The sequence below is a fragment of the Acidaminococcus sp. genome, from assembly GCF_050873445.1.
In the GTDB taxonomy this organism is placed as follows: domain Bacteria; phylum Bacillota; class Negativicutes; order Acidaminococcales; family Acidaminococcaceae; genus Acidaminococcus.
On record NZ_JBNMIU010000002.1, the window covers coordinates 1 to 57,671 of the forward strand.

At 56.0% G+C, this 57,671-nt stretch carries 53 protein-coding genes (1 of these 53 running past the window's edge); 44 read left to right on the forward strand and 9 right to left on the reverse strand.

Annotation, left to right across the window (positions count from 1 at the left end):
- Positions 1 to 136: 136 nt before the first annotated feature.
- The 3 genes from ACR0QW_RS00490 to ACR0QW_RS00500 all read right to left on the reverse strand — a co-directional run bounded on the left by ACR0QW_RS00490 (position 137) and on the right by ACR0QW_RS00500 (position 4,191).
- The gene (locus ACR0QW_RS00490; protein ID WP_432641768.1) at positions 137 to 2,410 is read right to left on the reverse strand and encodes an AAA family ATPase; all 2,274 of its coding nucleotides are present in this window, start codon (positions 2,408 to 2,410) and stop codon (positions 137 to 139) included.
- On the reverse strand, positions 2,410 to 3,552 hold the full coding sequence (locus ACR0QW_RS00495) for an exonuclease SbcCD subunit D (protein WP_432641769.1): 1,143 nt from the start codon (positions 3,550 to 3,552) through the stop codon (positions 2,410 to 2,412). The genes ACR0QW_RS00490 and ACR0QW_RS00495 overlap by 1 nt, the downstream gene beginning before the upstream one ends.
- An 84-nt stretch (positions 3,553 to 3,636) precedes the next feature.
- The gene (locus ACR0QW_RS00500; protein WP_432641770.1) at positions 3,637 to 4,191 is read right to left on the reverse strand and encodes a TetR/AcrR family transcriptional regulator; all 555 of its coding nucleotides are present in this window, start codon (positions 4,189 to 4,191) and stop codon (positions 3,637 to 3,639) included.
- A gap of 126 nt (positions 4,192 to 4,317) precedes the next feature.
- On the opposite strand from ACR0QW_RS00500, the gene ACR0QW_RS00505 reads away from it, so the two are divergent.
- From ACR0QW_RS00505 to ACR0QW_RS00570, 14 genes are all read left to right on the forward strand, one after another.
- Positions 4,318 to 6,252, forward strand: a complete 1,935-nt coding sequence (locus ACR0QW_RS00505) for a CocE/NonD family hydrolase (RefSeq protein WP_432641771.1) — start codon at positions 4,318 to 4,320, stop codon at positions 6,250 to 6,252.
- Positions 6,253 to 6,463: 211 nt separating this feature from the next.
- Positions 6,464 to 7,585: a M48 family metallopeptidase gene (locus ACR0QW_RS00510; protein ID WP_432641772.1), complete on the forward strand. Its 1,122-nt coding sequence runs from the start codon at positions 6,464 to 6,466 to the stop codon at positions 7,583 to 7,585.
- 53 nt (positions 7,586 to 7,638) lie between these two features.
- Positions 7,639 to 8,664 carry an FkbM family methyltransferase gene (locus ACR0QW_RS00515; protein ID WP_432641773.1) on the forward strand — a complete coding sequence of 342 codons (1,026 nt, stop codon included), beginning with the start codon at positions 7,639 to 7,641 and terminating at the stop codon, positions 8,662 to 8,664.
- Positions 8,665 to 8,839: 175 nt separating this feature from the next.
- Positions 8,840 to 9,838 (forward strand): ABC transporter substrate binding protein, encoded by a 999-nt coding sequence (locus ACR0QW_RS00520; RefSeq protein WP_432641839.1) that lies wholly within the window; start codon positions 8,840 to 8,842, stop codon positions 9,836 to 9,838.
- 3 nt (positions 9,839 to 9,841) lie between these two features.
- Positions 9,842 to 10,726 (forward strand): ABC transporter permease, encoded by an 885-nt coding sequence (locus ACR0QW_RS00525; protein WP_432641774.1) that lies wholly within the window; start codon positions 9,842 to 9,844, stop codon positions 10,724 to 10,726.
- The gene (locus ACR0QW_RS00530) at positions 10,726 to 11,520 is read left to right on the forward strand and encodes an ABC transporter ATP-binding protein (RefSeq protein WP_432641775.1); all 795 of its coding nucleotides are present in this window, start codon (positions 10,726 to 10,728) and stop codon (positions 11,518 to 11,520) included. The genes ACR0QW_RS00525 and ACR0QW_RS00530 overlap by 1 nt, the downstream gene beginning before the upstream one ends.
- A 29-nt stretch (positions 11,521 to 11,549) precedes the next feature.
- Positions 11,550 to 12,821: a diaminopimelate decarboxylase family protein gene (locus ACR0QW_RS00535; RefSeq protein ID WP_432641776.1), complete on the forward strand. Its 1,272-nt coding sequence runs from the start codon at positions 11,550 to 11,552 to the stop codon at positions 12,819 to 12,821.
- Entirely contained in the window at positions 12,814 to 14,388 is a 1,575-nt protein-coding gene (locus ACR0QW_RS00540) for a chloride channel protein (protein ID WP_432641777.1), read from the forward strand. Before ACR0QW_RS00535 ends, ACR0QW_RS00540 begins: the two co-directional genes overlap by 8 nt.
- 118 nt (positions 14,389 to 14,506) lie before the next feature.
- On the forward strand, positions 14,507 to 15,826 hold the full coding sequence (locus tag ACR0QW_RS00545; protein WP_432641778.1) for a replication-associated recombination protein A: 1,320 nt from the start codon (positions 14,507 to 14,509) through the stop codon (positions 15,824 to 15,826).
- An 84-nt stretch (positions 15,827 to 15,910) separates the two neighbouring features.
- Entirely contained in the window at positions 15,911 to 16,285 is a 375-nt protein-coding gene (gene acpS, locus ACR0QW_RS00550; RefSeq protein ID WP_432641779.1) for a holo-ACP synthase, read from the forward strand.
- 1 nt (position 16,286) lies between these two features.
- Positions 16,287 to 17,789 carry an NAD(P)H-hydrate dehydratase gene (locus ACR0QW_RS00555; RefSeq protein ID WP_432641780.1) on the forward strand — a complete coding sequence of 501 codons (1,503 nt, stop codon included), beginning with the start codon at positions 16,287 to 16,289 and terminating at the stop codon, positions 17,787 to 17,789.
- 98 nt (positions 17,790 to 17,887) lie between these two features.
- Positions 17,888 to 18,988: an N-acetylmuramoyl-L-alanine amidase family protein gene (locus ACR0QW_RS00560; RefSeq protein WP_432641781.1), complete on the forward strand. Its 1,101-nt coding sequence runs from the start codon at positions 17,888 to 17,890 to the stop codon at positions 18,986 to 18,988.
- A 5-nt stretch (positions 18,989 to 18,993) separates the two neighbouring features.
- On the forward strand, positions 18,994 to 19,542 hold the full coding sequence (locus tag ACR0QW_RS00565; RefSeq protein WP_432641782.1) for a GerMN domain-containing protein: 549 nt from the start codon (positions 18,994 to 18,996) through the stop codon (positions 19,540 to 19,542).
- Positions 19,543 to 19,839: 297 nt separating this feature from the next.
- Positions 19,840 to 21,198 carry a hypothetical protein gene (locus ACR0QW_RS00570; protein ID WP_432641783.1) on the forward strand — a complete coding sequence of 453 codons (1,359 nt, stop codon included), beginning with the start codon at positions 19,840 to 19,842 and terminating at the stop codon, positions 21,196 to 21,198.
- 92 nt (positions 21,199 to 21,290) lie between these two features.
- Here ACR0QW_RS00570 and putP read toward each other — a convergent pair whose 3' ends face one another.
- Complete coding sequence (putP, locus tag ACR0QW_RS00575) at positions 21,291 to 22,778, reverse strand: sodium/proline symporter PutP (RefSeq protein ID WP_432641784.1); 1,488 nt, start codon at positions 22,776 to 22,778, stop codon at positions 21,291 to 21,293.
- A gap of 276 nt (positions 22,779 to 23,054) precedes the next feature.
- Between putP and ACR0QW_RS00580 the strand changes: the two genes are divergently transcribed.
- The 9 genes from ACR0QW_RS00580 to ACR0QW_RS00620 all read left to right on the forward strand — a co-directional run bounded on the left by ACR0QW_RS00580 (position 23,055) and on the right by ACR0QW_RS00620 (position 34,534).
- The gene (locus ACR0QW_RS00580; protein WP_432641785.1) at positions 23,055 to 23,534 is read left to right on the forward strand and encodes a DUF1934 domain-containing protein; all 480 of its coding nucleotides are present in this window, start codon (positions 23,055 to 23,057) and stop codon (positions 23,532 to 23,534) included.
- Positions 23,476 to 25,134 carry an arginine--tRNA ligase gene (gene argS / locus ACR0QW_RS00585; protein ID WP_432641786.1) on the forward strand — a complete coding sequence of 553 codons (1,659 nt, stop codon included), beginning with the start codon at positions 23,476 to 23,478 and terminating at the stop codon, positions 25,132 to 25,134. The genes ACR0QW_RS00580 and argS overlap by 59 nt, the downstream gene beginning before the upstream one ends.
- A 37-nt stretch (positions 25,135 to 25,171) precedes the next feature.
- A complete protein-coding gene (locus ACR0QW_RS00590; RefSeq protein ID WP_432641787.1) occupies positions 25,172 to 26,791 on the forward strand; it encodes a CTP synthase in 1,620 nt (539 codons plus the stop codon).
- 68 nt (positions 26,792 to 26,859) lie between these two features.
- Positions 26,860 to 27,822, forward strand: a complete 963-nt coding sequence (glpX, locus tag ACR0QW_RS00595; protein ID WP_432641788.1) for a class II fructose-bisphosphatase — start codon at positions 26,860 to 26,862, stop codon at positions 27,820 to 27,822.
- 87 nt (positions 27,823 to 27,909) lie between these two features.
- Positions 27,910 to 31,188, forward strand: a complete 3,279-nt coding sequence (gene mfd / locus ACR0QW_RS00600; RefSeq protein WP_432641789.1) for a transcription-repair coupling factor — start codon at positions 27,910 to 27,912, stop codon at positions 31,186 to 31,188.
- Positions 31,189 to 31,314: 126 nt separating this feature from the next.
- On the forward strand, positions 31,315 to 32,856 hold the full coding sequence (locus ACR0QW_RS00605) for a putative polysaccharide biosynthesis protein (RefSeq protein WP_432641790.1): 1,542 nt from the start codon (positions 31,315 to 31,317) through the stop codon (positions 32,854 to 32,856).
- 55 nt (positions 32,857 to 32,911) lie between these two features.
- Positions 32,912 to 33,727, forward strand: coding sequence for a nucleoside triphosphate pyrophosphohydrolase (mazG, locus tag ACR0QW_RS00610; protein ID WP_432641791.1), 816 nt, complete (start codon positions 32,912 to 32,914; stop codon positions 33,725 to 33,727).
- 141 nt (positions 33,728 to 33,868) lie between these two features.
- Entirely contained in the window at positions 33,869 to 34,144 is a 276-nt protein-coding gene (locus ACR0QW_RS00615) for an HU family DNA-binding protein (protein WP_071143227.1), read from the forward strand.
- A 93-nt stretch (positions 34,145 to 34,237) separates the two neighbouring features.
- A complete protein-coding gene (locus tag ACR0QW_RS00620) occupies positions 34,238 to 34,534 on the forward strand; it encodes an FtsB family cell division protein (RefSeq protein WP_432641792.1) in 297 nt (98 codons plus the stop codon).
- 60 nt (positions 34,535 to 34,594) lie between these two features.
- Here ACR0QW_RS00620 and sdaAA read toward each other — a convergent pair whose 3' ends face one another.
- The 3 genes from sdaAA to ACR0QW_RS00635 all read right to left on the reverse strand — a co-directional run bounded on the left by sdaAA (position 34,595) and on the right by ACR0QW_RS00635 (position 37,522).
- Positions 34,595 to 35,482 carry an L-serine ammonia-lyase, iron-sulfur-dependent, subunit alpha gene (sdaAA, locus tag ACR0QW_RS00625; protein ID WP_432641793.1) on the reverse strand — a complete coding sequence of 296 codons (888 nt, stop codon included), beginning with the start codon at positions 35,480 to 35,482 and terminating at the stop codon, positions 34,595 to 34,597.
- Between the two features lie 10 nt (positions 35,483 to 35,492).
- Positions 35,493 to 36,161 (reverse strand): L-serine ammonia-lyase, iron-sulfur-dependent subunit beta, encoded by a 669-nt coding sequence (sdaAB, locus tag ACR0QW_RS00630; RefSeq protein ID WP_432641794.1) that lies wholly within the window; start codon positions 36,159 to 36,161, stop codon positions 35,493 to 35,495.
- A gap of 170 nt (positions 36,162 to 36,331) precedes the next feature.
- Positions 36,332 to 37,522: a dicarboxylate/amino acid:cation symporter gene (locus ACR0QW_RS00635; protein WP_432641795.1), complete on the reverse strand. Its 1,191-nt coding sequence runs from the start codon at positions 37,520 to 37,522 to the stop codon at positions 36,332 to 36,334.
- A 166-nt stretch (positions 37,523 to 37,688) separates the two neighbouring features.
- Here ACR0QW_RS00635 and ACR0QW_RS00640 point away from each other — a divergent pair, with 166 nt between their 5' ends.
- The 11 genes from ACR0QW_RS00640 (at position 37,689) to ACR0QW_RS00690 (ending at position 46,458) form a co-directional block, all read left to right on the forward strand.
- Entirely contained in the window at positions 37,689 to 38,642 is a 954-nt protein-coding gene (locus ACR0QW_RS00640) for a LysR family transcriptional regulator (protein ID WP_432641796.1), read from the forward strand.
- Positions 38,643 to 38,706: 64 nt separating this feature from the next.
- Positions 38,707 to 38,913, forward strand: coding sequence for a 50S ribosomal protein L31 (rpmE, locus tag ACR0QW_RS00645; RefSeq protein WP_071143223.1), 207 nt, complete (start codon positions 38,707 to 38,709; stop codon positions 38,911 to 38,913).
- A gap of 81 nt (positions 38,914 to 38,994) precedes the next feature.
- A complete protein-coding gene (locus ACR0QW_RS00650; protein ID WP_432641797.1) occupies positions 38,995 to 39,873 on the forward strand; it encodes a DUF1385 domain-containing protein in 879 nt (292 codons plus the stop codon).
- Between the two features lie 12 nt (positions 39,874 to 39,885).
- Positions 39,886 to 40,962 (forward strand): peptide chain release factor 1, encoded by a 1,077-nt coding sequence (prfA, locus tag ACR0QW_RS00655; RefSeq protein ID WP_432641798.1) that lies wholly within the window; start codon positions 39,886 to 39,888, stop codon positions 40,960 to 40,962.
- Entirely contained in the window at positions 40,963 to 41,871 is a 909-nt protein-coding gene (prmC, locus tag ACR0QW_RS00660) for a peptide chain release factor N(5)-glutamine methyltransferase (protein WP_432641799.1), read from the forward strand.
- Complete coding sequence (locus tag ACR0QW_RS00665) at positions 41,837 to 42,943, forward strand: L-threonylcarbamoyladenylate synthase (RefSeq protein WP_432641800.1); 1,107 nt, start codon at positions 41,837 to 41,839, stop codon at positions 42,941 to 42,943. The genes prmC and ACR0QW_RS00665 overlap by 35 nt, the downstream gene beginning before the upstream one ends.
- Positions 42,944 to 43,046: 103 nt before the next feature.
- Complete coding sequence (rpiB, locus tag ACR0QW_RS00670; RefSeq protein ID WP_432641801.1) at positions 43,047 to 43,484, forward strand: ribose 5-phosphate isomerase B; 438 nt, start codon at positions 43,047 to 43,049, stop codon at positions 43,482 to 43,484.
- 16 nt (positions 43,485 to 43,500) lie between these two features.
- On the forward strand, positions 43,501 to 44,055 hold the full coding sequence (locus ACR0QW_RS00675) for a TIGR01440 family protein (RefSeq protein ID WP_432641802.1): 555 nt from the start codon (positions 43,501 to 43,503) through the stop codon (positions 44,053 to 44,055).
- A 49-nt stretch (positions 44,056 to 44,104) separates the two neighbouring features.
- Positions 44,105 to 45,352, forward strand: a complete 1,248-nt coding sequence (gene glyA / locus ACR0QW_RS00680) for a serine hydroxymethyltransferase (RefSeq protein WP_432641803.1) — start codon at positions 44,105 to 44,107, stop codon at positions 45,350 to 45,352.
- 23 nt (positions 45,353 to 45,375) lie between these two features.
- Entirely contained in the window at positions 45,376 to 46,002 is a 627-nt protein-coding gene (gene upp, locus ACR0QW_RS00685; protein WP_432641804.1) for a uracil phosphoribosyltransferase, read from the forward strand.
- Positions 46,003 to 46,005: 3 nt separating this feature from the next.
- Entirely contained in the window at positions 46,006 to 46,458 is a 453-nt protein-coding gene (locus tag ACR0QW_RS00690) for a deoxycytidylate deaminase (RefSeq protein WP_071143215.1), read from the forward strand.
- A gap of 123 nt (positions 46,459 to 46,581) precedes the next feature.
- Here ACR0QW_RS00690 and fliB read toward each other — a convergent pair whose 3' ends face one another.
- Entirely contained in the window at positions 46,582 to 47,466 is an 885-nt protein-coding gene (gene fliB, locus ACR0QW_RS00695; protein ID WP_432641805.1) for a flagellin lysine-N-methylase, read from the reverse strand.
- A gap of 173 nt (positions 47,467 to 47,639) precedes the next feature.
- Here fliB and ACR0QW_RS00700 point away from each other — a divergent pair, with 173 nt between their 5' ends.
- From ACR0QW_RS00700 to ACR0QW_RS00745, 10 genes are all read left to right on the forward strand, one after another.
- Entirely contained in the window at positions 47,640 to 48,620 is a 981-nt protein-coding gene (locus ACR0QW_RS00700) for a 4Fe-4S cluster-binding domain-containing protein (protein WP_432641806.1), read from the forward strand.
- Positions 48,621 to 48,788: 168 nt separating this feature from the next.
- Positions 48,789 to 49,355, forward strand: a complete 567-nt coding sequence (locus tag ACR0QW_RS00705) for a chorismate mutase (protein ID WP_432641807.1) — start codon at positions 48,789 to 48,791, stop codon at positions 49,353 to 49,355.
- Positions 49,356 to 49,364: 9 nt separating this feature from the next.
- Complete coding sequence (locus tag ACR0QW_RS00710; protein ID WP_432641808.1) at positions 49,365 to 50,822, forward strand: SLC13 family permease; 1,458 nt, start codon at positions 49,365 to 49,367, stop codon at positions 50,820 to 50,822.
- A 7-nt stretch (positions 50,823 to 50,829) separates the two neighbouring features.
- The gene (locus ACR0QW_RS00715) at positions 50,830 to 51,711 is read left to right on the forward strand and encodes a serine hydrolase (RefSeq protein WP_432641809.1); all 882 of its coding nucleotides are present in this window, start codon (positions 50,830 to 50,832) and stop codon (positions 51,709 to 51,711) included.
- Positions 51,712 to 51,992: 281 nt separating this feature from the next.
- The gene (locus ACR0QW_RS00720) at positions 51,993 to 52,244 is read left to right on the forward strand and encodes a hypothetical protein (protein ID WP_432641810.1); all 252 of its coding nucleotides are present in this window, start codon (positions 51,993 to 51,995) and stop codon (positions 52,242 to 52,244) included.
- Between the two features lie 62 nt (positions 52,245 to 52,306).
- Positions 52,307 to 55,132, forward strand: a complete 2,826-nt coding sequence (locus ACR0QW_RS00725; RefSeq protein ID WP_432641840.1) for a zinc-ribbon domain-containing protein — start codon at positions 52,307 to 52,309, stop codon at positions 55,130 to 55,132.
- Between the two features lie 19 nt (positions 55,133 to 55,151).
- Positions 55,152 to 55,523, forward strand: a complete 372-nt coding sequence (locus ACR0QW_RS00730; RefSeq protein ID WP_432641811.1) for a hypothetical protein — start codon at positions 55,152 to 55,154, stop codon at positions 55,521 to 55,523.
- Between the two features lie 61 nt (positions 55,524 to 55,584).
- Complete coding sequence (locus tag ACR0QW_RS00735) at positions 55,585 to 56,025, forward strand: universal stress protein (RefSeq protein ID WP_432641812.1); 441 nt, start codon at positions 55,585 to 55,587, stop codon at positions 56,023 to 56,025.
- Positions 56,026 to 56,247: 222 nt separating this feature from the next.
- Positions 56,248 to 56,685, forward strand: coding sequence for a universal stress protein (locus ACR0QW_RS00740; RefSeq protein ID WP_432641813.1), 438 nt, complete (start codon positions 56,248 to 56,250; stop codon positions 56,683 to 56,685).
- Between the two features lie 36 nt (positions 56,686 to 56,721).
- Positions 56,722 to 57,156: a universal stress protein gene (locus ACR0QW_RS00745; protein WP_432641814.1), complete on the forward strand. Its 435-nt coding sequence runs from the start codon at positions 56,722 to 56,724 to the stop codon at positions 57,154 to 57,156.
- A gap of 47 nt (positions 57,157 to 57,203) precedes the next feature.
- On the opposite strand, the gene ACR0QW_RS00750 is transcribed toward ACR0QW_RS00745, so the two are convergent.
- Positions 57,204 to 57,671: the end of a Na+/H+ antiporter NhaC family protein gene (locus tag ACR0QW_RS00750; RefSeq protein WP_432641815.1), read on the reverse strand. The gene runs 1,071 nt beyond the window's last position; the window shows 468 of its 1,539 coding nt (coding positions 1,072-1,539); the start codon falls outside the window, past its right edge — the gene reads right to left on this strand; the stop codon is at positions 57,204 to 57,206.

Consider the following 57,671-nt stretch of genomic DNA (forward strand, 5'->3'; position numbering starts at 1 on the left):
AAATAAGCCCCTCGAGTGAGGGGCTGCCAGGAAATGTAGTGCGGTTGGTAGCCTTTAAATCTAGGGCCTTAAGGCCGAGGCAGGTAACGCGGCTTATAGCCGCAGAGCAAACTACCCGTTATACGGGTAGTTTTGATTATACCCGAAACCTTGTGGTGCTTCCCTGGTTTGTGGGAATGATCTCCAGTTGAGCGGAAATCCGTTCTTTTAATTCTGCCACGTGGGAGATGATGCCCACCAGGCGGCCGCCCTGCTGCAGTTCCAGCAGGGCACTGACGGCACTGTCCAGGGTCTCCGGATCCAGGGAACCGAATCCTTCGTCTACCAGGATGGTATCCAGATGCAGCCCGCCGGCATAGGATTCCAGCACGTCGGACAGGCCCAGGGCCAGGGAAAGAGAGGTAAAGAAAATCTCTCCGCCGGACAGGGTAGTCACTGCCCGGGCCTGGCCGGTGAAGGCATCCATGATTTCCAGCCCCAGCCCCTGCTCCTTTCGGGCATCCACGATGCCGTGGCTGCGGTACAGGCTGTAGCGTCCCTGACTGATCTTGCTCAGCCGCAGGTTGGCAGTCTGGAGTACATCGTCCAGCACTGCCTGGAGCACAAAGGATGAGAAGGTCAGCTTCTGCCCGTTGTTTCCCCTGGCAGTGTCTGCCAGGAGACCGATGGGACCGTAGGCTTTCTGGAGGCTTTCCAGTTCCCGGCCCAGTTTGCCCAGTTGTTTCATGACATCTTTCTCCCGGCGCAGGGTCTCCTGCAGGGCGCCGGCCCGGGTGGCCAGTTCCCGGGCGGTGCTGCGGGTCTCCCGGGCTGCCTCTTCCAGAGGCACCAGATCGGGCAGCTGCCGTCCGGCAATCTGGGTTTCCAGCAGCTGCAGCTCCCCGGCCAGGCTGCTTGCCTGCTCCTGGTACTGCTGCACCTGCTTCTGCCACAGAGGTTTTTGGGCAAGAGCCTTGTGAGCGGCCAGAAAGGTATGCTGATCAGAGAAGGGGGAAGTGCCCAGAGCGGCCTTATAGGCATCCCGGTCCGCTTCGAAAGCCTGCTGGGCAGCAGCCCGGCTCTCTTCGGCGGTCCGGCAGGAACCGGCGGTCCGGTCGGCAGCCTGCTGGGCGGCTTCCAGGGCTTTTTGCTTCCGGTTCAGTTCTGCAATCTGGTTTTCCATATTCTGGGTCTTCCGGGCCAGCTCTTCCTGTTCTTTTTTCGTCTGGGTGGCAGGATGGGGATGATCCGGGGAGCCGCATACCGGACAGGGTTTTCCCGGCTTCAGGGCCTGGGCCAGGCGGACGGTTTCACCGGAAACGGCAGTCATCCGGGCCAGCTGTTCCCGCACCCGGGCTGCCTGTTCCTGCAGGGCCTGGGTATGATCCTGGGTGGCGACGGCCAGCAATTGCTGCAGATGCTGACGGGAGACGGTTTCCTCTGAACGGGCTTTTGTCAGGATGCTTTCTGCCATATCCAGCTGTTTTTTTGCTTTCAGGGTGCGGTCGTAGATGGGATGGAGTTTCTGGGCTTCTTCCAGCCATTCGAGCTTCTTTTTCAGATCCTGGATGGCCGGCACTTGTGCGGTGAGAGCAGCCCGGCGTTTCTTACAGGTTTCCCGGCTCTGGAGCAGCTGGGACAGCTGCCGGGCCTGCTGCAGGGCTTCCTGGGCCGTATTGGCAGCCTGCTGGGCCTGCTGGACTTGGGCATCCAGGGCCTTGCTTTCGGCTGCTTCTGCCTGCAGCCGTTGTTCCAGATCCTCCGGCTTTTCTACTCTGGCATTTTCCAGCAGCAGGTCGTACCGGCTGCGGCAGTTATCGTACTGCTTCTTCAGGGTTTTGGCACGGGCATCCAGGGCATCTTCCAGGGCGCTGTACTGGCCGGTCTTGAACAGGGTCTCCAGGATTCCCTTCCGTTCTTTGGAATCTGCCACCAGGAACCGGCGAAATTCGCCCTGGGGCAGGACCATCAGCTGGCGGAACTGCCGGGCCTGGAACCCCAGCAGGCTTTCCACCGCCCGAGTCACTGTGTTATTGGTGGTGCCCAGTATTTTCCGCTGTCCATCCGGCAGCAGTTCTACCAGGGAGGCCCCGGCGGGCACGGTGCGGGTGCCTTCGCCCCGCTGCTTGTTCAGCACCTGTTCCGGAGTCCGGGTCACTTCAAAAGTACGGTCCTGGTTGGTGAACTGGAATTTCACTTCCGTCTTCTGGCTGGGGGTGGCGTAGTCGCTGCGCAGGGAACGGTTGTCCCGCAGGTCTCCGCTGGGCGTACCATACAGGGCAAAGGTGATGGCGTCCAGGATGGTGGTCTTGCCGCTGCCTGTGGGGCCGGTAATCAGGAAGAACCGTTTGTCCCCCAGCTGGGTGAAATCGATGGTCTCCACGCCGGCGTAGGGACCGAAAGCCGTCATGGTCAGGATCTGGGGCCGCATCAGACATTCCTCCCTTCCGTATCTTCTTCGTTTACCACCTGGCGGAACAGTTTTTTCTCTTCATCGGTCATGTCCCGTCCCTGCACTTCCCGGAAAAAGGACTGGAACAGATCATCGGTGGAAAGACCTTTCCGCCGGGCTGTATCCTGCTCTTCCATTTCCCGGGGCTGCAGCCGTTCGTAGCCCAGCTGCAGGATCTGGGGATAGACCTGTTCCAGCCGGTGTTTGGCATCCAGTACCGGAGTCGGGTCCGTCAGGACAATCTGCAGGTAATCGGAGAGATGATCCGTGCGGGGGGCTTCCAGCAGATCCCGGAACGTACCTTTCAGCACCGCCAGTTCGTGGGGCGCTGTAAGGGGGATGGTTTCCACGGATACCTTTCCTTCCCCGTCCAGGTCCACGATGTGCACGGCTTTTTTCTGGCTGGCCTCTGCAAAGGAGTACTTCAGCAGGGAACCGCTGTAGCGCACGGTGGGACTGTTGTTCTGGCAGGCGTGGAGATGGCCCAGGGCTGTATAGTTGAAATCCTTGAAGCAGTCGATGCTCACGGTGGTGGCGCCGCCGGCCGCCAGGGGCCGTTCACTGTCCGGAGTTGTCCGGGCTCCGGTCAGGAACACGTGGGCCAGGGCCACCTTGCGGGCGCCTGCCGGAATCTGCTGCAGCATCTGTTCCACCTGCCACTGGAGGGCCGCTTCGTGTGTGGATTTCTTTTCCCCACTGAGTTCTGTGGCCGTCAGAGGTTCGCAGTAGGGCAGGGGGGCGAAGTAGACGGGGCCATATCCGTCCTCCAGCACGACGGGCGGCGTGTGGGCTGCCACCGGGCCTATGATATATAACTGCCGGGCAGCGAACAGGGTGCGGCCGAAATTCAGACGGTCCGGATTGTCGTGGTTGCCGGCAATGAGAATCACCGGAAGCTTCAGATCCACTACCAGCCGGCGCAGGGTTTCGTCCAGCAGGTTCACGGCTTCCGTGGGGGGTACAGCCCGGTCGTAGATATCCCCGGCCACCAATAGGGCATCCACCTTGTACTCCCGGGCCAGGGTGATGATCTGGTCCAGGGCGGCCCGCTGGTCCTCCAGAAGATGGAGACCATGGAAAATCCGTCCCAGGTGCCAGTCAGAAGTATGTAAGAATCGCACAGCAAAGCCTCGCTTTCGTAAGAATAGTCCGATGGGTACATCATACCATGGACCGGGAGTGGGGACAATGGAACCGTTTGGTTATCATTTTTTTGTGGCCTGGCTCATGAGCCGGATACTCTGCCAAAAATAATGGGAAACTTCAGCGGCAGTTTCTTTTTTGCCCCGTCGCAGCCAGGTGAAAATGGCGATTGGCAACGCATAGCTGAGAAAATCGATCAGGTATTCTTTTTCGATTTGATCTAAATCTGCCGGGAAGTCGAAAACGGTGAGGACATCCTGAAAATAATGGCGGTGATTGCGGGCCAGCAGGGCCAGCTGGTCGTTTTGTGCAAGAATTTCCAGCAATGCGGCATTTTTCATCATCAGCTGCATGAAAGCAAGCGGTATGATCTTTTTGGCCGGAGCCTTTGTAATTTCTGCTGACCAGGTTTTAAACAATTTTTCCACCTGCCAGGTGACGACATCGAGAGGCGTATCGAAGAGCCGGTAAAACGTGCTGCGGCTGACGCCGGAAATACGTTGGATCTCGGCAATGGAAATTTCTGCCAGCGGTTTCTTTTCTGCCAGGTGTAAAACGCTCTCGGCAATCAGTTGGGCAGATCTTTGCGCCCGGATATCACAAGAAATATGATACATTTTTTCTCCTTTATGTAGCAAAACTTCTGATACACTTGTCTTACATCATATTTTTGCTACAATCGTAGCAGAAACAACGAAAAAAGCAAGTCTTGGCGATTGCTTCTGGAAAGGGATGGGAAGACAATGTATTTGAAGAAAATGGCATTGACTGCTTCTGTGCTCTGTTCTCTGAGCATGTTTATGGTGGTGGGGAGTACCCAGGCATTCGATCCGGATGAAACAGTCCTTCCAACAAAGACGTATTCAGGTAAGGATTTCCCGGTTTATTACCGCAAGGCTCTGCCTGTTACGGCGACAAGGGTGCGTTATACAGGTTTTCATCCGGGGACCTCTGTATTGAAGGCGGGTACGGTGCGCTTTGACGGGGCCATGCCTTTGCCGGCAGATATACTGATGGAGAGGGATGTGCCCATCAAGCTGCGGGATGGTACGATCATTTACGCCGATGTCTTCCGTCCGGCTGATGGTGCAAAGCATCCGGCTCTCCTTTGCATCAGCCCTTACGGCAAGGAAGTCGGCGGACAGCATATCGACGATGTGCCGGGCCGTGTGGGTGTGCCGAAGGCGGCCACTTCCGGATTGGAACGTTTCGAAGGCGCCGATCCTGCGTACTGGGTATCAAAAGGGTATGCCGTCGTCAATCCGGATACGCGCGGTGCCTATGCTTCAGAGGGGAATATCAACTATTGGGGCCGTCAGTATGCCGAAGATGGGTATGATATCGTGGAGTGGATCGCCAAGCAGAAATGGTCTAATGAAAAAGTCGGAATGAGTGGCAATTCCTGGCTGGCCGTATCCCAGTGGTTCATTGCGGCGGAACAGCCCCCTCATCTGGCTGCCATCGCTCCCTGGGAAGGCTTTTCCGACCATTACCGTGAGGCCGGTACGCGCGGGGGCATTCCGGAGACGGCCTTTACGGAACGCATTGCGGAAACGTTTGCAAGTGCGCATGGCCTGCTGGAAGATCAGCCGCGGATGATTGCCCAATACCCTTTCCTCAATGACTACTGGATGGATAAACAGGCACGGTTAAGCCGCATCAAGATTCCGGCCTACGTGGTGGCCAGTTACACAAACCCTGTGCATACCCACGGCTCTTTTGCAGGGTTCCGTGAGATCGCTTCGAAGGATAAATGGCTGCGCGTACATCTGACACAGGAATGGAACGATTACTATAAGCCGGAGAATGTGGCAGATCTTACGAAGTTCTTTGACCATTATCTTAAGGGGGAGAAGAACGGCTGGGAGAAAACACCGAAAGTCCGTCTTTCAGTCTATGAGATGGAAGGTCACGATGTCATCAATCGTCCGGAGAAAGAATTCCCGCTGGCACGGACGCAGTACAAACGGCTGTATCTGGATGCCGCCCATGATACGCTGCAGCTGCAGAAACCAGCAGCTGCCAGGTTGAGTTACGATAGTGAAGGAGCAAAGCCGGAAGCAGTCTTCACCTACAAATTTGACAAAGACACCGAGCTGACCGGCTATATGAAACTGCATCTCTGGGCCGCGGCAGCCGATAACGACGATATGGATCTGAAAGTCAAAGTGGAGAAAATCGCAGCTGACGGTACCCCGCTCAATCAGAATGCATTTGGCAGTGTTGCAGCCACTGGACAGCTTCGGGCCTCCTGTCGTGCCCTGGATCCGAAGAAATCGACGGAAGCAGAACCCTTTCTGCTGGGTACTGGAGAACAGAAACTCCAGAAAGGGCAGATTGTGCCGTTGGATATCGGTATCTGGCCCATGGGCATAATCTATCATAAAGGGGAATCCCTGCGTCTGACCGTGGGAGCGTACCGGCAGGAAAAAGCAGATGTGCCGCCTTTTGGGAGTACAAAAATTGCAGTGCCGACGGAGTCCTACACCTATCCGGCCGGCAGTACCGTCAAGAAAGAAGTCCTTGGCGGGGACTGCAGCGAGGCTGCGGATCCTGCACAGGTCGTCAAACCTGTACCGACCCACAACAAAGGCAGACATGTCCTCTATACGGGTGGCGAATATGACAGCTACCTGCTGGTGCCGGTGGTCTCTGCCAAGGAAAAGGAAGCAAAATAAAATCACAGAAAGCAAATGACTAGTTGTGCCCACAGTGTACGATTGAAAGAGAATAGAATCGCAGGGCCTGCCTGTACGCAGCTTGTCGGTTTTTGTAAAGGGGCTGTGAAATAATGGCCCCATGAACACGAAAAAGGGGGTGTGAAAAAGTATTTTTCACACCCCCTTTTTCGTGTATAATAGCAACGTACGACTCAGGAGGAATCTGCCTATGCTGAAAATACTGTTTGCACTTCTGCTCTGTATGGCTTCCCTGCTGCCGCTTCCCAAAGCGGAAGCGGGCATGATCAGCCAGAAACAGGAAATCGAAATGGGTCAGGAGGTGGCCAGGCAGCTGGAGAACCAGTATGGCCTGGTCCAGGACGACGAAATCCAGGCCCGAGTGGACCGGATCGGCCATAAGCTTCTGGAACACGGAACCCGTCCCGGTTTGACCTACACCTTCAAGGTGCTGAATACCCCGGATGTGAACGCCCTGGCCTGTCCGGGCGGTTTCATTTATGTGTATAAGGGACTTTTGGACTATATGACCAGCGACGATGAGGTGGCAGCTGTGCTGGGCCACGAAATCGGCCATATTGAAAAGCGTCACACGGTACACCAGATGGAAAAGCAGATGGCCCTGTCCCTGCTCACCCTGCTGGCCGGGGTGGCCTCCGGGGATCCGGGGGCCGGTTTTGCCCTGTCCACCGTTACCAGCCAGGCCCTGATGGCCGGTTACAGCCGGGCGGATGAAGGACAGGCCGACAAGGAGGGGTTCCGCCTGTCCATCCTGGCCGGGTACAATCCCTATGCTTCCTATGTGACCATGTCCAAACTGGAGGATATGAGCAAGGACATGGGGGATGCTGCCGGCGGCCTGTTCGCTTCCCACCCGGATCCGGGTCTGCGGATGGTCCGGGCTCTGAAATGGACGGAACCTTTCCATATCCCGGAAACAGTCACTGTGGACAAGGACGGACCGGCCACAGCAAAGCTGGGTACCTGGTCCTTCACCTTTACGGAAACCGCCGGTTATGACAAGCCGGAATACCGGGCCCGGATGCTGGTCGGGGGTCTGTATCTGGCACAGAAACGGGGAAATCTGGATGAATCTCATTTCATGACCGTGGATGGGGACAACTGGACTGATGTATATTATGAGGATATCCACCTGCTCCGGGTCTATCCTCAGGATAACCAGGAAGGCGGAACTACCGGCGACCTGGCTCTGAAAATCGCCGGAAAACTCCAGGAATGGGCGAAAATCGCCAGGACCATGCCTGTTCCGCAGGTTGATCCAGCGGCTGCTATCCAGCAGGCCACCAAAGAGAAAGGAAAGAAAACAGCATGAACTGGCTCGATTCGATCTTACAGCAGCCTTACTTCTGGGAGTATTTATCCCATGTGTCAAAACCCATTGTCCTGTACGGTATGGGCAATGGTGCTGACGCCATCCTGGACCGATGTGCGGCCCTGGACATTCCGGTGGCAGGGGTCTTTGCCAGTGATGAATTCGTCCGGGGCCAGCAGTTCCGGGGCTATCAGGTCCTCACCTACAAACAGGCCAAAGCCCAATGGGGGGATTTTGTGCTCCTGATTGCCTTTGCCAGTGAACGGCCCGAGATCCTGCGCCGGTTCTTCCATCTGGCAGAGCAGCAGGAAACCTATGCCCCCCATCTGCCTCTTTTCGGGGACACTACTGTAGTGACGCCCCAGTGGCTGCGGGAAAACCGGAATGTGCTGGAGCGGGTGCACGCCAATCTGGCGGATGATACCAGCCGGCAGGTGATGGAGGACATCCTTTCCTATAAACTCACCGGGAAGCTGGAGTATCTGTCCCGGGTCACCTGCCGGCAGGATGACCTGGCTATTCTGTTTACCTTCGGGGAAGAGGAATCCTATGCGGATCTGGGAGCCTATAATGGGGATACCCTGCGGGAATTCCTGGAACTGACCGGAGGCCATTATGACCATCTGTATGCAGTGGAGCCGGATCCCAAGAATTTCCATAAACTCCAGGCCTATGTGGAGAAGGAACAGCTGGGGCGCTGCACTCTGGTACCCGAAGGCATCTGGGCTCAGCCGGCGCAGCTGCCCTTTGCGGCCAAAGGGGGACGGATGTCTTCTCTGGAGGAAGGCGGGAAAAAAGTGGTACCCGTGCCTGTGACCAGCCTGGATGCCCTGGTGGGGGACCATGGGCTGACCTATGTAAAAATGGACGTGGAAGGGGTGGAAAAGGAAGCACTGGCCGGGGGCGAAAGGGTCATCACCCGCTGTGCTCCCAAGATGCTGCTGGCAGGCTATCACCACGATGACGATTTGTGGGAGATCCCCCTGGAACTTTGGTCCCTGCGGCCGGATTACCGGATCTACCTGCGCCGGCACCCCTATGTACCCTGCTGGGAGATCAATTTTTTTGTCACCCTGTAAGGAAACAGAAATAGATTTACAAAAATATAGTTTTCGTTGCCCCTGTACAGTGAATATGATAAAATAAAAAACAGGCTAAACAACCAGGGGAAAGGTTCCCCTGAAACATCACCTCTTCCGGGAAATGCCGGGAGGAAACCAATGTAGGATAGTAAGAAAGCAGGAGGGATGTATGATGATGAAAAAAAGCGTAAAATGGCTGGCTGCAATGGCTCTGGCCGCAATGGTGGTGGGAGCTGCCGGCTGCGGCAGCAGCACCCAGACCGGTTCCAAGGACAAGAAGTCCTATAAGGTGGGTGTGATCCAGCTGGTACAGCATCCGGCTCTGGATGCCGCCAACAAGGGGTTCATCGACGGACTGAAATCCAAAGGGTTTGAAGAAGGGAAGAACGTGACCTTTGACCAGCAGAATGCCCAGGGGGATCAATCCAACCTGCAGACCATCGCCCAGCGGTTCGTAAGCAATAAGGATGATCTGGTCTGTGCCATTGCCACGCCGGCTGTCCAGACCATGGCCAACGCCACCAAGGAGATTCCCATCGTAGGTACGGCCGTTACCGACTACAAGGTGGCCAAACTGGTGAAAGACAACAGCAAACCGGGAACCAATGTCACCGGGACCACGGATATGAACCCGGTGGAAGCCCAGATCGACCTGCTGGTGAAAATCATGCCCAAGGCCAAGACCGTAGGCTTCATCTACAATTCCAGTGAAGTGAACTCCCAGCTGCAGATTGACCTGGCCAAAAAGGCTGCTGCTGCCCGGGGCCTTGCTACGGTGGAAGCCACAGTTTCCAGCGTCAATGACATCCAGCAGGCTGCCCAGAGCCTGATGGGCAAGGTAGATGCCCTGTACATCCCTACGGATAACGTGATGGCTTCTGCTATGCCCAATCTGATCAAAATTACCGATGAAGCCAAGATCCCTGTGTTCTGCGGCGAATCCGGCATGCTGAAGGCCGGCGGTGTGGCAACTCTGGGTATCGACTACTACAAACTGGGTCTCCAGACCGGCGAAATGGCTGCTGACATCCTGTCCGGCAAAGCCAAACCTCAGGATATGGCTATCCAGTCCCAAAAGACCTTTACTGTGACCCTGAACGAAGAAGCCATCAAGAAACTGGGGCTGACCATCCCGGATGATATCCGCAAGGAAGCCAAAGGAGCCAAATAATCCATGATCGATCTATTGCTGCCGACGATTTCCCAGGGCCTGTTGTGGTCTCTGCTGGCTCTGGGCGTGTACATTACCTTCCGGGTGCTGGATATTGCGGATCTGACTGTGGAAGGGTCTTTTCCCCTGGGAGCTTCCGTTGCGGTGACCCTCCTGGTGAAGGACGTGAATCCGGTGACGGCCATCCTGGCTGCGGCTCTTGCCGGCGGGATCGCCGGTGTGGTCACCGGCCTGCTCCATACGAAACTGAGGATCCCGGCGCTTCTGGCCGGTATCCTGACCATGATTGCCCTGTATTCCGTGAACCTGCGGATCATGGGCAAGGCCAATATTTCCCTCCTGGGAAAAGAGACCGCCTTTACGGTGCTGGAAAGTGCCCTGGGCGTGGCTTATTCCCAGGCGGTGCTGCTGGTGGGCATCCTGTCCTGTGTGGTGTTCTCCGCACTGATGTACTGGTTCTTCGGTACGGAAATCGGGGCCGCCATCCGGGCCACCGGGTACAATCCCCAGATGATCCGGGCCCAGGGGGTGAACACCAATGTGATGCTGCTGATCGGACTGTTCTTCAGTAATGCCCTGGTGGCGGTAGCCGGTGCCCTGGTCACCCAGAGCAACGGGTTCGCTGACGTAGGCATGGGGGTGGGGACCATCGTCATCGGCCTGGCCTCCGTAATCATCGGTGAAGTACTGTTCGGTACCCGCAGTTTCAAGAATTCCCTGATTTCCGTGATCCTGGGTTCCATTGTATACCGCCTGGTGATTGCCATTGTCCTGCAGATGGGGATGCCGCCCAATGACCTGAAACTGTTCACGGCCGTACTGGTGGCCATTGCCCTGAGCTTGCCCATGGTGAAAGGGAAGTTCCAAAGCAGAAAGGCGGGTCTGTAATGCTGGACATCAAACATTTATCGAAAACCTTTTTCCCGGGCACGGTCAATGAGAAGAAAGCCCTGACCGATGTGAACCTGCACATGGAACCGGGAGATTTCATCACCATTATCGGGGGCAACGGGGCCGGGAAATCCACCCTGCTGAATTCCATTGCCGGCGTATTTCCCATCGATGGGGGGCAGATCCTCATCGACGGGGTGGACGTAAGCAGGATGTCGGAGCACAAACGGGCCCGGTACATCGGACGGGTATTCCAGGATCCCATGATGGGGACTGCTGCCGGTATGATGATTGAAGAGAACCTGGCTATCGCATCCCGGCGGGGCAGGACACCGGGCCTTTCCTGGGCGCTGAAGGACAGCGACCGGCAGCAGTTCCGGGAAATGCTGAAGGAACTGGATTTGGGACTGGAAGACCGGCTCACCACCCGGGTGGGGATCCTTTCCGGCGGCCAGCGGCAGGCGCTGACTCTGCTCATGGCGGCCATGAGCCACCCCCGGCTGCTGCTCCTGGACGAGCACACGGCGGCCCTGGATCCCAAAACCGCTGAGAAGGTCCTGAACATGACGAAGAAGGTCATCGAACGGGACCATTTGACATCTTTGATGATTACGCATAATATGAGAGATGCACTCCGCTTTGGCAATCGGCTGATCATGATGAATGCCGGACACATCGTCGTAGATGTGGGAGCGGAAGAGAAAGCCAAATTGACCATTCCGGACCTGCTGGCCCTGTTTGAAAAAGCATCCGGTTCCGAACTGGACAACGATCGCATGATGCTGGGCTGACCAGCCATATTGAGGGGGTAATGACCAACATGAAGAAAGTTCCATTTGTCACGAAAGAACAGGTAGAAAAGATCGCGGAAACCTATCCGACACCATTCTATGTCTATGATGAAAAAAGCATCCGGGAAACGGTGCGCAGCATCTACAAGGCTTTTGCCTGGAACAAGGGCTACAAAGAATACTTTGCCGTAAAAGCCACGCCGCTGCCCGGTATCCTGAAAATCATGAAAGAAGAAGGCTGTGGAACGGACTGCTCTTCTTATCCGGAACTGCTGCTCAGTGATGTATGCGGTTTCAAAGGGCATGACATCATGTTCTCTTCCAACGATACCCCTGTGAAAGATATGCAGGAAGCCTACAAACTGGGCGCCATCATCAACCTGGATGACTTCACCATGATCGATTTCCTGGAACAGGTGGCTGCCATTCCGGAAACCATCTGCTGCCGGTATAATCCGGGCGGTGTGTTCTCCCTGGGCAACGACATCATGGACAATCCCGGCGATTCCAAATATGGCATGACCAAAGACCAGCTGCGGGAGGCCTTCAAGATCCTGAAAAAGAAGGGCGTGAAGCACTTCGGCATCCATGCTTTCCTGGCCAGCAACACAGTATCCAATGCCTATTATCCGGAACTGTCCCGGCAGCTGTTCCAGCTGGCTGTGGAAATGAAACATGATACCGGCGTGGCTGTGGACTTCATCAACCTGTCCGGCGGCGTGGGCATCCCCTACAAACCTGACCAGACCCCCAATGACATTGCGGCAATCGGCGAAGGGGTCCACAAGGTCTATGACGAAGTACTTGTGCCGGAAGGCATGGGGAATGTAGCCCTGTTCACCGAAATGGGCCGTTTCGTTACCGGGCCTTACGGCGCCCTGGTCACCAAGGTGCTGCACTTCAAACACATCTACAAGGAATATGTGGGCGTGGACGCCTGTGCGGCCAATTTGATGCGGCCGGCCATCTACGGAGCCTACCATCACATCACCGTTCTGGGCAAGGAAAATGCGCCTTGCGACCATACCTATGATGTGACCGGCGGCCTGTGCGAAAACAACGATAAATTTGCCATCGACCGGAAACTGCCGGAAATCGAGAAGGGGGACTGCCTGTTCATCCACGATGCAGGGGCACACGGTTCTGCCATGGGATACAATTACAATGCCAAACTGTGGTGTGCGGAACTGCTGGTGAAGGAAAACGGTTCTGTGGAACTGCTGCGGCGGGCCGAGACTCCCAAGGATTATTTCGCTACCCTGGATTTCACCGGCCTGTTCGATCACTTGAAAGATGAATGAGGCAGAAAGACAGAAAACGCTGGAAGGGATGCTGCACATTCCCAATCTGAAGCTGAAACTGGCTTTTGAAGGGATCCTGGTGGGGGTAGCAGCCGGATTCTGCATCATCCTGCTGCGGCTCTGTCTGGGCTTTGTGGCCAAAAACCGGTCCCGGATGGTATATTTCCTCCAGAACGTACCGCCTTCCTATGCACTGCTCTGGGTGGCAGTACTGCTGCTGGTGGCCGTGCTCATCGCTCTGCTGGTGCGGTGGGCTCCCATTGCCGGGGGCAGCGGTATTCCCCAGGTGCGGGGCATCGTGCTGGGGCTGGGAAAAAGCACCCACTGGGCCAGGGTCATTCTGGTGAAACTGCTGGATACCTCTCTGGGCATCGGGGCCGGTCTTTCCATGGGGCGGGAAGGTCCTTCCGTCCAGATCGGAGCCATGACGGGCCAGGGCGTGGGCAACGCACTGCACAACACCAACCTGGAAAAACGGGCCCTGATCAGCAGCGGTGCCGGTGCCGGCCTGGCGGCTGCTTTCAACGCCCCCATGGCCGGGGTCATGTTCACCATGGAAGCTATCCACAAGAACCTGTCCTCTATGGTCATGGTGCCTACTCTGATGGCCTGTATGACTACCACGGTAATGGCCCACTGGTTCTTCGGTAGGGAAACGGTGCTGACTTTTCCCAAGATGCCGTTCCTGCCCCTGGAGCTGCTGCCCCATCTGGTTTTGCTGGGGCTGTTCTCCGGGTTCCTGGGAGTGGCCTTTAACAAGGGCTCCCTCAGCATCGGAAAATTCTACAGCCTGCCTGTTTTTCAGAAAGACTGGATGAAAATCGCTTTTCCGCTGCTGCTCACCATTCCTCTGACATACCTCCTGCCCCAGGTGCTGGGAGCCGGGGACGGGGTCATCGAGTCCATGATCGAATTGAAGGGGACCCTGACCATGGTGCTTATCATCCTGCTGGGTAAATTCTTCTTTACGATCCTGAGTACCGGTTCCGGGGCTCCGGGCGGCAGCCTGCAGCCCATGCTGGTGCTGGGCAGCCTGTGTGGCAGCCTGTACGGCAACGTGATGGTGCAGCTGGGACTGCTGCCGGAAGCGTACCGGCTGAACATGGTCATGCTGGGCATGGCCGGCTGGTTTGCCGGGTCTGTACGGGCGCCGGTGACGGCTATCCTGCTGCTGCTGGAAATGACCGGCCGGTTTTACCATCTGGTGCCTTTGGGCATCGTCACCCTGTTCGCTTATGCGGCCGGGGAACTGGTTCACGACACTCCCATCTTCGATGCCATGCTGGAACGGTCCTTAAAGAGCAATTCCCGGGTGAAGGATCTGGTGGAAGCTCCTGCAGAGCAGATGCTGGTGGAAATCGCCGTGGAAGGAGGTTCCCAGGTGGAAGGGAAGACCCTCCAGGAAATCCGGCTGCCGGGCAAGGCGCTGGTGGTCTGTGTGCGGCGAGGCGATGCGGATATGATTCCCCAGGCGAACACAATGCTTCTGGGCGGAGATTATGTATACTTGATTCCCAACCATGCCCATCTCCATCAATTGAATCAACTGTTCAAGACAAAAAACTGAAGCAGGGAGCTGTGAAGGATGATTTCACAGCTCCTTTTCTCGTATCCATGGGGCCATTATTCCACAGCCTCTGGAATCATGGTATAATAAAAATTACGGAAACAAGGAGGTGGAATCCATGGAAGAAGACAGTCTGTTCGCTCCCCCGGCGGAGGAACCCCTGGCGGCCCGGCTGCGGCCCCGCACTTTGGACGAGTTCGTGGGCCAGAAGCAGCTGCTGGGGCCGGGCAAGATCCTGCGGAACCTGATCGAGGAGGACCGGATTTCTTCCATGATTTTCTGGGGACCGCCCGGCGTGGGCAAAACCACTCTGGCCCAGATCATCGCCCATTCCACCCGGGCCAATTTCATCAACTTTTCGGCGGTGACCAGTGGTATCAAGGAAATCCGTACGGTGATGCAGCGGGCCGATGACAACCGGCGGTTTGGAGGCAGGACCATCGTATTTGTGGATGAAATCCACAGATTCAACCGGGCTCAGCAGGATGCTTTCCTGCCTTTTGTGGAAAAGGGAGCCATCATCCTCATCGGAGCTACTACGGAAAATCCTTCCTTCGAGGTGAATGGGGCCCTGCTCAGCCGCTGTAAGGTATTCGTCCTGAAAAGCCTGAGCAGGGATGACATCAAAGAAATCCTCCGGCACGCTCTGACGGATTCCCGGGGCTTCGGCAATGAAAAAGTCCATCTGGAGGAGGGCTGCCTGGATTTCCTGGCAGAATTTTCCAATGGAGATGCCCGGTCGGCCCTGTCCACCCTGGAAATGGTGGTGCTCAACGGTGAGAAGAAGGATGACGGCATTTACGTGACGAAAGATTTGATCGAACAGTGCACAGCCAAGAAATCTTTGCTGTATGACAAATCCGGTGAGGAGCATTACAACCTGATCTCTGCCTTGCACAAGTCCATGCGGAACTCGGATCCGGATGCGGCGGTGTACTGGCTGGCACGGATGCTGGAAGCGGGGGAGGATCCTCTCTATATCGCTCGGCGGGTGGTGCGTTTTGCCAGCGAGGATGTGGGTCTGGCTGATTCCCGTGGGCTGGAGATTGCGGTGGCGGCCTATCAGGCCTGCCACTTCATCGGTATGCCCGAATGTTCTGTGAACCTGACCCATGCGGTGATCTATCTGGCCATGGCTCCCAAATCCAACGCCATGGAGCTGGCCTATAACGAGGCCAAAGTGGACGCCCAGAAACACCTGAACGAACCGGTGCCCATGAATATCCGCAATGCACCCACCCGGCTCATGAAGGAGCTGGGCTACGGGAAGGGGTATGTGTATGCCCATGATACGAAAGAGAAGATGGCGGCCATGCAGTGCCTGCCCGATGCGCTGAAAGACAGGACCTATTACCATCCTACGGAGCAGGGTCTGGAGGCCCGGTACAAGGTGCGGCTGCAGCAGATCAAGGAATGGAAGAAGGAACACAGCCGGTAGAAAGTACCGAAAGGACACGGAAACGTCAAGAATTTGTTACATTTATTCTTTATGATAGAAAAGCATTGAAAGAAGGAATCGGGTATGATCGTTGGAATCGGTGTAGATATCCTGGAAGTGGGCCGGATGGAACGGGCCTTGAAACAGGCGGGGTTCAGGGAAAAAGTATTTACCGACGATGAAATCGCCTATTGTGAAAAAAAGGGCGCTCACAGCGTGGAATCCTATGCGGCCCGTTATGCGGCCAAAGAAGCACTGGGCAAGGCCATGGGCACGGGGATCCGACTGAGCCAGTTCCAGCAGGTGGAGACCCTGGTGGACGAAAAGACAGGGGCACCCCGGCTCCATCTCATGGGACAGCTGCGGGCAGCCGCTCTGAACCGGCAGGTGGAACGGGTCCATGTGAGCCTGAGCCATACCGCGGAAAACGCCATTGCCCAAGTATTGTTGGAGGAATAACATGAAACTCATTGCAAGTGCAGCCATGAAGAAAGTAGATACGAAAGCCATCGGCGAGATGGGGATTCCGGAAGCCGTCTTGATCGAGAACGCCGGCCGGGCCGTGGCCGATGCCGCAAAAGACCTGCTGGAAAATGTCAAAGAGAAAAAAATCATTGTGTTCGTGGGCAAAGGCAATAACGGCGGAGATGGCCTGGCTGCTGCCCGGTTCCTGCTGAAACAGGGCGCCCTGGTGACCCTGGTGCTGGCCGAGGCTCCTGAAAGCTTCGGACCGGGTGCGGCGCTGCAGTATAAAATCGATCAGAGTTTTCCCTTTACCATCCTGCGCTGGGAAAAGGATCAGAACGATGTGCTCCAGGCTTGTGCCCAGGCGGATCTGTTCGTGGATGCCCTGCTGGGCACCAGCTTCCACGGCAAGGTGCGGGAACCCATCCGGTCCCTGCTGGAAACCCTGCAGATGGTGCCGGTTCCGGTGCTGGCCGTGGATATTCCCAGCGGCGTGGCTGCGGATACGGGCCATACGGACGTGGCGCTCCATGCTCAGGTGACAGTGACCATGATCGCTCCCAAACCGGGACTGTATCTGTATCCCGGAGCCGGTTATACGGGCAGAGTCGTCCTGGCCGACCTGAATACGCCGCCTTCCCTGGTGCTGGAAGCGGAGAGCCGGGCAGAACTTTTGACGGATGACCTGGTGCAGCATACTCTGCCCAAACGGCCTCCCAATGCCCATAAAGGTATGAACGGACGCATCGGCATCCTGGCCGGAAGCCTTGGCTATGCCGGAGCGGCAGAACTGTGCTCGAAAGCGGCTGTACGGGCAGGGGCCGGTCTGGTAACGCTGTACACCCAGCCGGAAGTGCTGCAGCCTCTCATCATCAAATCCACGGAAGTCATGGTGCGGCCGGTAACGGAAGCCAGCTTGAAGGCCTTCCGGGCTTATGATGTGGTAGCTGCCGGACCGGGCGCCGGCAAGGCACCGGAAACGGTCCAGTACCTGCGGGAACTGCTGCCCCAGCTGGAACAGCCTCTGGTGTTGGATGCGGACGGGCTCAATGCCCTGGCCGGTGACGACGCCCTGCTGAAATCCCTGAAACATAAAATCCTTACTCCCCATCCGGGAGAAATGGCCCGGCTACTGGGCGTGCCGGTCAGCCAGGTGCTGGAAGATCCGGTGGCCGCAGCCCGGGAAGGGGCCAAAAAGTGGCAGGCTGTGGTGGTGCTGAAATGTACCCCCACCATCATTGCTGACATGGATGGTCAGATCTATATCAATACCACCGGGAACGAAGGCATGGCTACCGGCGGCTGCGGTGACGTGCTCACGGGAACGATCGCGGCACTTCTGGGCCAGGGCTTGAATCTGGTACGGGCTGCCTGCTGCGGCGTGTACCTCCATGGGCTGGCCGGTGATCTGGCCGCTGAAAACGGCAAAATCGGCCTGGCCGCCGGCGATTTGCTGGTGAAACTGCCCCAGGCCATCGATCAGATCAAGACCAGATGACTCCGGCCATTTGCACACAGAGAAAGAACGTGTTACAATGGCCGGGTATGTCGGAAATCAGCGGAAAGTGCGGCTGGTTTCCCCAGAGGAGGTTCAAGGTGTTCAAAAAACTGCTGTTACTTGTTTTCTGTCTGGCAGCATGTCTGGGAACGGGCAATGCACAGGCAGCTTCGAAAATCCAGGATGTGGTCTACGGTGTCAATCCCAACGGGCGGCTGCGGATAGTCCTGGATACCAACCAGCCAACGAAATATAAGACGGAGATGCTGGACAACGAACTGCGGGTTACAGTGTACGGTAATCTGAAGTCCTCCATTCCCCGGGTGGCCACTCCCAAAAAGGCTACCTACGTTTCCAAAGTGTATCTGGAACGGAAAGTCAATTCTACCGTAGTCCATGTGATGATGAACAAGCCCCTGCAGAAGGGGATGTTCAACGTGTTCAGCCTGAAGGAAGACCGGGTTGCCAAACGGCCCACCCGGGTGGTGGTGGATGTCATCGCGGCTCCGCCCCAGAAGACTTTCAAACCGAAGCAGCCCCAGCGGCCCAGCAGTTCTCCCTGGACGAAACCCAGCGGACCCCGGTTCGGCAATACCTATTCGGTGGTGGGCGGAATCCGAGGCAAACGGATCACCCTGGACGCCGGACATGGCGGTACGGATCCCGGGACCCACGGACTGCAGACCGGTACTTTTGAAAAAGACGTAACGCTGCCCATCACCAAGAAGGTGAAGGCACTGCTGGAGAAGAAGGGTGCCATCGTCTACATGACCCGGACTACCGATGTGGATGTGTACGGGCCCGATGCTACTGATGCGGAAGAACTGCAGGCACGGGTGGATGTGGCCGAGAACAGCCATTCGGATATGTTCATCAGCATCCACATCAACGCCAGCGAGAACACCAGCGTGGGCGGGTTCTCCACCTATTATTATCCCAAGACCAAGTACGATATCCAGGTAGCCCAGTGCATCCAGGATCAGCTCATGAAAACGGCTGATGTGGATGACCTGGGAGTGCGGTTCGCCAACTTCTACGTGAACAAGCGGAGCACCATGCCCGGGGCACTGGTGGAATGTCTGTTCCTGACCAATGCAAGGGAAGAAAAACTGCTGATCTCCGACTGGTTCCAGAATAAGGTAGCCAACGCCATTGCCGACGGGATCGCAGACTTCTACAATCAGCACCAGGGAGGTTGAGGACTATGCAAAAGACGCTGACCCAATGGACGGCTGTGCTCCTGGTAGGAACCGGGCTGCTGCTGGGTGGCTGCGGAGCGGCCCAGACGACGCATCCGGATGCACCCAAGAACGGGCAGACGGTGACGCAGCAGGATAAGAAAGCTGATCAGTCCAAGACCAGCCAGTTCACCCTCTACCGGGCCGGCAGGGGCGGCAAGCTCACCGCCGGTACGGTGAAGATCAGCGGCAACCGGGACCAGCTGCCGCTGCAGCTCATGAAAGAACTGGTAGAAAAGAAGCCGGAAGGGGATACCACCTTCCCCAAAGGGCTGAAGGTCAACAAGGTTACTGTGAAGGATAAAGTGGCTACTGTGGATTTCAGCAGGGAATTCCGCACCCGCCGGGGTGATCAGGATACACTGCTGATGCTGTACGCCATCGTGGATACGCTGACAGAGCTTCCGGAGATCAAGTCCGTGCAGTTTACCAGCGCCGGCAAAAAGGTGACGGTGCTGGGGGGACAGGATCTGGACAGCCCGTTGAAGCGGAATCAATCGTATATTGCAAAATAGTCACTAGTCTCTAGTCGCTAGCAAACAGCCGATGGTGAAAAAATCGCCATCGGCGATTTTTTATAATAAACGGGCGCACCGGGCGATATTTTGCCTACGGCAAAAATCTTGGTGTGCCCCTACGGTAGAAAACCAAAGTTCATTTTTTATCCGTAGGGGCTTACCAAGACCGGCGGAGCCGTGTCGCCCGGTAAGCCCGCCACCAGGAATTGCCTTTCATTTTATTTACAGAATCCCTGTCTATAATGGTTCCATGTGAAGAACATGAAACGATATGACAGGAAAGGTCTTGATGATATGATGCTGAATACGAAAAAACGGCTGGCCGTGCTCTGCGTGCTGGCTTCTCTTACGGCTTCTGTACCGGCTTTTGCGGCGCCTCCTGCCGGTGGCCCGCAGTTTCCGCCTCCTCCCGGCGGCACCATGCCCCTGGGGATGCCTCCCGGCGGCTTCAACCCTCCCGGCCAGGTGACCCAGGGTACGGCAGCCAATACGATCGACCGGCAGGGTGTGTTCCTGGACCAGGTCTATACGTCCAGCGGCCAGGACGAAAACGCCCTGCGGGTCACCGGTGTACCGGCCAACCTGGACCAGGTGACCATCCAGAAGACCGGCGGCGCCTCCTCCAATACGGAAGGCGGTGACTTCTATGGCATGAATGCGGCCCTTCTGGCCACGGACGGGGCGAAGGTCACCATCAAGAATTCCAGAGTCATCTCCAGCGCCAAAAACGGCAACGGCCTGTTCAGCTACGGCAAGGGGACGGAACTGGATGCGGAGAACGTGACCATCGACACCACCGGCGATAATTCCGGCGGCCTCCAGACCACCGGCGGCGCTACTACCCGGGCCTGGAACCTGGCCATCCACACCACCGGCAATTCGTCGGCGGCCATCCGCAGCGACCGGGGCGGCGGCATCGTGAAGGTGGACGGCGGCACCTATGCCACCGAGGGCAGCGGTTCTCCGGCCATCTATTCCACGGCGGACATCTCCGTATCGGATGCGAAGCTGACGGCGGCCCATTCCGAAGGGGCTGTCATCGAGGGCAAGAACAAGATCGCCCTGACGGACTGTACCCTGGAAGGGTCCATGGATGCCAATCGGAAAATGGGGGACCGGTCCTTTGCCGAGGAGAACGTCCACACAGTCATGATCTACCAGTCCATGAGCGGGGATGCCGAACAGGGTACGTCCTCCTTCAGCATGGAGGGCGGCAGGCTCATCGGCCATCACGGTGACCTGTTCTATGTGACGAATACGGACTGTACCATCAGCCTGAAAAACGTGGCACTGACGAACCTGGACGGCCAGGGCGCCCTGCTGTGGGTGGCCGGCAACAGCGCCTCCCGGGGCTGGGGCATGGCCGGAAAGAACGGCGGCAGGGCCCAGGTGAACACGGAGAATCAGAAACTCCAAGGGGCCATCGTGGCGGACACCATTTCCCGGCTGGATCTGACCCTGGGCAAAGGGACCACGTTCAAGGGCACTGTTAACCAGGTGGAGAACCAGGCGGGGGAAGCCACCGGCAGTATCAACGTAAACGTGGCCAAAGGAGCCACGTGGGAACTGACCGGTGACAGCACGGTGACCACCCTGCAGAACCAGGGCAAAATCAAAAAGAACGGCCATAAATTGACCGTGATGCAGAAGTAAAAAAGGGGAGCTGTGAAAAACTCACAGCTCCTCTATTTCTTTGCCAGCGGAGGCTGGCTTCCATCGACTAGTGACTAGAGACTAGTGACTTTTTATTCTTCTTTTAGCTTTTCAACTGCCTCGTCGTACCGGGCCACCACTTCCGGCTCCGGTTCCTTGTCCAGATGGCTCACCAGCAGGATGGCCAGGGAAGACAGGATAAATCCGGGGATGATTTCGTAAACACCGGTGAAGGCGAAGAAGTTCTTCCATACCAGTACGGTGGTACCGCCCACGATGATGCCTGCAAAGGCTCCGTTGGTGGTCATCCGGCGCCAGAACAGGGAGAACAGCACCAGCGGACCGAAGGCGGCTCCGAAACCGGCCCAGGCGTAAGATACGATGTTCAGGATCATGCTGTCCGGATTCATGGCCAGCACCAGGGAAAGAGCGGAAACCACGATGATCATCATGCGGCTCATGCGTACCAGTTCCCCGGCTGTGGCCTTGGGATTGATCAGGATCTTGTAGAAGTCAGTGGTGAACGACGAGGCTGCTACCAGCAGCTGGCTGTCCGAGGTGCTCATGATGGCTCCCAGGATACCGGAAGTGATGATGCCGGCGATGAAGGGATGGTAGAAATGGCCCGTCATCTGGATGAAGACGGTTTCAGCGGCGCCGCCCTTCAGCACATCGCCCAGGTAGACACGGCCGGTGAGCCCTACCAGGACAGCCATGGCCAGAGAAATCACTACCCAGGTCACAGCGATGTGGGTGGCCTGTTTGATGCTCTTGGGATCCCGGATGGCCATGAACCGGACCAGGATGTGGGGCTGTCCGAAGTAGCCCAGGCCCCAGGCCAGCAAGGAGATGATGGCCGTCAGGCTCAGCATGCTGCCGTCAGCACCCTGGAGCAGGCTGAAATAATTGGGGCTGATGGCGTTCAGGCGATCGATGGTGGCATCCACGCCGCCGATGGTATACATGGCCGTGATGGGCACGATCAGGATGGAGAAGAACATCAGGAAGCCTTGGAACAGGTCCGTCCAGCACACGGCGGCAAAGCCCCCCATCAGGGTGTAGAATACCACGATGCCGGCGGTGAGGAACAGGGAATACCGGTAATCCAGCCCGAACGCCGTATTGAACAGTTTTCCCCCGGCTACGAAACTGGAAGAGGTATAGATCAGGAAAAAGATGAAAATGAAGAAGGCGGAGGCAATCCGCAGCTTCTTGTGTTTGTCGTAGAACCGGTTGTCGAAGTACTCCGGCAGGGTAATGGCATTGCCCATGATTCTGGTGAAGACCCGCAGCCGTTTGGCAACTACCATCCAGTTGACCCAGGTACCCAGGATCAGGCCCAGGGCAATCCAGAAGGCGCTGATGCCGGCCATGTAGGCATACCCCGGCAGTCCCATGAGCATCCAGCCGCTCATGTCCGAAGCTTCGGCACTCATGGAAGTGACCCAGGGTCCCAGGGCCCGTCCCCCCAGGGCGTAACCTTCCATGTCCTCATCCTTTTTATACGTGATCAGACCGATTCCGACTAGGAACGCAAAATACAGAACCAGGGCGATCACCGTGCTCAATGCAATATGCATAGATACACTTCCTTTCCTTTCGTTTTCAAGAATAGATTTCATTATATAATAGAATCCATCCCTGTGGCAATAAATTGAAGAATTCCCTGCTTTCCTGAACTCTCCCCCTTGCCTTTTGGAGAGGATTAATATAAAATAAACAAGAATAAGGCAAGGATAATCACTTTTTTGCTGTACAAAATAATCATAACGAAATCCGAATGAGGGCTTGCTCCTTCGCCGCGCTGATGGTGCTGGCTTGCACAGGGGCAACCCTCTACTTATTGTGGAGACGCCATGACACCTGTGAAGATTACCATCCATAGTGAAAGCCAGGGGCTGGGGGATACGAAACCCATTACGCTGGTGGCCTTTGGGCAGCTGACCGAAAAAAACGGGACCACCTACGTCCGCTATGCGGAATCGGAGGTCACCGGGATGGAGGGGACCCGTACCACCCTGAAATGGACGGCAGATTCCCTGACGGTGATCCGGCACGGCCGTTATGAACATCGGCAGCAGTACGAACGGGGCCGGAACAGTACGTTTCAATACAGGACCCCGTATTTTACTGTACCCATGACGGTGTTCACCCGCAGCCTGGCCATTGACCGGCAGGAACACAGCTGGAAGGTGCGGCTGCTCTACGATCTGGAAATGGACGATCAGCCCAGCGGAAGTATTTGTTTACGAATTGAAATCGAGGAGGAAAAAATCAGTGGACATGAAGAATGTACTGGCGGAAGCGGTAACAGCAGCCGTCCGGAAGGCCATTGAGGCAGGCAAGCTGCCCCAGGGCGAACTGGCACCGGTGGTATTGACCGTACCGCCCCAGAAATCTTTTGGCGATTTCGCCAGCAATTTTGCGCTGCAGGCGGCCCGGAATTTCCATTGTGCACCCCGGGTAATCGCCGGAGCCGTCCAGGAATTCCTGGATTGCCCTCAGGTGGATAAAGTGGAAATCGCCGGTCCCGGATTTTTGAACTTCTATCTGAAAGAGGACTGGCTGGCTGCCGCTTTGAAGGCGATTGTGGACAAAGGGGAAAACTACGGCAACCTGCCGGCGAAGAAAGGCGAAAAGATCCAGATCGAGTACGTGAGCGCCAACCCCACCGGTCCGCTGCATGTGGGCCATGGCCGGGGAGCGGCTGTGGGCAGTGCCCTGGCCAACCTGATGAAGGCCGCCGGGTATGATGTGACCCGGGAATACTACATCAACGATGCCGGCAACCAGATGCACAACCTGGCTCTGTCCGTGAATGCCCGGTACCTGGAACTGTTCGATATCCCCTGCGAATTCCCGGAAAACGGCTACCATGGGGAAGACATCAAGGTGACCGCCCGGCGGATCAAGGCCAAATACGGCGACAAATTCATCCACATGCCGGAAGAACAGCGCCTGGAACAGTTCCAGACCATTGCCAAGGAAGAGAAGCTGGCGGCCCTGAAGGAAGACCTGGAAGCGTTCAACTGTGAATTCGATGTGTGGTTCAGTGAACAGACCCTCCACGATGCCAACAAGATCAACCAGGTGGTGGATGAACTCCAGGAAAAAGGGTATGTATACGAAAAAGAGGGAGCCAAGTGGTTCAAATCCACAGCCTTCGGAGACGATAAAGACCGGGTGGTGATCCGGGACAACGGAGTATCCACGTATTTTGCTGCGGATATCGCTTACCACCAGAACAAATTCCAGCGGGGCTTTGACCGGGTGATCAACCTGTGGGGGGCCGATCATCACGGGTACATCCCCCGGGTGAAGGCAGCCATGCAGGCCCTGGGCTATGATCCTGAACGGCTGGAAGTGCTGATCCTCCAGATGGTTGCCCTGTACCGGAACGGCCAGCTGGTGAAGATGAGCAAGCGGACGGGCAAAAGCGTCACGCTGAACGAACTGATCGAGGAAGTGGGCACCGATGCGGCCCGGTTCTTCTTCATCCTGCGGAGCATGGACAGCCAGCTGGATTTCGACCTGACCCTGGCCACGGAACATTCCAATGACAACCCGGTGTACTATGTACAGTATGCCCATGCCCGGATCTGCAGCATCCTGCGGCAGCTGGAGGAAGCCAAGGTAGCCCTGGACAAGGACTGCGACCTGACCGTCCTGAAGGAACCCATCGAAATCGATCTGATCAAGAAACTCAATGAATACGAGGAGCTGATCGAAACGGCGGCAGCCGAGCGGGCTCCCCATAAGATCGCCCATTATGTGTACGACCTGGCCGGACTGTTCCATTCGTTCTACAACCAGTGCCGTGTCCTGGGCGTGGATCCTGCCGTACAGCAGGCTCGTCTGGTATTGATTACAGCTGTGGGCAATACCTTGCGCCATGGTTTGAAGATCCTGGGTGTCAGCGCTCCGGACCATATGTAAGTGTAAGTTAGGCGAAAGCCAAAAAGGGAGGAAGAAAATGACCAAGTATATTTTTGTAACGGGCGGCGTGGTATCGTCTTTGGGTAAAGGGATTACGGCGGCTTCTCTGGGACGGCTGCTGAAGAGCAGAGGCTATAAGGTCACCATCCAGAAATTCGATCCGTACATCAACATCGATCCCGGTACCATGAGCCCCTACCAGCACGGCGAAGTGTTCGTCACCGATGACGGTGCCGAAACGGACCTGGATCTGGGCCATTATGAACGGTTCATCGACATCAGCCTGACCCGGAACTCCAACGTGACTGCCGGCCGGATCTACCAGTCGGTGATCAACAAGGAACGCCGCGGTGACTATCTGGGCCGTACCGTACAGGTCATTCCTCATATCACCAATGAAATCAAGGAACGGGTTTACCGGGTCGGCCGGGAAGAAAATGCGGATTTCGTGATCACTGAAATCGGCGGTACCGTGGGGGATATTGAATCCGAACCGTTCATGGAAGCCATCCGTCAGGTGAAGAAGGATGTGGGCCGTAATGATGTGCTGTACATCCATGTGACTCTGGTACCCTTCATCGCTGCTGCCGGTGAACTGAAAACGAAACCCACCCAGCACAGTGTGAAGGAACTGCGCAGCATCGGCATCACTCCGGATATCCTGGTCTGCCGCAGTGAAAAAGAAATCAGCAAGGAAATGCGGGAAAAGATCTCCATGTTCTGCGATGTGGATGCGGACGCTGTGTTCCAGTCCATCACAGCTCCCAGCATCTATGAAGTCCCCATGCTGCTGGAAGACCAGGGCATGGATAAAGTGGTGCTGCGGAAACTGGGCATGGAAGACAAGCCGAAGGATATGGCGGCCTGGCATGCCATGGTGAAGAAGATCCTGGCTCCCCACGACAAGAAATCCACCATTGCTGTGGTGGGCAAATACGTGGAACTGCCCGATGCTTACATCAGCATCGTGGAAGCCCTGAAACACGCCAGCTATTTCCATGACGCCGATGTGGACATTGAATACATCAATGCTTCGGATCTGGAAGATCCCAATGTGGATTTTGCCAAGATCTTCAAGGGCGTGGACGGCATCCTGGTGCCCGGCGGCTTCGGCGACCGGGGCATTGAAGGCATGATCCGTGCCATCCAGTATGCCCGGGAAAACAAGATCCCCTTCTTCGGGATCTGCCTGGGGATGCAGTGCGCTGTCATCGAATATGCCCGGGATATGTGCGGCATGGCCAAAGCCAACTCCACGGAATTCAACGAAGCCACTCCGTACCCTGTAATCTATCTGATGCCGGAACAGATGAGCGTGGAAATCAAGGGCGGCACCATGCGGCTGGGGGCCTATCCCTGCAAGCTGGTTCCCGGGACCCTGGCTTACCAGGCTTATGGCACCGAGATGATCAGCGAACGGCATCGTCATCGTTATGAAGTGAACAACGAACTGCGGGACGAACTGTTCAGCCACGGTCTGGTACTGGGCGGCACCCTGCCCAACGGCAAACTGGTAGAAATGGTGGAACTGCCCACGGATGTACATCCCTGGTTCATGGGCGTACAGTTCCATCCGGAACTGAAATCCCGTCCCACCAATCCCCATCCTCTGTTCAAGGCCTTCATTGCTGCAGCCTTGAAGTATCATAACCATTGATTTCTGGATGAATAGCAGGTACAATGAAAGGGCAATGAAAATTGCCGAACTAATGGGAGGCGTAGTGAATGAATAGAGAATTATCCATGGAATTTGTCCGCGTAACGGAAGCTGCCGCCATTGCCAGCGGCCGCGGCGTTGGCCTGGGCGATAAGAACGGCATTGACCAGCTGGCAGTGGATGCCATGCGGAAAATGTTCGACACCGTGAACATCAGCGGCACGGTGGTCATCGGCGAAGGGGAAATGGACGAAGCCCCGATGCTGTATATCGGTGAACATGTAGGGGCCGGCGGTCCGGAAGTGGATATCGCTGTGGACCCTGTAGAAGGGACCAACCTGGTGGCCAAGGGCCAGAACGGCGCCATTGCCGTTATCGCCATTGCTCCCAAAGGATGCCTGCTCCATGCTCCTGATATGTACATGGATAAAATCGCTGTCGGCCCTCGTGCCAAGGGCTGCATCAACATCGACGATCCTGTGGGCGTGAACCTGGAACGGGTTGCCAAAGCCATGAACCGGAAAGTGAACGACCTGGTTGTGGTAGCGCTGGACCGTCCCCGTCACCGCAAGATCATTGAAGAAGTCCGTGCAGCAGGTGCCCGGATCCGTCTGATCAGCGACGGCGATGTGAACCCCATCATCGAAACCGGCCTGGAAGGGTCCGGTGTGCATATGTACATCGGCCGGGGCGGCGCTCCGGAAGGCGTGCTGGCTGCCTGCGGGCTGAAATGCCTGGGCGGCGATATGCAGGCCCGTCTGGTTCCGGAAAACGAAGACCAGGTGGAACGGTGCCGCAAGATGGGTATCGAAGATACCAAGAAGATCCTGACCATCGATGATCTGGTCAAGGGCGATGATGCCATGTTCACCGCAACGGCCATCACCAACTGCGACAACCTGCGGGGTGTCAACTACTTCGGCAATGGTGCCCGGACCGATACCATTTCCATGCGGTATTCCACCGGCACTGTCCGGTTCGTGGATGCCGTACATACCTTCAACCGGGACGACATCAACGTCAAACTGTAAAAGACAAGAACGGAATAGCAGCAAAACAACCGAAAGCCCCAAGCGGCTTTCGGTTTTGCTTGTTATCTGACATGTGAGAAGAAATCTATGGCAAATGAACTGACAAAATTACTGCTTCAGGAAAAGAACGTACAGGAAGCAGGGGAGCTGTGGAAGAAATCCACAGGCCCTGTGAATCTGACCGGCCTTACCGCATCGGTGAAAGCCGGCTTTTTGTGTGCCCTGCAGGAACTGACGAAGGCGGCTCCGCCGCTCATCCTGCTGACGGTGAACCGGGAGACCATCCGCGGCCTGCGCCGGGAACTGGCTTATTTCTATCCGGATCTGGCCATGCGGGAACTGTACCCGGCCAGCCTGATCCATGGCCAGGTGGATACACGCAACGAACAGGTACTGGCTGAACGGGCTGCTGCCCTGGAGATGATCTATAAAAAAGAAGAGGGCGTCATCTTTGTTACAGCGGAGGCGGCTATCCAGAAGCTGCCCCAGCCGGAAAGCCTGGTGCGGGAGAACATCAAACTGGCTCCCAACCAGGAAATCGAGCAGGCCCAGGTGGTGGAGAAACTGGTGAAGGCCGGCTACGAACGGACGGAACAGGTGGATACTCTGGGCCAGCTGGCGGTGCGGGGGGACATCCTGGATGTCTTTCCCATCAATGGCAAGGACCCCGTGCGGATTGAATGGTTCGACAATACCATCGATGTGGTGAAACGGTTCGATCTGGATACCCAGCGCAGTACCGGCACCCTGAAACAGGTGGCCATCATGCCATTGGCAATGGAAAGCCAGGAAGCTGATGCCTCCCTGTTCCAGTATTTTTCTCCGGATCAGCTGGTGATCATGGACGAACCTGCCGGGTTCTTTGAGGAATGCAAAAAGAGCTATGGGGACAACCGGGAATTCGCTGATCAGCTGCTGGATCAGGAAACCATGCTCCGACAGGCAGGGGAAATCCACTGCCTTTTGGTCAGCGATCTGGGCCATCCCCATTTTCCGGAGGCGCCCAAGCTCCATGTACAGGTGCGGGCCATGGCACCCTACAACAAGAATACGGACCTGCTCCAGAAAGACCTGAAGGGCTGGCTGGATAAGGGAATCCATCCCCTGATCATGATGGGCACGGCGGATAAGGCAGCCGGACTGGCGGAAAGCCTGAAGGGAAACGGTCTGGATATGGAATACCGGAACAAACCGCCGCTTTTGCCTGAAAAAGGCGGAGTGGTATTCGCCGGCAGCCTGACCAACGGTTTCTATTTCTGGGATCAGTCCTGGCTGCTGATCACCGAAAGCGATATCTTCGGCATGCAGAAGAAGCGCCGGCTGGCCAGGCAGAAAGGCAAGGGGCCGGCTCTGAATTATTTTTCCGACATCAAAGTGGGAGATTATGTGGTCCACGACGTACAGGGCATCGGCCGGTATATGGGTGTGGAAACCATCGAAATCGACGGCGTCCACCGGGATTACCTGCAGCTGCAGTACGCCAAGGGAGACAAGCTCCATGTGCCCGTGGAACAGGTGAGCCTGCTCCACAAATATGTGGGAAACGAGGGCACGCCGCCCAGGCTGTCCAACATGGGCCGCAAGGACTGGCAGAAGGCCACGAAGAAGGCACAGAAGGCCATTACCATCCTGGCTACGGAACTGCTGCGGCTGTACGCCCAGCGGAAGATCACGCCGGGCCATGCCTTTGCACCGGATACCCACTGGCAGAAGGAATTCGAGGCCAGTTTCCCCTTTGAGGAGACTCCGGACCAGCTGAAGGCCATCGCCGAAATCAAGGCGGATATGGAAAAGCCCGTGCCCATGGAACGGCTGCTCTGCGGCGACGTGGGGTACGGCAAGACGGAAGTAGCCATCCGGGCGGCTTTCAAGGCGGTCATGGACGGCAAACAGGTGGCGGTACTGGCACCGACTACGGTACTGGCCCAGCAGCATCTGCTTACTTTCAGCCAGCGCATGGGTTCCTTTGGCGTGCGGGTGGAGATGCTCAGCCGGTTCCGTACCCCCAAACAGCAGAAAGAGATCATGGACCGACTGGCCGAAGGCAAGATCGATGTGCTCATCGGTACCCACCGGATCCTGAATCCGGATGTGGAATTCCATGACCTGGGGCTTTTGATCATTGATGAAGAACAGCGCTTTGGCGTGGCCCAGAAAGAAAAAATCAAGCAGCGCAGTGCAGGCATCGATGTGCTGACCCTGTCGGCTACGCCCATTCCCCGGACTCTGCATCTGGCTCTGGTGAAGGGGCGGGATATGAGCATCATCGAATCTCCTCCGGAGGACCGGCTGCCGGTGGAAACCTATGTGGCCGAATACGATGATGGCATGGTACGGGAAGCCCTGGAGCGGGAAATCCGCCGGGGCGGCCGGATCTACTATGTGCACAACCGTATCGAGGGACTGACCCGGATTGCCGCGCATCTGCGGGAACTGGTACCGGGCATCACCATCGGCGTGGCCCACGGGCGCATGACGGAAGATGAGCTGGAAGACGTGATGCTGGGCTTCTACCATGGGGATTTCGACGTGCTCCTGTGTACCACTATCATCGAAAACGGACTGGACGTGCCCCTGGCCAACACCATCATCATCGACGGGGCCGAGAATTTCGGCCTGTCCCAGCTGTACCAGATGCGGGGACGGGTAGGCCGTTCCTCCCGGCTGGCTTATGCCTACTTCCTGTACAAGAAGGACCGGGTGCTCAGCGAAGTGGCGCAGAAACGGCTGCAGGCCATCCGGGACTTTACGGAACTGGGCGCCGGGTTCAAGATTGCCATGCGGGATCTGGAAATCCGCGGTGCCGGCAACCTGCTGGGCGCCGAACAGCACGGCCAGATTGCCGGTGTGGGCTTCGATTTGTACTGCCGGCTGCTGGAAAAGACCATCAACACCCTGCAGAACGGAGGCAACCCGGACGAACCGGTGGTGCCGGATCCGGTCATCGAAATGAAACTGGACGCCTACATCCCCGATGGCTACATCGACAATCCCCGGTACAAACTGGAACTGTACCATCGCTTTGGGGATATGAAATATGAAGACCGGAACGATCTGATGGACGAAATCATCGACCGGTTCGGCAATCCTCCTCAGCAGGTGGTGAACCTGTGGCGGGTGGCAGCGTTGCGGGATCTGTGCCGGAAGCTGAAAATCACTGGCGTATCCGTGCGGCCCGGTGAGATCCGGCTGACCTTTGATCCCCACAGCAAGGCCAACCCGGATGTACTCCAGGCGCTCATCCGGGAATACGTCCCCCGGGCCATGCTGAAGATGGGACCTCAGCCCCAGTTCATTCTGAAGACCCGCGGCCTGAAGGAAGAACCCCTGCAGTGGCTGGAAAAGAACGTTCCGCGTATGGTATAATCCGGGGAGTGTGTTAGTGATTAGTGGCTAGTGGGTAAGACATTGCCTGCGGAGCAGATATTGCGTTCAAAACAAATTTGGCGAAATTTGTTTCCATCGGCCAGAGACATCAAAAAGGAGGTTTCCATGGCTGACCGCTTTATGAAAGGGACATTGATCCTGACGGCCGCCGGACTGCTGGTGAAAATCCTGGGATCTGTGAACCGGATCCTGCTTTCCCGGCTGCTGGGCGGGGAAGGGATCGGGCTGTATCAGATTGCCTATCCTCTGTACCTGCTGCTGGTGGCCCTGTCCTCCGCCGGAGTTCCGGCGGCCATGTCCATCCTGATTTCCCGACGGGCAGCGGCAAATGACCGGAAAGGGGCCCGGCGCATCCTGGGCATCTCGGCCGGACTCATGGCCCTGGCAGGAGTGGCCTTTGCAGCTCTGGCCTGGGTGCTGGTGCCCTGGCTCATCGATGGGGGCATCGTCAAGGACGGACGGGCCCAGATGGCCATGTTGGCGCTGGTGCCTGCCATCGGCCTTTCCATTCCTGTAGCCTGCTTCAGGGGATATTTCCAGGGTTTCCAGGAAATGACGCCTACAGCCGTTTCCCAGATCTTGGAGCAGTTTACCAGGGTGGTTTCCATGGTGGTGCTGGCCTGGCTGCTGCTGCCACAGGGCCTGGCCATGGGCGCGGCCGGGGCGGCTTTCGGGGCTGTGCCCGGGGCGGTGGCCAGCCTGGGCATCCTGCTCTGGTTCTATTACCGGCAGCAGAAGCGCTGGCACCAGGAGAACCTGTGCCAGGGGCCTGCACAGCAGCTGTCACTGGCCTCTACAGCCTGGCAGCTGGTTTCCCTGGCTCTGCCGGTGACATGTGCCAATCTGATGGTGCCCGTGGTCAGTGGTATCGAGATGATCCTGGTGCCTGACCGCCTGCTGGCAGCGGGCTTTACGGTGGCCGCTTCCACCCGGGGGCTGGGCTACCTTTCCGGTATGGCCATGCCCCTGGTCAATATGGGGACCATCCCCACCAATTCCCTGGCGGCCTCTGTGGTTCCGGCCGTGGCGGAAGCCAAGGCCAAAGGCCGGCGGGATGTACTGGAAAACAAGACGAAACGGGCTTTCCGCTTCTTCCTGCTATTGAATGTACCGGCGGCTGTGGGGGTGTACCTGCTGGGTACGCCCATTTCCCAGGTGCTGTACGGCACCCGGTTCGCCGGACCGGTCATTACGGCCCTGGCTCCGGCCATCCTGTTCCTAGGGCTTCACCAGGTATCCACGGCTCTGCTCCAGGGTCTGGGGCATACCCGGGTTCCGATGTGCAACATGCTGCTGAGCCTGCTGGTGAAGGTAGGGTTCCTGTGGACGTTGACGGCCATCCCGGCTTATAACATCAGGGGTGCAGCCTGGGCTACCGATGCCAATCTGGCGGCTGCCGGCCTGGCCAATCTGGGCTTCCTGTATTACACCGACCGGCTGACCCTGCCCTGGAAGAATCTGGGCCGCATCATCCTGTCCGCAGCCGTCATGGGTGTGGCCGTGTATGTCCTGGGTCCGGTAGTCAGCAGTTTCCTGCCAGGCAGGATCCTGTGGCTCATGGCCGAAGTGGTACTGGGGGCCGGAGTGTACGGGACGATGCTGGTGTTGACCCGGGAGCTGCGGATTTCTGATTTCAAAAGAAGATAAAGGGCCAGAGACGACTGTGGAATCTTCCCTACAGCCCATGATAAAGGAGACAACCATGAAAATACTCCATGAAAAAGGCATCCATAAAAAGGGGGTCCTGGATCTGCGGCCTCTAATCGAGCTGGTGCGGGTGCTGCGGGAACCGGGGGGCTGTCCCTGGGACCGGGTGCAGACCCATACCACCATGCGTCGCGAACTGGTGGAAGAAGTCTACGAAATGTTGGAAGCCATTGACGACAGCGATGTGGCCGGCATGCGGGAGGAAATGGGGGATGTGCTCCTCCAGGTGGTGTTCCACGCCCGGCTGGCAGAAGAAGACGGGCTGTTCACCATGCAGGACGTCATCGATGATGTGGTGAAGAAGCTGGTACACCGTCATCCCCATGTGTTTGGGGATACAAAGGTCAGCGGTGCTGGTGAGGTGATGCAGAACTGGGAAACCCTGAAGGCCCAGGAAAAGACCGAACGGACCCATGTGCTGGATGGCATCGCCAAGGGCCTTCCTGCGCTCATGCGGGCCTACAAGCTCAGTGCCAAAGCCGCAAAAACCGGTTTTGACTGGCCAGATGCGGCTTCTGCCTGGGATAAGGTGAAAGAGGAAGAAAAGGAGCTCCAGGAGGCGGCAGCAGCTTCTGACAGGAATCATACGGAAGAGGAGCTGGGCGACCTGTTCTTCGCCCTGGCCGTGTACACCCGCAAACTGGATCTGGAACCGGAAACCACCCTGAACCGGGCCAACAACAAGTTCCAGAAACGGTTCGAAGCCTTGGAAGCCAGGGTGAAAGCTGATGGGAAGGACTGGAAAGATCTTTCCCTGGAAGACCTGGAAAATCGCTGGAAACAGGCCAAAAATGTTACAGAACACCCTTGACAATCCCCCGAAACCCTGTTCCCATGCGGGTTTTTCAAGATTTTCGCAAAAAAAAGCGTGCAATTTTCCAATGTTTGTGCTAATATGACCATAGTCAGGCGCCACAACGTAGGCGCAATACCTATTTAGGAGGATTTTCTTATGAACAAAAGTGAATTGATCTCTGAAGTTGCGTCTAAAACCGCACTGCCCAAAAAAGATGCTGAAAAAGCTGTTAACGCCTTCATCGATACGGTAAAAGAAGCTGTTGCCAATAAAGACAAAGTACAACTGATCGGATTCGGTACTTTCGAAGCTCGTGTGCGCAACGCCCGCAACGGGAAGAATCCTCGCACTGGTGAAACCATTAAAATCGCAGAAGCCAACGTTCCTGCTTTCAAAGCTGGCAAGGCTTTCAAGGATGCCGTAAACAAATAAGAGGCAGACTCCGCAACCTGATGCCCCGGCATCAGGTTGCTTTTTTATCCAGGCAGCAAGGCTGATATTGTCGCAAGATGGAAGGGCAAGCCTATGAATTCCAAAGACAAGACACAGAAACGCTTCCTGATCCTGGTCCTGTTCTGCTGCCTGCCCCTGATCGGCAGTGCAGTCCATCAGGGCTACCGGATTTTCCAGATCCACCAGGAAAGCGTACGGACTGAAAAAAAAGTCGAACAGCTGAAAAAAGAAAATGCCGCCCTGGCGGAAGAGAAAGACAACCTGGGCGATCTGAAATATATCGAAAAAGTGGCTCGGGATGAGCACAATATGGTGGGGAAAGACGAAATCCCCCTGTTCATGGTAAAAAACAACCAGGGTTCCAAATAGGGATCCTGGTTGTTTTTGATGTAAGGCCTGTTATTTTCTTACAGTGTATGGCGAAAGAGCTTATCCTTCTTTTCCGAATACCTTTTCTTTCAATGCTTTTCCCGTCCTGGTCACGGCCAGACCGCCGCCGGCAGTTTCCTTCAGGCTGGCAGGCAGGGCGTTGCCCACGGCCTGCATGGCTTCGATGCATTCATCCACAGGGATGCAGGCGTGGATCCCTGCCAGGGCCATATCGGCTGCAGAGAAGGCGATGACCACACCGCTGGCGTTCCGTTTGATGCAGGGGATTTCCACCAGTCCGGCCACCGGGTCGCATACTAGTCCCAGCTGGTTGGCGATGGCCATGGCACAGGCATCGGCGGCCTGTCGGGGTGTCCCTCCGGCCAGTTCCACCAGAGCGGCTGCCGCCATCCCGGAGGCGCTGCCACATTCGGCCTGGCAGCCACCCTGGGCGCCGGCGATACAGGCATTCTGGGCGATGACCATCCCGAAGGCACCGGCGGTGAAGATGGACATGATCACATCTTTCCGATCGGCACCTTTTTCTTCCAGCATGGTCAGCAGGCATCCTGGCAGGATACCGCAGCTGCCGGCGGTAGGGGTGGCTACGATGCGCCCCATGGAGGCGTTGCAGCCGGCTACGGACAGGGCCCGGGCAATGGCGTGGTCGATGAAGGTGCCGGCCAGACCGCCGCCGGTCCGCTTCACGTACTCATTCATCTTCCAGCCTTCACCGCCGGTGAGACCGGAAGTGGACCGCTGATCCTTCTGGGAGCCGAATTTCACAGCATCGCTCATCACGTCCAGATCCGTGGACATTTTATCGAACAGTTCCTCCGGCTGCTGTTCCAGGGCTTCTGCCTGGTCGGCCAGCACCAGTTCACTGATTTTTTTGCCGCTTTTTTCGGCGGCTTCTACAAGTTCTGCAATGGAAGAATAGCTAAACATGGGACCCTCCTTAAATGGCACGGATCAGGATTACATTGGTGACGTTCTGCACGGAACGGATATCGTCGATCATCCCTGTGGGAGGCATGCCGTCGATTTCGATGGTCATCATGGCGATACCGCCTTTGACCGGACGGGACAGCTTGAAGTTGCCGATGTTCACGTCCTTGTATTTCTGCCACATGATGTTGGTCACTGCGGCGATGACACCCGGACGGTCGTAGTGGGGCACCAGGATGGTGTTGTGCTCGCCGGTAAAGTCCACTTTCATGCCGTTGATGTAGTCCACCCGGATGTTGCCGCCGCCGATGCTGGCGCCCTGTACCGTGCACTTGGTGCCATTTACGCCGGTCACTATGATCCGGGCCGTGTTGGGATGGGTGTTGGGGATATCTTTCGGGATGAAATGATAGGTGATGTCTTCCTTGTCCGCAATCTTGAAGATGCTGCGGATCTCGGAGGAATAACTGTGGTAGCCCAGTACGCCGGCCAGGAGAGCCCGGTCGGTGCCGTGTCCCTTGTAGGTGCGGGCGAAAGAACCGGACAGTTCCACCGTCACATCCTGGGGCTTTTCGTTATTCATGACCTTGTTGGCAACCCGTCCCAACCGGCAGGCACCGGCCGTATGGGAGCTGGAAGGACCGATCATCACCGGTCCGATGATATCGAATATATTCATGATATACCTCCTAAAAGGGAATAGAAAAACGCTCTGCTCTTTTCCTTGGCTTCCTGGCAATCGAATCTTTCTATGTCAGAAAGGATAGCAACGAAAGGGAGTTTATGTCAAGTCTTCGCTGCAGGGATGAAAGAAGGTTGGAGAAAAGAGCAGAGCGTTTTCAGCAGGAATTATTTCTTGATCCAGGTCTTGTAGATCTTGTCCACGACAATGGCAATGGCGTTATCCCCGGATACGTTGCAGGCAGTCCCGAAGGAATCCTGGGTGATATACAGAGCAACCATCAGAGCGCAGATGGGGCCGTTGGGATCGCCCGGGCCTTTGCCGAAAATCATCCACAGGAAGGGCAGGGCTGTCATGATGGAGCCACCGGGGGCACCGGGAGAAGCCACCATGGCAACGCCCAGGGTCATGATGAAGGGTACGACCGTGCCCAGGTGGATGGGAATCTGGTACATCAGGCAGACCGCCGTGGCACAGGCAGTAATGGTGATCATGGAACCGCACATATGGATGTTGGCGCACAGCGGAATTACAAAGTTACGGATCTGTTCACAGACTCCATCCGCTTTGGAGCATTCCAGGTTGACAGGGATGGTGGCGGCGGAAGACTGGGTCCCCAGGGCAGTGGTGTAGCCGGGAATCTGGTTCTTCATCAGCGTGAAGGGGTTTTTGCCGCTGAAGGAGCCGGCCACCATGAATTGTACGAACAACAGAAGCAGATGCATGGCGATGACCACCAGGAAAACTTTCCACAATACACTCAGGATGACGAAGGTCTTGCCGGAACGGGTCATGTCCACGAAGGTACCGCAGATGTACAGCGGGAGCAGGGGGACGATGGCGTGGGTCAGGACCTGGTCGATGATGGCAGAGAAATCCTTGAAGCAGTTATACAGGGTATCCCCGATGGTCTTGCCCCGCAGGGAAGACAGGCACAGGCCGATGATGAAAGCAAGTACCACGGCGGAGATGGTGTCAAGGATGGGCGGGATGGTGATGGTGAAGAACGGCGGCAGGCTCTTGCCCGCAGTCTTGGCCAGTTCGTCAAGGATCCCGGAGTTGATGAAGGACGGGAACAGGTTGTCAGCTACGAAGAAGGAGAAGGTACCGCCCACCAGGGTGGAACCGTAAGCAATGCAGGCGGTGATCAGCAGCAGTTTGCCGGCGCCCTGGCTCAGGTCGGCGATGCCCATGGTCACGTAGGCCAGGATCATCATGGGAATGACGAATTTCAAGAAGTTACTGAAGATACCGGATAAGGTAACGACGGTGCGGCATACATCTTCGGGCAGATACTGTCCGATCAGGATACCAATGATGATGGCAATGATAATTTTTGGTACAAGACCGAGTTTCATGAAAATAAACCTCCCCTGAAATTGCAAACCTGTTTCCCGCCGGCTGGGAACAGCACGTTTGACTTTTCTGTGTATTCAGTGTACTATGGGTGCAGGCATAAATCAAATTAATAAACTCGATTCAATCGATGAATTTTTTTGATAATTGAAAGGAAAAACTGGCAAAATGGAACTAAGACAGCTAAAGAGCTTTCTGAAAATTATGGAAGTGCAAAGTTTTTCCGGTGCTGCAAAGGAAATGGGATACTCACAGTCCGCTCTGAGTGTACAAATACATTCTCTGGAGCAGGAACTGGGGGTGAAGCTGTTTGACCGGATGGGCAGACAGGTGACCTTGACGCCCCCCGGACAGGAACTGGCCCGGAGAGCCCAGCCCATCCTCCAGGAAGTGGACGAACTGGAGGGGGTCATGCATGACCGGCCGCCGGCAGCGGCCCTGCGGCTGGGCATGATCGAAAGCCTGTGCAAGGCCCGGATGCCTCAGATGGTGGATTATGTATCCCGGCACTATCCCCAGCTCCACATTACCATCACCATCGATTCTCCCAGCGTGCTGCTGGACGCCATGAACCACAATAAGGTGGACCTGGTATATGTACTGGACAAACCCTTATATGATGTGAAGTGGGTAAAAGTGTTCCAGCGCCGGGAGAACATCGTGTTCGTTTCCTCCATCGATTCGCCTCTGGCGGCCCGGAAGGACATCCCCCTGGAGGAGGTGATCCGCCAGCCCTTCTTCCTGACGGAAAAGGCGGACAATTACCGGCTGAGCCTGGATCAGCACCTGGCGGCCCGGCAGCTGGTCCTGGATCCTTTATTGGAAGTGAGCGACACCGGATTCATCCTGGATATGGTCCAGCGGAACCTGGGGCTTTCCTTCCTGCCCCAGTATGTGGTAGAAAACAGTATCTACCGGGAACGGCTGCAGGTACTCAGTGTAAAGGATTTCCGCATGTATATGTACCGCCAGCTGTTCTACCACAAAGACAAATGGCTGACCCAGGCCATGAAACTGTTCCTTGCCATGGCGGCCGGCTCGGAGAGCAGGGGACGGGGCGGGATCCGCCGGGAATTTGCCGGAAAAAATGCGCTGACCCTTGCACCGGATAGGGGAGTGTGATATAATTGTCAAGCGTTAATGTCGGGATATATTAATGCAAGTTTGAGAAAGAGGTGTGTAAAGAATGAAAAAAGGAATTCATCCTAACTACGGTGAATGCACCGTAATTTGTGGCTGCGGGAATACATTCAAAACTGGTAGTGTGAAAAAGGAACTGCGCGTGGACGTTTGCTCCAAGTGCCATCCTTTCTTCACTGGCAAACAGCGTGATATGAGCGCTCAGGGCCGGATCCAGAAATTCAACAAACGGTACGGCAAAGACGCAAAATAAAAAAAGCGCACGGAAAAGGAGTGACTTGCAGACGCTGCAGCACTCCTTTTGTTGTATCTGAAAGTGGATAAAGGAGCGTGTATGGGACAAAAATTGAGTGTCGGTGGCCAGGCGGTCATCGAGGGCGTGATGATGCGGGGACCGGGGAAGATCGCCGTGGCAGTGCGCAAACCCAACGGGGAGATCACGGTGGACCTGAAGCCTGCCGGCAGTATCAGTGACCGGTATCCCATCCTGAAGAAACCCTTCCTGCGGGGGGTGGTTTCTCTGGTGGAATCCCTGATCTACGGCATGAAGGCCCTGTCGTTCTCAGCCCAGGCCTCCGGCGAAGAAGAAGAGGAAAAAATGAGCAGCCTGGAACTGGCCGGGACCATTGCCTTTTCCGTGGGGCTGGCCATCCTGCTGTTTGTGGTGCTGCCCACAGGAGCCATGAAACTGCTCCAGAATACGGGAGTGAGTCCGGTGGTGCTGAATCTGTGCGAAGGATGCCTGCGTCTTGGCATTTTCCTGCTCTATATCTGGGGCATCTCCCGGCAGAAGGACATCCAGCGGGTGTTCCAGTATCACGGAGCAGAGCACAAGACCATCTATACCTATGAACACGGCCTGCCTCTGCGGGTGGAGAATGTGCGGCCCTTTTCCACGCTGCACCCTCGCTGTGGCACCAATTTCCTGATGATCGTCATGCTCATCAGCATCTTCATCTTTACGTTCCTGGGCTGGCCCAGCCTGTGGGAGCGGATCCTTTCCCGGATCCTGCTCATGCCGGTGGTGGCAGGCATCAGTTACGAAATCATCCGATTTGCCGGGAAACACATGGACAAGCCCTGGGTACGGACCGCCATCCTGCCCGGTCTGGCCCTGCAGAAACTGACCACCCGGCAGCCGGACGACGACCAGATCGAGGTGGCCATCGCTTCCCTGAAAGCGGTGCTGCCGCCGGAAGAAATTATTGAATAATGGGGAATCGATATGTTTGAGAATATGGATAAACTGCAGGACCTGGAGGACAAGTACCTGGATCTGGAAGCCAAGATCAGCGATCCGGAGATCATTGCCCGTCAGGATGAATGGCAGAAATATACCAAGGCCCATTCCAAGCTGACGGAGATCGTCACGGTCTACCGGGAATACAAGAAACTGGCGGAATCCTGGAAGGAAGACCAGGAAATCATCAAAGCCAAAGAAGACCCGGAACTGGCCGCCATGGCTGAAGAGGAGCTGAAGGAACTCCAGCCTCAGATTGAGGATTACGAAAACCGGCTTACCATCCTGCTGCTGCCCAGGGACCCCAACGATGAGAAGAACATCATCATGGAAATCCGGGCTGGGGCCGGCGGCGATGAAGCTGCCCTGTTCGCCGGGGACCTGTTCCGCATGTACACCCGCTATGCCGAACAGAAGGGCTGGAAGGTGGAACTGATGGACTCCAGTCCTACCGGGCTGGGCGGCTTCAAGGAAGTGGTGTTTATGGTAAGCGGCACCGATGTGTACAGCCACATGAAATTCGAAAGCGGCGTGCACCGTGTGCAGCGTGTGCCGGAAACGGAAGCCCAGGGACGGGTGCATACCTCCACGGTGACGGTGGCTGTCATGCCGGAAGCCCAGGAAGTGGACGTGGACCTGAACATGAACGATGTCCGGGTGGACTACTATCGGGCCAGCGGTGCCGGCGGTCAGCACGTCAACAAAACGTCCTCCGCTGTGCGCATGACCCATCTGCCCACGGGCATCGTGGTCCAATGCCAGAACGAGCGGAGCCAGCTCCAGAACCGGGAAAAATGCATGCAGATGCTGCGGGCACGGCTTTATGAGATGGAAACGGAAAAACAGCAGGAAGCCCTGGATGCAGACCGGAAGAGCCAGGTGGGGACCGGTGACCGGAGCGAACGGATCCGGACCTACAACTATCCACAGGGACGGGTTACCGATCACCGGATTGGCCTTACCCTGCACAAACTGACGGATATCATCAACGGAGACCTGGACGAGCTGCTGGAGGCGCTTATGAACGCCGAGCAGGTCAAGAAGCTGCAGCAGGTGAAATAAATGCAGGAACAGAAGATGGTTTGGACCATTTTGAAGATTCTGGACTGGACCCGGCAGTACTTCGCATCCAAAGGCGTGGAAAACCCGCGCCTGGATGCAGAAGTGCTGCTTTGCGCTGTACTCCACAAGAGCCGGATTCAGCTGTATACCAATTTCGATGAGCCCCTGCAGGAAAACGAACTGGAGCAGTACCGGACCTACGTGGCCCGGCGGGCGGCCAGGGAACCGGTGGCTTACATCTTGGGAAAAAAGGGATTCATGGACTACGAGTTCAAGGTGACGAAGGATACTTTGATCCCCCGACCGGAAACGGAACTTCTGGTGGAGAACCTGATCAGACTCAACAGGGAGAAGGGGCCCCGTCGGATCCTGGACATCGGCTGCGGCAGCGGGGCTGTCATCGATTCTTTGCTGGGGGAACTGCCGGAAGCCACCGGGATGGCTGTGGATATCAGCCCCGGTGCCGTGGTGGTGACCCGGGAGAATGCGGAAGCCATCGGGGTGGCGGACCGGCTGGAGACAGTGGTCTCTGACCTGTTTGCCAATGTACCGAAGGAACCCAAATTCCAGGTAGTAGTTTCCAACCCGCCCTATATCCCGGAAGGAGATCTGGCAGGGCTGCAGCCGGAAGTACAGCAGGAACCCCGGAGCGCCCTGGACGGCGGAAAAGATGGCCTGGATTTTTACCGGAGGATCCTTGAGGATATCTGGCAGGTGCTGGATCCCAAAGGCATGGTGGCCTTCGAGATCGGCATCCATGAAGGCAGGCCGGTGGCGGAACTGTGCCGGAAGGCCGGCTTCGATTGTGTGAAAGTCTGCAGAGACTATGGCGATGTGGAGCGGATGGTCTTTGCCGGGAAAGGGGATTCGGACTATGGTCACGAAATATTGGAAATTAAAGAACGATGAACCGCTGGAACCTCAGCTGGAGCAGGCAGCCCGGTTGATGCGGGAAGGCGAAGTGGTGGCGTTTCCTACGGAAACCGTATACGGCCTGGGGGCTGACGGCCTGAACGGGGATGCCTGCAGGAAAATCTTTGCAGCCAAGGGGCGGCCGGCGGATAATCCGCTGATCCTCCACATCAGCGAGATGGAAGAAATCGAGCCGCTGACTTCCGGGCTGTCGCCCATGGCGAAAAAACTGATGGCGGCGTTCTGGCCCGGCCCTATGACCCTGATCGTCCCCAAGTCTTCCATTATCCCGGAAGTGGTGACGGCGGGCCAGGAAACAGTGGCCGTGCGGTTTCCCAGCAACAAGGTGGCCAGGGAACTGATCCATCTGGCCGGGCGGCCCATTGCGGCGCCTTCTGCCAACAAGAGCGGCAAACCAAGCCCCACCAACGCACAGGATGTGCTCCAGGACATGGACGGCATTATCGGTGGCGTACTGGACGGCGGCAGCTGTGACATCGGGGTGGAGAGTACCATCATCGATACCACCGGTCCCGTGCCGGTGATCCTTCGTCCGGGCGGCATCACCGAAGAGATGATCCAGGAGGTCATGGGGGATGTGAAGCTGGATCCGGGGCTGGTGCGCCCCGACCAGAAACCCAAGGCTCCGGGGATGAAATACCGGCATTATGCACCCAAGGCCCCCATGTACCTGATGGAAGGAGCGGAAGCCGGCCTGGGCGTGATCCGGGCGGCCATCCTGGCGGAAGCCAGCGGCCTGAAGGTGGGGGTGCTGGCCCTGGATGAAACCATCAAACATCTGCCCCGGGTGCATCCCAACATGGTGATCTGTGACGCAGGCCATGATCTGGCCTCCCTGGCAGAGAATCTGTACACGGAACTGCGGGAATTCGACCGGCAGCAGGTGGATGTGATTCTGGGCGAAGGGGTGAGTACCCACGACCTGGGGCTGGCCATCATGAACCGGATGCGCAAGAGCGCCGGCCACAACATCCTGGTGTATGAAAACGGATTGTATCGTCTTCAAAGCGGCCAGGCACCGGAGTTTCTGAAAGCGATGCTGGTATGAAAAAAGGGAGTCGACGTACAAGGTGCGCCGACTCCCTTTTTGTGATACAATAATCATGATATGCGGTAATGCATTTGCATGAAAACAAGGGGGCCAACGTATAATGAAAATCATGATCGGCTGTGATCACGGCGGTTTTGAATTGAAACAGGTTCTGATCAAATACCTTCAGGACAAAGGGTATGAAGTGGAAGATGCCGGGTCCTACACTCCTGACCGGGTGGACTATCCGGATTATGCCCAAAAAGTGGGCGAGGCTGTGGCTGCCGGCAAGGCGGACCAGGGTATCCTGATCTGCGGTACCGGTCTGGGCATGAGCATCGCTGCCAATAAGATCCACGGCATCCGGGCGGCCGTCTGCGGCGACTGCTACAGCGCTGAAAAAGCCCGGGAACACAACAACGCCAACATCCTGTGCCTGGGTGCACGGGTCCTGGGCTCCGGTCTGGCGGAACAGATCGTGGATGCCTATCTGGGAGCTTCCTTCCTGGGCAGCTATCATACCCAGCGGGTAGCCAAGATCATGGCACTGGAAAAATAACAAAGCAGGTGATTGTATGAGCGAATCCATCGATCTGGAGAAAATCGCACAGGAAATCGCGGAAGATGCGGAAGAACTGATCGGCGTGGCCCAGGCCAGACCCGGCCAGGTCTTTGTGGTGGGCTGCAGCAGCAGCGAGGTGCTGGGCAACAGGATTGGCACCGGCGGCTCCATGAAACTGGCCAAGGTGCTGTATACCACCCTGCACAAGGTTTGCCGCAAACACAAACTGATCCTGGCCGCTCAGTGCTGCGAGCACCTGAACCGGGCACTGGTGGTGGACCGGAAGGCCATGGAGAAATTCGGCTGGCAGCAGGTTACCGTACGGCCTGTCGAACATGCCGGCGGCGCTTTTGCGGCCAACGCCTATAATGAGCTGAAAAACCCGGTTGTGGTGGAAGAAATCCAGGCTGACCTGGGACTGGATATCGGCCAGACCCTGATCGGCATGCACCTGAAACGGGTGGCCGTTCCGGTGCGGCTGTCCCGGAAGAAACTGGGCAATGCCATCCTTACGGCAGCACGTACCCGTCCGCCTCTCATCGGGGGAGAACGGGCCGTCTACAAATAATAAAGTTTCCGGCTGATCCCGCGGAACAATCCATTGGAGGAGGAACGACATGAATCAACAACCTTTGAATCAGACTGATCCTCAGGTAGCGGCAGCTATCGGAGAAGAACTGGGAAGACAGCGTCATAAGATCGAACTGATTGCTTCGGAGAACTTTGTCTCTCCGGCTGTGATGCAGGCTATGGGGACTGTCCTCACCAACAAATATGCGGAAGGGTATCCCGGCCACCGTTATTACGGCGGTTGTGAATTCGTGGATAAAGTGGAAGAACTGGCCCGGCAGAGAGCCTGCGAGCTGTTCGGTGCGGAACACGCCAATGTACAGCCTCACTGCGGTGCCAATGCCAACCTGGCTGCTTTCTTCGCCTTTGTGAAACCCGGCGATACGGTCATGGGCATGAATCTGTCTGAAGGCGGTCACCTGTCCCACGGATCCCCGGTCAATATCTCCGGGAAGTACTTCCATATCGTTCCCTACGGTGTGGATCCGGAAACGGAACGGATCGACTATGACAAACTGGAAAAGATTGCCAAAGAATGCCAGCCCAAGATGATCATCGGCGGTGCCAGCGCCTATCCCCGGATCATCGATTTCGAACGGATGGCTGCCATCGCCCATGGAGTGGGTGCTGTCCTGATGATCGACATGGCCCACATTGCCGGACTGGTGGCTGCCGGGCTGCATCCCAGCCCCGTTCCCTATGCGGATGTGGTGACTACCACCACCCATAAGACCCTGCGCGGGCCCCGCGGCGGCATGATCCTGTGCCCGGAAAAGTATGCCAAACAGGTTGACAAGGCTGTATTCCCCGGCACCCAGGGCGGTCCTCTGATGCACATCATCGCTGCCAAAGCGGTGGCACTGGGTGAAGCTCTGAAACCGGAATTCAAGGAATACCAGAAACAGATCATCAAAAACGCTGCTGCCATGGCGGATGAACTGACGAAGCAGGGCCTGCGGCTGGTTTCCGGCGGTACCGATAACCATCTGGTGCTGGTGGATACCCGCTCCAAGAACCTGACCGGTAAGGATGCGGAACACATGCTGGATGCCATCGGCATCACCTGCAACAAGAACACCATCCCCAACGATCCGGAAAGCCCGTTTGTGACCAGCGGTATCCGTCTGGGCGCTCCCGCTGCCACTACCCGTGGCTTCAAGGAAGACGACTTCCGGGAAGTGGCCAGGATCATCGGCCTGGTACTGAGCAATCCCGGCAAAGAAGAAGCCCAGAAAGAAGCAGCTGCCCGGGTAGCTGCCCTGTGTGAAAAATATCCTCTGTATCCGAATCTGTAATTGGGAAAGGAGCCCGAAAACTCATGCAAGTCCATGTTGTGAACCATCCCCTGATCAAAGAGAAGATGACCCATTTGCGTGACCAGAAGACCCAGCCCCGGAATTTCCGGCGCCTGCTGGACGAAATCGCCCAGCTGCTGCTGTTCGAAGTGACCCGGGATCTGCCTCTGCGGGAAACCAAGGTGACCACACCTCTGGCGGAAACCACCGGGTATGAACTGGATGTGAGCGGTATCACCGTAGTGCCTATCCTGCGGGCCGGCCTGGGCTTCCTGGATGCAGTGCTGGACCTGATTCCCGAAGCACGGGTGGGCCATATCGGCCTGACCCGGGATGAGGAGACCCTGGAACCCATCAAATATTATTGCAAGATTCCCAAGGACAAGGATGCGGAGATCATCCTGATCGACCCCATGCTGGCTACCGGCGGCAGTGCCGCTGCAGCCCTGAGCATGCTGAAGGAAGACGGTTACAAGCACTTCCGCTTCATGTGCCTGGTAGCCGCACCGGAGGGAGTGGAACTGGTGAACCGGGAACATCCGGATGTGCCTATCTATACGGCAGCTCTGGATGACCATCTGAATGAACATGGCTATATTGTACCGGGTCTGGGCGATGCCGGGGACCGGGTATTCGGAACGGTGGAATGAAAAATGGACAGACCCGATTGGGATAGTTACTTTATGGAAATCGCCGAGGTGGTTTCCAAACGGTCTACCTGCCTGAGACGGAAGGTGGGCGCTGTACTGGTGAAAGACCGGCAGATCCTGGCCACCGGGTATAACGGGACCCCCAAGGGCTTGCCCCACTGCGAGGAAGTGGGCTGCCTGCGGGAGAAACTCCATGTACCCAGCGGACAGAACCATGAACTGTGCCGGGGTATCCATGCGGAACAGAACGCAGTGATCCAGGCGGCGGTCAACGGGGTATCCACCCAGGGGGCTACGCTGTATTGTACCCATCAGCCCTGTGTGGTGTGCTCCAAAATCCTGATCAATGCCGGGATCAAACGGATCGTCTACGCCCATCCCTATCCGGACAAACTGGCCCAGGAAATGCTCCACAGCGATACAGCTTTGCAGCTGGAAGAATTCCATAAGAAATAAGAAAAAAGCGGCTGCCGCAAGGTAGTCGCTTTTTTGTCATACGCCATTATGAATATATAGCCCGTTGGACGGCCTGGGTCCGGACATCCCTGCGGCCTTACGACGATGGTCAGACTGCAATCTCTATGCAGTGATCGCTTTCAGCAGCTGTTCCACATTTCCCGTATCATACTCGATCTGTTCTGACCAGCGGCGGGCGGCTTCCAGGGGGTCGCCGGTGAGTGCAGCCTCCATGAAGATATACTGTGTGTTCTGGCGGGCGTAGATAGCCACGGATGTGAGGCCGTATTCCTCCAGCTTGTCCAGTTGCCGGTACAGGATGAAGTGATAAATCCGATCGAACAAGGCTTTGTCATAGTGACTGCAGTAATCCCGCTGCCGGGTTGCCAGAAGGGGAATCTGTCCCGCCAGGTGCTGCATCTCGTCCGTCCAGGCTTCATCGATAGGCTCCGTAGCGGACAGCTTCTTCAGGATGTCTTTGGTTTCTTTTTCCGTCAGGATGGGCTGGAAATGGCAGACCATTTTGGGAACGGGACCCCAGCCCATATCTTCCAGCAGTTCCGGCAGGGTATAGCGCTTGTCCGTATCCTCATCCCGGAACCGGATGGGCCCCTTTACTCTGCCCAGGATTTCACAGGTTTCCTCGCAGCATAATCCGGTGCCGCACAGGGTATAGTCCTCGATTTCGTCGTCCACATGGGTGAAGAACCGGGGATGGACGGCACAGATGTCACACAGGGCATCGTCACCCAGCTCCTTCACTACCTGGCACAGGCCATCCGGCTCCAGGAGGGGGCAAAAGCCCCTGTCGTTCAGTTTAAAATGCCAGCCTTCACCATTTTTTTCCATGGAAGACCGCAGCTTGTCGCCCAGGGGACCTTCCAGGTGCTGGTAATAGTCTGCCGTATCGTCATCGATGTCGATGATCCACACCTGGCAGCAGGTGTGCCTGCAGGCGCCTCCCTTGCAGTGGAAATCGTTGAACCCGTCCGGGATCAGGGAAATCATAAACCCAGCCTCTTTTCGTATGTGATAAAAAATATTATATCATGAAAAATCACTGCACCTTCCCGAAAACATTGGAATTTTCTTGACGATATATGGTAAAATATAAGCTAGTGAATTGTGAGTCACGGCTTGTTTTTTACGGAAACAGCCAGAGAAGTACGAGGGGATTTGTAATGATCAAGAGAGAAAAAACTGCCTTGGAAGCGGAGTTCCATCCGTATAAGACGCGCACAGGGGGTGCTACCGTTACGGTGTTCGTACCGTACGATTGTCAGAACCACTGCCCTTTCTGTGTCAATAAAGAAGAATATGCCGATACTACCGGCTTTTCCCTGGAAGCCATCTGCCACAGCATTGAAGTCATGGACAGGATGACTCCTTACTGCGATTTCGTGTTCACCGGGGGCGAGCCTTTGGCCAACCTGAAGAGCCTGCAGGTGATGCTGGATAAAGTGTCGCCCACCCATCACATCTACATCAATACAACCCTGCCGGTGAATGCCCACCAGACCGAAGACGAGCTCCTGGCCTTTTTGCATCACAATGCCGGCAAGATCAGCTGTCTGAACATTTCCCGCCACATGCAGCATTATGTGGAAGAATCCAACGATGACCTGCTGGCCAAACTGCCGGTGCGATTCCGGATCAACTGTGTGCTGTATAAGAAATATCCCCGGGAACAGCTGATTCCGTTCATGGAACGATTCCGGAAGGTCCATGCACCTTCCATCCAGTTTCGGTTCGATTACACGGAGACTACGCCGGAAAACCTGTACGATGAGCCCCATGACCAGATCTTGAAGGATCTGAAGCAGGTGGCCTGCTATACGGGCCTGGATGGCTGCCGGATGCGCTGCGGGTTCCATTTCAAGTACAAGGACCTGGAACTGGTGTACCACAAAACCCTGCCCTACAGTACCATTGTGGAAAAAGATCCGGAAGACGGCAAGGTCTACGCCATCCTGTACGATATCCTGATCAAGCAGAATGGCCGGATCGATTCCGACTGGGATGGCACGGTGATGGACCTGGATGCCTACGCCCGCTGCAAATTCGAACCCTACGATCTGAAGTGGCTGGAACGGGTATCCCGGAAACAGATCGAAGAGGAAAAAGAAGAGCTGCTGCAGACTGAACCCTGCACGGCCATGTAAAGAACAGATCAAGGGGACTGTGGAATCATCCTCCGCAGCTTCCGTGTTTTGCCAGCATCAGCTGGTCTCCATCGGTTAGTGACGGGGTGTGAGAAAACTTTTTTCACACACCCTTCTTTTTTGTTATAATGGAAGAAATCTGTAGAAAAGTAGAAGGGAAGGATTTTTATGAAACTGGAAGACGTACGAAAAAAAATCGATGCCATTGATCCCCAGCTGCGGAAGCTGCTGATGGAGCGGATGGACTGCTCCAAACTGGTGGCTGAGGCCAAACAGGCTGCCGGCGAAACCAACATCTACCGGGCTGACCGGGAACAGGCCATCCTGCAGCGGCTGAGCCAGGGCGTGCCGGAAGATCGCAAACCTGAATATCTGGCTGTGGTCCGCAAGATCATGGAAACCAGCCGCATGTACCAGTACGGCATGCTGTTCGACTGGAATCCCCAGTTGTTTGCCGACCTGGCCAAGGGTGTCCAGATCAAATCCGACGGTACCCGGGTGGTGGTGCGCCTGACCCGTCCTGACCAGCCCAATGCCATGAGCAGCATCCTGAACATGGTGGGGGACTATGGCTACAACATGCAGTACATGGAACTGCTGAGCTTCAACCGTCCTGACAGGACCGTTACTTTCGACCTGACCATCCTGGGCAATCTCAGTGAGACCAATATGCAGAAACTTATGTTCCAGCTGTCCAAAGAAAGCCAGGATTTCAAGATTCTGGCCTGTGAGTAAGGAGGGGCCATGAGTAAATCCACGAAAGATCTGCTCTGGCTGGTGATCTCCCTGGCAGCCGGATTTGCTGTGCGGCTGCTGCCGGCGCCTGCGCCTCTGACTCCCGAAGGCTTGGCGGTGCTGGGTATTTTCCTCAGTTCCCTGCTCATGTGGATCACCATTTCCATCGACTGGCCCAGTCTGATCACCATTTTCCTGCTGGGTTTTCTGCCCCATCTCGGCTTTGCAGGCACCTTGAAGGGGACTTTTGGGAACACCACCGTAGCCTTCCTGCTGTTTACCTTCATGCTGGTGTATCCGCTGTCCAAGACCCATTTTGTCCGGCGCTGCACGGTGACCTTCATTACCAATGCCATTGCCCGGCGGGGCCCCTGGTCCTTTGTCAGCTTCCTGTTCTTCGCTGTCACGTTCATGGGCCTGTTTATTTCGCCCTCCGTGCTGTTCGTGGCCTTCATGCCCTTCCTGGAGGACATCTTCCAGGTGCTGGAACTGAAGAAGGGGAGCCCTTCTGCCAATATGATCATGCTGGGCACGGCCTTCTGCATCAGCCTGTCCTCGGGTATGACCGCTATCGGTCATGTGTGGCCCACCATGGCCATCGGCTACTACACAGCGGCTACCGGCCGGGATGTAAACCAGTTCCAGTATATGGCTATGGGCATCCCTACAGGGATTTTGCTGGTGGTCCTGCTGCTGCTGGTATTCAAATTCTTGTACCGTCCCGGCGACATCCATACCATTAATCCCCAGAAGGCCATGAGCCTGCGGGGGATGGTGCCCAAAGCGGATGCCCGGGAATGGATCATCCTGGGGACCATGGCGCTGGTGGTGCTGCTGTGGGTAGGACCCAGTCTGCTGAAGGGTGTCAACCCCGGTCTGTACAAGGTCATCAGCAAATGCACGACAGCCATGCCGCCTCTTCTGGGCTGCATCATCCTGTTCATCTGCCGGCACGATGGCAAGCCCATCATGGACTTTAAAGAAGTCATGACCAAGGGCGTTCTGTGGGCTTCCATCGTCATGACCGGCGCCGCTACCATGCTGGGTTCCGCTCTGACCCATAACGAGATGGGCATCAAGGCATGGCTCAGCGGGCTGCTGGCACCGGTAGCCAGTGGCCTGCCTGTGCTGGGACTGCTTCTGTTCTTCTTTGCCTGGTGCGTACTGGAAACCAACTTCTCTTCCAACATCGTCACAACCACCGTGGTCAGCGCCGTGGCCCTGTCCGTGTGCCAGGCACTGCCTGCCGGGACCATTTCCGTGGGTGCCGTAGTGTGTCTGATCGGGTTCGGTGCAGGCATCTGCAACATGACTCCGGCCGGTCAGTCCACCATCAATACGGTGGCCATCGGGTCCGGCTGGACCAGTGCCCGGGATATGTTCGTATGGGGCGGCGTGTTCGCCGTACTGGCCATTCTGGCTATGACCTTCGTGGGCTACCCCATTGGGCATCTGATTTTGGGGTGATCATTCCATGCATATCCGTCGAATTTGCTGTACGCTGCTCGTTCTGCTGGGCCTGTCCCTGGTAAAGACCGGGGCAGGGCAGCCGCTTCCAGGGGCTGAAGCTGTTGCGGCAGCCCAGGCCCATGATCATCATGAACTGGCGGTAAGCCTGCGCCAGCTTGTGCAGCAGGATGATGCTCAGTATTCCGTTTATGTGGATTTCCTGGACGGTTCCCGGTCCCTGCTTTTTCAGAATCAGCAGGTCCGGTCCGCCAGCATGATCAAGGTGTTCATCCTGGCCACTGCCATGGAGAAAGAAGCCGATGGGCAGCTGGACGAGAGCCATGAACTGGTGCTGCGGGATAATATGAAAGTGGGCGGTGCCGGGTCCCTGTGCGGCTGGGAGGATGGCAGCCGGATCACCATCAGGCAGTTGCTGTATAAGATGATTACGGAAAGTGACAATACGGCTGCCAATATGCTGATCGACTATCTGGGTATGGGGCGGATCAACCAGTATATCCAGCAGCACGGGTACACCCAGACGAAACTCCAGCGGAAGATGATGGATACGGAAGCAGTGCGGGAGGGACGGGAAAATCTGACCAGTGCCCGTGATCTGGGTATCTTCTTCAGCCGGCTGTACCACAGGCAGTGCGTCAGACCGGACCTGGACCAGAAGATGATCGATATCCTGCTGGATCAGGAGGATACGGATGTACTGCCGGCCGCCTGTCCGGGCAGCCGGGTGGCCCACAAGACCGGCGAGCTGGACCATCTGTACCACGACGGAGGCATCGTGTACGGGCCCGGTCACAACCGGGTCATCGTCATTTTGACCGAAAACCAGGATGATGCCGGTCTGACGCTGAAGCTCATGAAAGAGATTGCGGCCAGGGCGGAGAAATAACGAATGACTGATTTTCCAGATGGCTTTCTTCTGGATTCCTTTATAAAATTTGCTAAAATTAGAAAGAAACCAAAGGAATCTTTCTAATTTTAGCTTTTTTTATAAAGAAAGAAGGAAAATCGGATGTCCTATCTTTCTCTGTACAAACTGTATTACCAGAATCCAGCCGATTATGAAGCAATTTACCAGAAACGTTTCACTTCTCCTTGATGACCTGTGCCGACAGCTGATTGCCCGGGCATTTGACGAGAACACTGGAGCTGCTCCGGCAGGAACTGAGGATGCTGCAGAAAGACAGAGCATGGCTCAAAGAGAAGAATATTCAAGATGCAGTTGCCTCTTCCCTTACGGAACTGCTGCTGGAAGCCACTCTCTTCGGCGGGGAGGGACTGACCATGGAACAGCTCTGTGAACAGAGCGGAAAGAGCCGGATGACCGTCCAGAAGCGGCTGGATGCATTGCCGGAGGGCATCCTTACCAGAGAAAAGAATGGCAAAGCCTGGGTTTATAAGATTGCCAGAGAAACAAGATAGAGTATAATACCCATAGAACTTTTTCATCAGCCATGCAATGGGAGGGATATCCTGTGTTTTGTATGAATTGTGGAACCAAATTGCCGGATAATGCTAAATTCTGTTTCAACTGCGGAGCGAAAATGCCGGAAATGCCAGGAAATGCACCGACGGCTCCGGTACCGACCAAGCCTGCACCGTCAGCCGCCGAAAATTCACAGCTGGATGAGCCAGAAGTGGAGAGCAGACATTTCACTATTTTGGGACAGTATGAGGTCAATCTGCCCTGGGCTACAGCCCTGCAGAACCAGCTTTGGAAGCCGTTCAATGCAGAAGGGACAAAAGCGGCTTTCAGCGTAAAATATCGAGTCCAGGATCTGATCAGGGACAAGGGCGTGGAAGACCCGGTAGATTTTTCTTCCCAACTGCTGGATGTCTGCATTTCGGTCTGCGATCCCCTGTTTGAACATGCAGTGGATCTGCTGAATGAGTATGGAATCGATTATGTGGCAAAAGATGACTTATGGGAAAAATTATCCCCCAATGTGGCGGCAACGGAGCTGATGCAGGCCTGGCAGGAGGATAAAGAAGCCATTGCACAGTATAGAGATTCCCTGGTACAGGAAAAACAGGCTGACAAGGCGAACTGGCAGGGCGGCGGTTTCGGCGTCACCGGGGCAATCAAGGGGGCTATCGAGGCCAGGATGCTGAATTCTGTCCAGGATGCTTTCAGTTCTCTGGGACGCACCATTACGGGCAATACGTATTCGGGCCGACTGAAACGTTTCATCGCCGACCGTGGCAGCAAACGGGATTACCCGGAAATGGCCTGTGATTTCATCGACCAGATCTGCCGTCTTGATCTGTTCAATGAGGTCTGGCATATCCTGAACGAAAATGGGAAAATGCCGGAATGCGAGTATGAAACGGAGAAAGCACGCAGCAAACAGAAAAACCTGGTGGAACGATATGCGGCTCATAAAATCACCCGGGAACAGCTGATGGAAGGTTTTTGTGAATGTCTGGAAATTACCGGAGATGCAAACGACGTCTATCAGAATCTGCTGATTGTATCCCCTGATGCCGGACCGGATGTATTCCGGATGGCAGAAGCGGATGGGGGAGCTTTGGCACTGGCACTCTGGGTCTGGAACCGGTATCAGAACCAGGATAAGGTACGGAGCTTCCAGTTCCCGGACTGGGTCCCCGCCAATATCCGGAAGGTATTCTATCCGGTCATCCAGCCGGATATGTTGCTGGCACTGTTCATCCAGCTGCGAGATATGCCGGAGCACTTCTCTCCGGAAACCGGACGGACAGCGGTTGCACTGACAGCGGGGACGTATACTCTCCCGGACTTTATTGAGCATGTCGAGCTCTGGGGTATGGATCCCCAGGTGGAAGTGACCTGGGACGGAGCCAGAACCAGGGACTGGTCCGCACAGGATGTCCATTTCCATCTGGTGGGTTTTCAACGGGATGCAAAGGAATGGGCTGACCAGCAGAAGAAAATTGACCTGCAGCAGGCACGGGAAGCTATGGCCGCCGGCGACCAGGAAACGGCTTTGGAAGCTTTTAGCAGGGCTCAGGAATGGGGAAGCGCTGAGGCGGCATACCAGGCCGGGCTGCTCTATCAGCAGCAGGGGAATCTGGAAGCTGCGGAATGGGCTTTTGCAGAAGGGGCTGTCCTGGGCAGTGGCGACGCTGCCTGGCAGCAGGTGCTGTTGTTGAAACAGATGAATAACGGGAAGCAGAGCCCTGTCTATTTAAAAATGGCTGCAGAAGCCGGGAAAAAGCTGGAGGCGCAGGGAAAATACGAAGAAGCCATTCGCTGGTACGAAAAAGAAGCAGCCGAGAAGGACGGTACTGCCTGTCTTTATCTAGGACGGCTGGCGGAAAACGGTAAAGGCATGGAAAAGAATGAAGCCAAAGCCTTGGAATGGTACGAAAAGGCCCTGGATTACGGCTGTGTTGAAGCAAAAGAAGCGCTGCTCGAATTGTCCTGCCGGAAGGCGGAAAGCGCAAAAGCGAAGGCCGGGAGCGCAACTGGAGAAGAGGCCCTGCAGGCAAGGATGGAAGCTCTGGAGGATTACCGGAAGGCATGGAAACAGGGTCGGGCAGAGGCTGCCGATTCCATGATTGCTCTGGAGCTGGAGCAGGGCAAAGCGTACTGTGAAGCCCGGCAGGAAGAGAAAGCCCTTCCCCTGTACGAAGAAGCAGTGGAGCTGGGGAGTACGGACGCCATTCTGGAGGCAGGAAGGCTTTGCGGGAATCCGGGCCTGAAGACCTACAATTTCCCGGCTGCCAGACGCTGGTACCAGAAGGCCATCCAGGAGGCCTCACAGCCGGAATCTGTCCGGAAAGAATGGGATGTCTGCAAGGCAAAGGTACCGCTGCCTGATCGGGTAGCCTGTCTGGTGGCTGCAATCCCCCTGGAAATCAATGATACATTTTACTATGGAATTGGCAAGCTGGACGGCCCTCTGGAAAACGCAATGAAGGCTTATGGCAATGCAGAGGGCGTCGATGCCAGCCAGGTTGTCCTGCTCTGTGATGCTTCTCATTCTTTCCTGTGGGGAAAGGGAAAGACGGGACTCCTGATCACCAGGGACGGGATGTTGTACAGTTCCCGGGGCCTGCGGGTTTCTCTGGGGATACTGCCTCCTCTGATCTATGATGAAAATGCGCAGCTGGTGGAACCGGACTCCGGCACTGTTGTGTTGAAATTCTTCAATCAGGACAAGGATGATAAGGCTTTCTGCGACCTGCTGAACGAAATCGTCCTGGTTTCCAAAGCAGCGCAGGAACAGGAGCCGCCCGCAGGTGGAAACGCCCATTGTCCCCAATGCGGTGCTCTGGTAAAGCCCGGGAGTAAGTTCTGCGGCCAATGTGGCTGTCAATTACAATAATATCCAAACGAGGTCTGCTATGGAATTTTTTATTTTCGTACTGTTATTGTCCGTCATTTCTTTCTGCGTGGTCATCCTTTGCTATGGCCTGGCACTGAAATTCTTCCACGGGTCCAAGGTGGCCCAGTGGATCATCACCCCTCTGGCCGTGGTGGGGTGGAACTTCCTGGTGATTACCGCTGGCGGCATTGCCCGGCCCATACTGGGAACCCTGCCCATTGTGGCCGTGGCAGGTATGCTCCTCTATGCCAAATTCAAGTACAGCGAGCCAGCGCCCACTCCTATGGAACTGGCCAGAAAGCAGAACGGACAGAAAATGAAATCCCATAAGGCGATCCAGAAGCACCCCAAGCGGGAAACAGGACGCAATTCAAAAAAATCGAAAAAATAAGAAGGGATTTCCCCCTCTGAAAGCGAATACATTCTATAAAGGAATATGGAGGAGGGATGATATGATGTTCCAAAAAATCTTAGTACCGGTGGATGGGTCCGAAACTTCCTGGAAGGCCCTGGAAACTGCCAGGTCCCTGGCTGAAAAGTACGAAGGCAGCTTGATTGTGACCAATGTGATGGTTCCATATGGGGCAGGCAATCTGCTGCAGATGTCCCTGGACCAGACCCTGATCGACCAGAATAACGCAGCCATGAAGAAGGCTGGTTATGCGACTTTGGATCTGGCCAAGGAAAAACTGGCCGGATACAAGGGAGAAGCAGAATATAAAGAAGCAATCGGCAACCCGGCCGAACAGATCCTGGAGCTGTGCAATGCTGAAAAGTGTGATACCATTGTCATTGGCAGCCGGGGCTTGAGCGGCGTGGAAGAATTTCTGCTGGGCAGCGTCAGCAGCAAGGTTTCCCAATATGCAAAAGTGCCGGTGGTAGTAGTGAAATAGCGGAAGAAGAGGCTGTGAAGGAATCGTTCACAGCCTCTTCTTATCTCTGGTTTCCAGATTCCGGCTGAAGGAATTCTTTCTGCGGGCATTTGTCTGGGGGAAAAAGCTGTCCAGTAAACGAATTAAAATTTTTTTTTATTCACAGCAGGAATTTACATTCTCTTGTCGAATACTATCAATAAGAATCAGAATACTGTAAAGTATCCCCTTGGAGGTGGTTGTATGTTTGAGAAAATCTTAGTACCGGTGGATGGGTCTGAAACGTCCTGGCGGGCTCTGGCAGAAGCCCGGGAACTGGCAGAAGCATTTAAAGGCGAACTGCTGGTGATCAACGTAATCCAGCCCTATAATAATTCAGCCATGTTGGTGGTGCCTCTGGATCAGGCAACCATCAACCAGGGCAACAACGAATTGACCAAAATCGGCAATAGCGTGCTGGATACTGCACGGGAAAAGCTGAAGGATTTCAAGGGCAAGAAGGATTTTGATCTGGAAGTGGGTCATCCTTCTGAACGGGTGCTGGCTGTCTGCAAGGAAAAGAAATGCACGGCCATCGTCATCGGCAGCCGGGGCCTGAGCGGCATTGCGGAATTCTTCCTGGGCAGTGTGAGCAGCAAGGTTTCCCAATACGCCGATGTCCCTGTACTGATCGTAAAATAACAGAGAGCGGATCCCTGGAAGCAAGGAGGAGAGCTTATGATCAACAAAATTTTGGTACCAGTGGATGGATCGAAGATTGCACTGCGGGCATTGGAATTTGCCATGGAAATCGGACGCAAATTTGCTTCCCAGATCCTGGTGGTCAACATTGATGTGCCCTACGATTTGAGCCGCATCAAACCTCCTCACAAGGACAAAAACGGCAACGTCATCCCGCCGGAAGTGACGGTGCCCACGCCAATCGAAGAAGCCAAGAAGGTGGCTGAGAAAGTTTCCTATACTGCCATCAGTTTCAAGAAAGTGGTGGACATCGACCCGGCTGAACGGATCTGCGCCGAAGCAGAAAAGGACGATGTAGACCTGATTGTCATGGGGAACCGGGGCATGGGTGTGCTGGCCGGGTTCTTCCTGGGCAGCGTCAGCACAAAAGTATCCCAGAGTGCCCATTGCCCGGTGACCATTGTAAAATAAGCAATCTTCTACCCGCCAAAAAAGGTGCCGCAACCGCGGCACCTTTTTTATTTCGTTAGTCTTGCTCTCGCCCGTTTGTGCAGTATCCAAAGGGCTCCCAGCAGCAGGATGATACCGCTGAGCAGAGTCAGGATCGCACTGCCGCCACTGAAACCGGCCACCAGATAGCTGACGAAACAGCAGGACGCTGCCAGGCATGCATAGGGAATCTGGGTACTCACATGCTGCATGTGGCTGCACCCGGCTCCGGAAGATGACAGGATGGTGGTGTCCGAAATGGGGGAGCAGTGGTCTCCGAATACAGAACCCGCCAGGGTAGCGGACAGGGTCACCGTCATGATTGCCGGCGTGGCACTCTGGCAGATGAATACGACGATGGGAATGAACAGCCCGAAGGTCCCCCAGGCTGTTCCGATGGAGAAGGAAAGGCCGGCGGCTACCAGGAATACGATGGCTGGCAGCAGTTCCATGGGCAGGTGGCTGGTCTGTACCAGCATGCCGATGTATTGGCCGGT

Bases quoted from the DNA above. Each gene is read 5' to 3' on its own strand.
- ACR0QW_RS00490 (WP_432641768.1), bottom strand. From the start codon at position 2,410: ATGCGGCCCCAGATCCTGACCATGACGGCTTTCGGTCCCTACGCCGGC.
- ACR0QW_RS00500 (WP_432641770.1), bottom strand. From the start codon at position 4,191: ATGTATCATATTTCTTGTGATATCCGGGCGCAAAGATCTGCCCAACTG.
- ACR0QW_RS00505 (WP_432641771.1), top strand. From the start codon at position 4,318: ATGTATTTGAAGAAAATGGCATTGACTGCTTCTGTGCTCTGTTCTCTG.
- ACR0QW_RS00510 (WP_432641772.1), top strand. From the start codon at position 6,464: ATGCTGAAAATACTGTTTGCACTTCTGCTCTGTATGGCTTCCCTGCTG.
- ACR0QW_RS00520 (WP_432641839.1), top strand. From the start codon at position 8,840: ATGATGAAAAAAAGCGTAAAATGGCTGGCTGCAATGGCTCTGGCCGCA.
- ACR0QW_RS00525 (WP_432641774.1), top strand. From the start codon at position 9,842: ATGATCGATCTATTGCTGCCGACGATTTCCCAGGGCCTGTTGTGGTCT.
- ACR0QW_RS00530 (WP_432641775.1), top strand. From the start codon at position 10,726: ATGCTGGACATCAAACATTTATCGAAAACCTTTTTCCCGGGCACGGTC.
- ACR0QW_RS00535 (WP_432641776.1), top strand. From the start codon at position 11,550: ATGAAGAAAGTTCCATTTGTCACGAAAGAACAGGTAGAAAAGATCGCG.
- ACR0QW_RS00540 (WP_432641777.1), top strand. From the start codon at position 12,814: ATGAATGAGGCAGAAAGACAGAAAACGCTGGAAGGGATGCTGCACATT.
- ACR0QW_RS00545 (WP_432641778.1), top strand. From the start codon at position 14,507: ATGGAAGAAGACAGTCTGTTCGCTCCCCCGGCGGAGGAACCCCTGGCG.
- acpS (WP_432641779.1), top strand. From the start codon at position 15,911: ATGATCGTTGGAATCGGTGTAGATATCCTGGAAGTGGGCCGGATGGAA.
- ACR0QW_RS00555 (WP_432641780.1), top strand. From the start codon at position 16,287: ATGAAACTCATTGCAAGTGCAGCCATGAAGAAAGTAGATACGAAAGCC.
- ACR0QW_RS00565 (WP_432641782.1), top strand. From the start codon at position 18,994: ATGCAAAAGACGCTGACCCAATGGACGGCTGTGCTCCTGGTAGGAACC.
- ACR0QW_RS00570 (WP_432641783.1), top strand. From the start codon at position 19,840: ATGATGCTGAATACGAAAAAACGGCTGGCCGTGCTCTGCGTGCTGGCT.
- putP (WP_432641784.1), bottom strand. From the start codon at position 22,778: ATGCATATTGCATTGAGCACGGTGATCGCCCTGGTTCTGTATTTTGCG.
- ACR0QW_RS00580 (WP_432641785.1), top strand. From the start codon at position 23,055: ATGACACCTGTGAAGATTACCATCCATAGTGAAAGCCAGGGGCTGGGG.
- ACR0QW_RS00590 (WP_432641787.1), top strand. From the start codon at position 25,172: ATGACCAAGTATATTTTTGTAACGGGCGGCGTGGTATCGTCTTTGGGT.
- glpX (WP_432641788.1), top strand. From the start codon at position 26,860: ATGAATAGAGAATTATCCATGGAATTTGTCCGCGTAACGGAAGCTGCC.
- mfd (WP_432641789.1), top strand. From the start codon at position 27,910: ATGGCAAATGAACTGACAAAATTACTGCTTCAGGAAAAGAACGTACAG.
- ACR0QW_RS00605 (WP_432641790.1), top strand. From the start codon at position 31,315: ATGGCTGACCGCTTTATGAAAGGGACATTGATCCTGACGGCCGCCGGA.
- mazG (WP_432641791.1), top strand. From the start codon at position 32,912: ATGAAAATACTCCATGAAAAAGGCATCCATAAAAAGGGGGTCCTGGAT.
- ACR0QW_RS00615 (WP_071143227.1), top strand. From the start codon at position 33,869: ATGAACAAAAGTGAATTGATCTCTGAAGTTGCGTCTAAAACCGCACTG.
- ACR0QW_RS00620 (WP_432641792.1), top strand. From the start codon at position 34,238: ATGAATTCCAAAGACAAGACACAGAAACGCTTCCTGATCCTGGTCCTG.
- sdaAA (WP_432641793.1), bottom strand. From the start codon at position 35,482: ATGTTTAGCTATTCTTCCATTGCAGAACTTGTAGAAGCCGCCGAAAAA.
- sdaAB (WP_432641794.1), bottom strand. From the start codon at position 36,161: ATGAATATATTCGATATCATCGGACCGGTGATGATCGGTCCTTCCAGC.
- ACR0QW_RS00635 (WP_432641795.1), bottom strand. From the start codon at position 37,522: ATGAAACTCGGTCTTGTACCAAAAATTATCATTGCCATCATCATTGGT.
- ACR0QW_RS00640 (WP_432641796.1), top strand. From the start codon at position 37,689: ATGGAACTAAGACAGCTAAAGAGCTTTCTGAAAATTATGGAAGTGCAA.
- rpmE (WP_071143223.1), top strand. From the start codon at position 38,707: ATGAAAAAAGGAATTCATCCTAACTACGGTGAATGCACCGTAATTTGT.
- ACR0QW_RS00650 (WP_432641797.1), top strand. From the start codon at position 38,995: ATGGGACAAAAATTGAGTGTCGGTGGCCAGGCGGTCATCGAGGGCGTG.
- prfA (WP_432641798.1), top strand. From the start codon at position 39,886: ATGTTTGAGAATATGGATAAACTGCAGGACCTGGAGGACAAGTACCTG.
- prmC (WP_432641799.1), top strand. From the start codon at position 40,963: ATGCAGGAACAGAAGATGGTTTGGACCATTTTGAAGATTCTGGACTGG.
- ACR0QW_RS00665 (WP_432641800.1), top strand. From the start codon at position 41,837: ATGGTCACGAAATATTGGAAATTAAAGAACGATGAACCGCTGGAACCT.
- rpiB (WP_432641801.1), top strand. From the start codon at position 43,047: ATGAAAATCATGATCGGCTGTGATCACGGCGGTTTTGAATTGAAACAG.
- ACR0QW_RS00675 (WP_432641802.1), top strand. From the start codon at position 43,501: ATGAGCGAATCCATCGATCTGGAGAAAATCGCACAGGAAATCGCGGAA.
- glyA (WP_432641803.1), top strand. From the start codon at position 44,105: ATGAATCAACAACCTTTGAATCAGACTGATCCTCAGGTAGCGGCAGCT.
- upp (WP_432641804.1), top strand. From the start codon at position 45,376: ATGCAAGTCCATGTTGTGAACCATCCCCTGATCAAAGAGAAGATGACC.
- ACR0QW_RS00690 (WP_071143215.1), top strand. From the start codon at position 46,006: ATGGACAGACCCGATTGGGATAGTTACTTTATGGAAATCGCCGAGGTG.
- fliB (WP_432641805.1), bottom strand. From the start codon at position 47,466: ATGATTTCCCTGATCCCGGACGGGTTCAACGATTTCCACTGCAAGGGA.
- ACR0QW_RS00700 (WP_432641806.1), top strand. From the start codon at position 47,640: ATGATCAAGAGAGAAAAAACTGCCTTGGAAGCGGAGTTCCATCCGTAT.
- ACR0QW_RS00705 (WP_432641807.1), top strand. From the start codon at position 48,789: ATGAAACTGGAAGACGTACGAAAAAAAATCGATGCCATTGATCCCCAG.
- ACR0QW_RS00710 (WP_432641808.1), top strand. From the start codon at position 49,365: ATGAGTAAATCCACGAAAGATCTGCTCTGGCTGGTGATCTCCCTGGCA.
- ACR0QW_RS00715 (WP_432641809.1), top strand. From the start codon at position 50,830: ATGCATATCCGTCGAATTTGCTGTACGCTGCTCGTTCTGCTGGGCCTG.
- ACR0QW_RS00720 (WP_432641810.1), top strand. From the start codon at position 51,993: ATGCTGCAGAAAGACAGAGCATGGCTCAAAGAGAAGAATATTCAAGAT.
- ACR0QW_RS00725 (WP_432641840.1), top strand. From the start codon at position 52,307: ATGAATTGTGGAACCAAATTGCCGGATAATGCTAAATTCTGTTTCAAC.
- ACR0QW_RS00730 (WP_432641811.1), top strand. From the start codon at position 55,152: ATGGAATTTTTTATTTTCGTACTGTTATTGTCCGTCATTTCTTTCTGC.
- ACR0QW_RS00735 (WP_432641812.1), top strand. From the start codon at position 55,585: ATGATGTTCCAAAAAATCTTAGTACCGGTGGATGGGTCCGAAACTTCC.
- ACR0QW_RS00740 (WP_432641813.1), top strand. From the start codon at position 56,248: ATGTTTGAGAAAATCTTAGTACCGGTGGATGGGTCTGAAACGTCCTGG.
- ACR0QW_RS00745 (WP_432641814.1), top strand. From the start codon at position 56,722: ATGATCAACAAAATTTTGGTACCAGTGGATGGATCGAAGATTGCACTG.